Here is a 48,556-nt window from a genome sequence, read left to right as displayed (position 1 = left end):
CCGTCAAATTGAACAGGTATTTAGTGAAATTGGTATTATAATAAAGCCCTCTCTTTTACGCGAAATTAGTATAAACTATTGGGCCTTAAGTAACAGCCGTCAGGAGTCGTTAAGATGAGCGAAGAGTATATTGTTATTCCCCCCACCACCAAAGTATGGTGCCCGGAAAAAGGCGAAGGCTGGACACTGACCGGGATCACCGGTATTGAAGAAAACACCTCGGTGATGTTCAGCGGCGTGCGCTACACCATCCCGGCAAAGACCATTGTCGAAGAACTACTGCCAAATTATCAGGCGCGCGAAAAAGAGCAAGCCTGATCCTGCACTTCTCCACGGTAATGAGCCCAAGTAACTATTAATACCGGGCTCATTCCCTACTCTTTGTTGTACTCTTGTAGTCTGGCCGGATAAATTCCCACACAGCAACCGGTACTTTTACCAGCATTACGAGTCCTGGCCAAAGAGTATAATGACTATTTATTCTTTCACCCAACCTACACTCAGCACATAGCGGCTCCCTTGTGTGATTTTGCTCACTGCATGAGCTTCTATGTCGGGCCGGAACAGTTTAACCCTTGTCCAGTTTACAAGGGTATTTTGGCAGATAAACTCTCCACCTTGTTTGGCGTGTTTGAGGATAATATTGAGCCGGTAATGTTTGCCAGCGTCGACCTGATCCACATGCTGTTTAATTTCACTGCCAACCGGGAAGTGGATCAGGTAGCAGTCGAATTTAATGGGCCAGATTGCGCCGCATAACAGCATTTTATCGTAGCCCGAGTCTTGTCTTCCCGCTTCCCAGCGCCATAGTTTGTTTAACATACCTGCACTCACTCAACGTCCTGCGCAGTTTGAGTGTTGATCCTACGCGTTAGTCGATTTTAAAATTGTCCATAGTGCGTTGCAGTGTATCACTGTTTAATTTCATGTCATCAAAGAGTTTTTGCAGCGCTTTTGAGGTTTTAAGCTCTTCGTTCGCTGCATCTAGTACCGCAGTAGTGTTGCTGGAAATATCCTGTGCAACCACGGATTGCTCCTGTGCCGCGGTGGCCACCGAGGTAGTTAACTGCTCTACATGATTACTGTGATCGCTCACCTGCATTGAGACCTGACGGGTTTGCTCAACCTCACTCATAATGCTGCTGGCCAGGCCGGTGTTTTCCTTGATGGCACTGACAACGTTACGGCTGATATCATTGAGACTGAGCAGTAAGGTGGAGATCTGCTCTGACGAGCCTTTGCTGTTATTGGCAAGTCCTCTCACTTCGTCAGCGACTACCGCAAACCCCCTGCCATGCTCACCGGCCCTGGCCGCTTCAATAGCAGCATTCAGCGCCAGTAAGTTGGTCTGATCGGCCACGCTGCGGATAGAGTCCAGTATGGTGTTGATTTCTTCTACCTGCTTCTCCATGTTCAACGCCATTTCATTGACCTGCTCCATGTTTTGCGACAGCACATTCATGGCATCCAGGTTACGTTGATTGTCCTCCAGTAGCTTTTTTGATTCGTCATTAAGCTGATCGCTGGCTGTTAACGTATCTGAGGCGGCTTTGGCGATGTCTTCACTGGTAGCAGCCATTTGCTCTATTGCGGCCGCAATATTGGTTGCCAGGCTTTGAGTGCGCTGCGCATCTTCGGTAACATGACTGGCCGCTTTTTCCATCTGATTACCCAGCTTAGTACCCACATTAATAGACTTAGCTAGCCCCACCAGCAGGTCCTTAAAAGCATACACAGTGTTATGGATAGACTCCGAAATTTTACCCAGCTCGTCACTGGTTTTTAATCTCACATCCAGGGTCAGGTCGCCATTATTGGCCACTTTGGTCAAAATGCCGGTCAGCTCGTTCAACTCGTCCCGCAATGACGTAAACAAATGGGTATTAATGACTGTAATAAATAGCATAAAGATCAAAAATAACACGAACAGCCAGATCATTTGCTCGATAAGATCGGCCTGATAGGCTTCACTGATAATACGCGTGTGTTCCCATTGCTTATCGAGCAAGGCTTTTACATCCTGAATTTGCCCGGTTGCCTGAGCAAACCACTGGCTGCTGTCTGGCAGTTGCGAAAAATCAATATTATCGGCAGTCGAGACCGTCGTAATCACCCGGTCCAGAGTTTGTGCGCGACTGTCTGACATGATCTGCTTATAGGTGTTCAGTGTGTCATCAGTCAGGGCGGTTTCTAGCTGCTCTTTGAGTAACGTCAGTTGCTGCTGATAATAGGCAAGGTCACGCTTAGTGGCTTCATCGACAGATTGCCTGGCCAGTACGCCATTTACTTTACCCCGCAACTGCCCTTTGCGCTCTTTGCTCTGCGCCATGAGAAAAGCGATAGACAAATTAGATGCCAACTCCCGGTTAGTCACATAGGCCTGCATCCGCATTGCCGTACTCAGTGTGAGCTGATTGACATGGCTGTAGTAATTGAAGGCATTCTTGCCTTGTTGCTGATCCACCTCGCGGCGCAGTGCATCTTTTTCTCGCAGTAAGGTGAACAAGTTTGGCAACCACTGTTGTACCTTTTTATCTTCTTTAAATTCACCGCGATATAAGTCTTCCAGTGCTGCAACCGAGGCATCGGCTTTTATCCGCTGTGCGGCAACGGCCTGACGGGTTTGTCCATTCGGGTTACCCAAAAAGCCCGCCGTTAAACCGCGCTCAACGGCATGATGGTGCGCTACTTTTTCCATCGCATCCAGCAAACCTATATAGGCAATGTCCTTTTTAGTGGCCTCAATATCCTGCCAGTACTGAAAAACCACTTTGCTAAGCAGAATAAGAATAAAAATGAGTAAGGCGGTAGAGCTGATAATGGATAGTTGTATGATAGAAAAGCGCTTTAGCAGATTCATGATTTCTCCGGTGATCACTTAATGACGCCAATCTGATACACCATGACTGGCTATCCTTATTGATACTAAAGATAGTCAAAAATCTGCAAAATCAACAATAACTCTACTTCGACCTTAGTTGGGTGGTCTTAGCGTGGCGGGCTAGGAGTGGCAGGCTTTTGCCTGAGTGATCTCCTAATCAACCTGTGTCACTCTGGGGTAACGTTCACAAGACAGTTCATGATAAATATCATCCAGATACTTCGCCAGCTCCCCGTCATCAAGCTCAGGCGGGATCACCACATCGTACACACGTGCTCGGATCCCTGTATCTGAGTCAATAAACAACTGCCATTGTGCTCCAATACGACTCACGGACATGCGCTTGCCAAATACGTTAAACCTGAGTGTCATGCATGCTCCTTAAAACAATAATAGGTACGCTCAGACACAGTTTTCATTAATTTAATGAGAAAGTCGATGAGCTAATTAAATTGTTTTTCATAAAAATGAGGGTTGGCGACGGTCACTGTCAGCTTAGTAATTTGGGTAAGCAGTATTTGTTTGGTTGTACCATGAACATTTAATTGAATACACTCATTTTTTTGCTCATCGCGGCACAAGTCCACAGCAACACCCGTGAGCTCCTCGCCATTTCGCAGGCTTAGTGTAATCGGGTAGTGAAACATGCAAACAATTTCAAAGTAATCATAATCACTGCAACTGATCATAGTGCTGGTTTCCGAGGTTATGATAGGTAGTGTGGCTCGTGTTAAGCACGCAAACAGCACTTAACCCGGGCCAAGTTGAGTGCTGTCTGCGTAAACCAATTAAGCTTTGGCGCTGTGCTGAAGACCCAGTAAATCAAGCAATGCACTGTGGATCTGCAGTTTGGGCGTGCCCTCACTGTATGGCGCAACACCAAGCAAAGGGGCTTTTAATCGCTGTTTTAAGGTCTCCAGATTGGCGTCGTATTCCTGCATGGCAGGGTCTACCTGATTGGCCACCCAGCCAACACAGTTTAGTCCGGCGGCGGCTATGGCCTGCTCGGTCAAAAATGCATGGTTCAGACAGCCAAGCTTCATACCCACAACCAGGATCACGGGCAATTCTTCATGCTTAATCCAGTCATACAAAAACTGAGTATCGTTTATCGGTAATGCCCAGCCACCGGCGCCTTCTACCAGCGTATACTCTGCGCCTAACGTGCTCAGTTCCTGATACTTTTCACTTAAAGCTTCGCAGCTGATGGCTACACCTGCACGCTGGGCTGCAATGTGCGGCGCAATGGGCGGTTCAAAGCAAAACGGATTGATCTGCTCGTATTTACCATGCACAGACGCCGCTTCCATCAGGCTTAGTGCATCTTCATTAACCAGCTGACCAAAGGCTTCTTCGGCACCTGCCGCCAGGGGTTTAAAGCCCACCGCTTTTTTTCCCCGCTGGGCCAATAGTTTTAGCAGCAAAGAAGACACATGGGTCTTGCCGACTTCGGTGTCTGTGCCGGTGATAAAAAATGCACTCATAATTTAGTTAGCTCCATAAACGCAACCTGATAACTTAACTGGGCACGGCCATTGGTAAGTGGATATCCTGCCAGTAATTTACGATATTGTGTCTTGCCCAGCAAACCACGACGCTGGCCTTCATGTTGCAACTGGTTAGCACCAATAGCTTTCACAGATTTAAAAGCAGCCTGCGCAGTTGCAAAGGTTTCTTTAAGGCACATCAGATGGGCATCATCGAGCGCAAACCCAGCCTCTTCACCATAGGCAAGCAGACTGTCGAAGGACGTAAACCGATTAACATGACAGTGCGCATCAACATTCTGCCAGGCCTGCTGTATTTCGCACAGAGAGCCGTCGGCAACAACACTCAGATAGGCTTTACCGCCGGGTTTTAATATTCGATTCAGCGCCTTAAACAAAGCCGGATGATCCTGACTCCATTGCATAGCAAAGTTGCTGAAAATGGCATCTACACAGTTATCTGCCAGCGGCAAATTGTCCATATCCGCACAGACTTTAAAAGCACCCTGAGGCCCCTGCTCTAACATACCGGCACTGAGGTCCAATGCCACCAGATGAGCGCAGCGTTTACTTAGCGCGTCATAGTGCTGCATGGGGCCGGCGCCCAGATCTAATAAGGTTGTACTGGGTTGAGTGATTTTCCTGAGCAGGATCTCCGCCGCTTGTTGCTGGACATTGGCATGCTGTACATAAACCTGAGACGCACGAGAAAAACGTGAAGCGACCTGCGCTTTAACAGACGCACTCATATCGCCTCCTTAAGTGCATTAAGTAACGCATCTATATCTTGTGTTGTATGCGCCGCAGTCAGTGTCACACGCAGCCGGGCTGCGTTTTGTGGCACCGTCGGTGGGCGAATGGCAGTAAGCCAAATGCCCCGCTCTTTGAGCTGCTGTTGCGCCGCCAGAGCATTGTCTGCTGAGCCCAGCACAATAGGCTGAATGGCTGTGTCTGAGGGCATCACTGCAATACCTAATTGCGCAGCGGATTGCGTAAAATAGGCAATATTATCTTTTAATGCCGCTCTTTGTGACACTGCACCGCGTAACTGAGCAAACTGGCTGAGAGCGATGTCGGTCAGCATGGGCGACATCGCGGTGGAGTAAATATATTCGCGGCTAAACTGGAGCAGATACTGCTGAACCCGTTCACTGCATAACACTGCAGCCCCCTGACAGGCCATGGCTTTACCAAAGGTGATCACCAAAAGTTCTGGTTTTACGCCACGTTCAATACTGCCCAGCCCGTTGTCGCCTACCACGCCCAGTGCGTGGGCGTCATCGACCATCAGCCAGGCGTTATGGGTTTTTGCAAGCTGCGCAATATCAGCTAAAGGCGCACAGTCCCCGTCCATCGAGAACACGCCTTCCGTCACAATCAGTTTGTGTTTTGCTTTGGATTTTTCTAGCCGGGCGCGTAAATGGCCCACATCGTTGTGGTTGAATCGGGTCAGTTTGGCCTGACTATGCAACGCACCATCGAGCAGGCTTGCATGGTTGAGTTTATCCTGAAACAGCTCTGACTCGCGCCCAACCGCCGGATCGTTAAATAACGCCTGAAGTACACTGGTATTGGCTGCAAAGCCACTTGCGAACAGCAATGCGCTTTCGTAACCAAAAGCTTCACACAACTGTGATTCAAACGCCGCATGCACTGACTGAAACCCGGTCACCAGTGCCGAACTGCGACTGCCTGGTTGGCCGGTCAGATTCAGAGGTTGGTCGGCCAGAGCCAGATAATCGTTACTGGCAAAGTTGAGGTAACGCTTACCATCCACTTCAATTTCACGGGCAGAGACCTTGTCAATGCACTGACGATGGCGCAGCAAAGAGGCAGCAGCTCTGCTACTCAGAGCTGCACCGATGAACTCAAAGGCCATTTAGTTGGCTTCGTAGAACAGTTCAGAAGTGGCTTTGTCTGCAATGGCAGAATTCAGAGACGCTTCATAGGCTTCGTCTGAATAATCCTGACGCTTCTCCGGTTGCATACCGAGTTTTCTTAGCAGGTTCATGTCTGCGTCGGCTTCCGGGTTTTCTGTGGTTAACAGCTTGTCACCGTAGAAAATCGAGTTTGCACCAGCAAAGAAGCACATCGACTGCATCTGCTCGTTCATGGCGGTACGACCCGCAGACAAACGTACATAGCTATACGGCATCATAATACGTGCGACAGCAATGGTGCGAATAAACTCAAAGTGGTCGAGATCTTCTACGTCTTCAAGTGGTGTGCCCGCTACTTTAACCAGCATGTTAATTGGCACACTTTCCGGTTGTTTTGGCAAGTTAGCCAGCTGCATCAGCAGACCATAACGGTCAGATGCTTGCTCACCCATACCAACAATACCACCGGAACAGACTTTCATACCCGCATCACGGACATGATCGAGTGTATCCAGACGATCCTGATAAGTCCGCGTGGTGATGATCTGCTCGTAGTACTCGGGCGATGTATCCAGGTTGTGGTTGTAATAATCTAAGCCCGCTTCTCTGAGTGCATGGGCTTTATCATTATCAAGCTTGCCCAGCGTCATACAGGTCTCCAGACCCAGCTCTCTGACTTCGCGCACCATTTTCTCGATATAAGGCATGTCGCGGTCTTTCGGATCAGACCAGGCAGCCCCCATACAAAACCGTGTTGCGCCTTTTTCTTTGGCCACTTTGGCCTGAGCCACGACTTTTTCTACTTCCATCAGACGTTCACGCTCCAGGTCGGTTTTATAATGACCCGATTGGGGGCAGTACTTACAGTCTTCCGGACACGCACCGGTTTTTATAGATAAAAGTGTAGAGATCTGTACTTCATTGGGATTAAAGTTTTTTCTGTGAATGCTCGCAGCATGAAACAACAGATCATTGAAAGGCATTTCAAATAGTGCTTTGACTTCTTTATGCGTCCAATCGTGACGTACTGTGCCCAATTCCATAATTATTCTCTTCTTTTGACTGACATTTTTTAGTCAGTTGTTATGACGGTGATTGGCTTAGTCTACTTCTTGCTTTACCATTGTCAACACGGACCACTTAAGCAAGGTTTACAAGTGAGCAATAATAACGCAATTGATTTAGCCTTTGATAAAGCGCATATCTGGCACCCCTATACCTCCATGCTGGATCCCCTGCCCGTTTACCCGGCAAGCCATACCCAGGACAACCGTATCCACCTGGAAACGGGCGAAGAATTAATTGATGGTATGGCATCCTGGTGGAGCGCCATTCATGGCTATAACCACCCCGACATTGTCACTGCAATTACTGAGCAAGCAGGCAAGATGAGTCATGTAATGTTTGGCGGACTGACCCATGCACCAGCGGTTGAGTTGTGTAAAAAGTTGGTTGCCATGACCCCGGCTCCCCTCAATAAAGTGTTTCTGGCAGACAGCGGTTCGGTTAGCGTTGAAGTAGCGATTAAAATGGCTCTGCAGTACTGGCTAAGCCAGGGTCATACACGCAAAACGAAACTGATGACAGCGCAAAAAGGCTATCATGGCGACACCTTTGCCGCCATGAGTGTGTGCGATCCGGTGAATTCTATGCATAGCATGTATCAGGGCTTTCTGCCGGAGCATATTTTTGTGCCAGCCCCATCCGGGCACTTCCATGAGCAGGCATGTGAACAAGAGCTTGCGCAACTTGAAGCGTCATTTGCAGCCCATCATCAGGAAGTTGCCGCGTTTATCATTGAACCCATAGTGCAAAACGCCGGCGGGATGAACTTCTATCACCCAAATTACCTGAAAAAACTCCGCACACTGTGCGACCAATATGATGTTTTGCTGATCCTCGATGAGATAGCGACCGGCTTTGGCCGTACCGGAAAATTATTTGCCTGTGAGCACGCCGACATTAGCCCGGATATTCTGTGCCTGGGTAAAGCCCTGACCGGTGGCACCATGACACTCTCGGCAACGCTCACCACAGATGAGATAGCCATTGGGATCAGTCAGGGCGAAGCCAAAGTACTGATGCATGGCCCTACCTTTATGGGTAACCCGCTGGCCTGCGCTGCTGCGAATGCAAGCCTGACCCTGTTGCAAACGAATGCCTGGCAAGAGCAGGTCCAACGCCTGGCAAACAGTTTAACGTTGCTCGAGCGTTGTAGAGCACTGGACGCGGTGCAGGATGTCAGAGTGCTGGGCGCAATCGGGGTGGTTGAAGTAAACCGCACCATAGATGTGGCAAAGATACAGCGCTTTTTTATTGAAAAAGGCTTGTGGATCCGCCCGTTTGGCAGGCTGATCTATCTGATGCCCCCATATATCACACCGGATGAAGATATCGCGCAACTGGCTGATGGGATTTATGACGCCATCGCACAGAACGCGTACTAGTTTCACTCAGCACAACTAAAAAGTGCGACAATAAAAGCAAAATTGGCACTTTTTTTGCCAATTTTGCAATTATTTAAGATATTTCATCGTTTGTACCTGAAATCATTTCACGGCTTTGTTAGACTAGGCGACTTTGATTGTAAATTTCGAAATAGAGTTGAGAATCGAGTAACTATGCAACAAACCGTCAAATTGCAGCCAGCTGAAGCTTATCAGCCACCGCGCTTTACTGTTTATCAACACCGTCAGATTGATAAAATTGAGCAACTTGAAAAACTGCCTGAGCACCTGCGCTTTCAGATGAAGGTGGTTGCAAACGTTTTCCCTTTCCGCGTGAACAACTATGTTATTGATGAACTGATTGACTGGGACAAAGTACCTAACGACCCCGTTTTTCAGCTTACTTTCCCACAGCGTGGCATGCTGGACGATGAGTCGTACGAAGAAATGGCCGCACTGCTTAAACGTGAGCACACGCCAGAAGAAGTTTTTGAGCTATCGACAAAGCTAAGACAAAAGCTTAATCCGCATCCAGCCGGTCAGATGGACAAAAACGTCCCCACCTTTGACGGTGAGCGCGTTGAAGGTATTCAGCACAAATACAAAGAAACCGTGCTGTTCTTCCCGGCACAGGGCCAGTACTGTCACTCTTACTGTACTTTCTGTTTCCGCTGGGCTCAATTCGTTGGTAAAGCAACCCGCTTTAACAACAATGATGAAGATCTGCTACACAGCTATCTGGAAGAGCACACAGAAGTGACCGATCTGCTTATGACAGGCGGTGATCCTATGGTTATGCGTACTGTTAAGCTACGTAAATACCTGGAAGCACTGAAAGAGCCGCGCTTTGATCATATTCGTACTATTCGTATCGGTACTAAGTCTCTGACTTTCTGGCCATTCCGTTATGTGACCGATCCGGATGCGCAAGACTTGTTAGCCCTGCTAAAAGAGCTGGTCGACGCCGGTAAGCACGTGTCTATTATGGCGCACGTTAATCACAAGCAAGAGCTACGCACTGACATTGCCAAAGAAGCGATTAAATTGCTGCGCAAGACTGGTGTACAGATCCGTACTCAGGCGCCTTTGCTTAACCACCTCAACACCGACCCTAAAATGTGGTCTGAGATGTGGAAAGAGCAAACACAAATGGGCATGATCCCTTATTACATGTTCATTGAGCGTGATACAGGTGCAAAGCGTTACTTTGAATTGCCGCTTTACAAGACCTGGGAAATCTTTCGCGATGCCTATAAAGAGGTATCGGGTGTGAGCCGCACAGTACGTGGACCTTCCATGAGTGCCGGACCGGGTAAGGTTGAAGTCTCTGGTGTGACAGAAATCAACGGCGAAAAAGTGTTTGTATTACGCTTTATTCAGGCCCGTAACCCGGATTGGGTGCAAAGACCTTTCTTTGCCAAATATGATGAAGAAGCGACCTGGCTGGATGGCCTTAAGCCAGCATTTGGCGAGGAAAAATTCTTCTGGCAGGACGAATACGAAGCCATGTAAAGGTTCAAGTTACAAGAAAGCCGACAACATTGTCGGCTTTTTCTTTTCAGATAATCGCTTATTGCAACTACCACTCAAACATATAGGCCATTTTACTGATGGTTCTCAGTGCCACACCATGCGTGTTACGTTTGGCATATAAGTGCTGCATTGACTTATCTTTCACTTCGCCGACTATCACTTCTTTGACCTGATACCCCATCGCCTGTGCTGCACTGGTGTATGCAACAAACTCCCAGCGCTTGATATTGGTGTTATCAGCTATCACCAGCGGGATCCCCTCAGCCAGCGCATTGATAAAGCGTGCCAGGTTCAGATTATGGTATTCCGGCAGTCTGAACTTTTCAAAATGATATTCGCCCTGCTCATTATGAAAGTAATCATCGGTAGAGCAAATGATGAATTGCGTTTCGTCACCTGCGACCAGCTCGTCTGCCAGTGCGTAAGCGTAATGTGTTTTCCCAGAGCCAGGTAATCCCCGTAATATAAATGCCTGTTTCATCTATTGAACGACTTATATCCAGTTTTTCTTAGTAGTAGGCAGATATAATGCCATAAATTTTGCATTTAAGTAATTCATCAGGCAAATGGGCGCGCTTTTTTAGTGCCTGCCCTTCAACCTGGTCGCACTTTTCCACAACATAACGTCATATTGGGCAAATATCAGTCAATAGTTTTGCACTGACCGCGGCCAAGTGCAAAAAAGCCCAAAGAAATTACCCTGCACCCGCATTTGATGGTTTTTTTATGCGTCTATCGCAGGTAAGATACGACATAGCTGACTGCGCAAAAAGCGTGGTCATGGCAGTGAGTTAAACAACACACGCAACAGACTAATTATAAATAATCATTTTGGAGTAAAGATGAGCCACACAGCGATAACGGAGCTACTAGCAGGCACCGTTGCGGTAGACAGCCAGGTTACTGTAAAAGGCTGGATCCGTACACGACGCGATTCAAAAGCGGGTATTTCATTCCTAGCCGTCCATGACGGTTCTTGTTTCGATCCTATTCAAGCCGTAGTCCCTAATTCGCTTAATAATTATGAAGAAGTGACTCGTCTTACCGCTGGCTGCTCTGTGGCCGTGACTGGTGTTCTGGTAGCCTCTGAAGGTCAGGGCCAGGCTTTTGAAATTCAGGCTAACAAAGTAGAAGTACTGGGCTGGGTTGAGAATCCGGATACCTACCCGATGGCAGCAAAGCGTCACAGCATCGAATATCTGCGTGAGCATGCACACCTGCGTCCACGCACGAACGTTATTGGCGCGGTTACTCGCGTTCGTAACTGTTTGTCGCAAGCTATCCACCGTTTCTTCCACGAAAGAGGCTATATGTGGATCAGCACCCCTATCATCACAGCAAGTGACTGTGAAGGTGCGGGCGAAATGTTTCGTGTTTCTACATTAGATATGCAAAACCTGCCGCGCACAGACAAGGGCGACATTGATTACAGCGAAGACTTTTTTGGCAAAGAAGCTTTTCTGACCGTATCTGGTCAGCTGAACGGCGAAACGTATGCCAGCGCCATGTCAAAAATCTATACGTTTGGCCCAACATTCCGCGCTGAAAACTCGAATACCTCGCGTCACCTAGCGGAGTTCTGGATGGTTGAGCCGGAAGTTGCGTTTGCTGATCTGGACGATATTGCGGCCCTTGCCGAAGACATGCTGAAATATGCCTTTAAAGCTGTATTGGAAGAGCGCCGTGACGACATGGAGTTCTTTGCACAACGCATCGAAAAACAGGCAATCACACGTCTTGAGTCCTTTATCGACAAAGACTTCGCACAGGTTGATTATACCGATGCGATCGAGATCCTGAAAAACTGTGGTAAGAAGTTTGAATTCCCGGTTGACTGGGGCGTAGATCTGCAATCAGAGCACGAGCGTTACCTGGCAGAAGAGCACTTTAATGCGCCGGTTGTTATCAAAAACTACCCGCGTGACATCAAAGCTTTCTACATGCGCCAGAACGAAGACGGTAAAACCGTTGCCGCAATGGACGTTGTTGCACCGGGCATTGGTGAGATCATCGGTGGCTCTCAGCGTGAAGAGCGTCTGGATGTGCTTGATAAGCGTCTGGAAGAAATGGGGCTGGATAAAGAAGACTACAGCTGGTACCGCGACCTGCGTAAATACGGCACAGTGCCACACTCAGGCTTCGGTCTGGGCTTTGAGCGCCTGGTTGCTTATGTAACCGGTATGGGCAACGTCCGTGACGTTATCGCCTTCCCGCGCACCAAAGGTAGTGCAACTTACTAATCTAATATAGTTTAGTTTTGAAAAGCCCCGTTTTGGGGCTTTTTTTATGCCTGGCAGGCTTATTGATCAGCGACGTAATTCTGGCACGCGCCCAATTCGGTGTATCTGTGCGCATGCCCTGCGGTCATAGGTGCAACCCCATGCAAAGGCCCCCCATTAACCCGCCAGTTTTTTCCAGCAAAGCTCACGACGTCCCCTGTGTGATACACACTCGGGTAAGCTTGCCAGGACTCGGCGCAAGGCTGGCATTTAGGTAGAACTTCCCCAATGGCATCCAGCAACTTATTCTCACCGCGCGCATCCTGATGCAGCTCCCAGATAAAAATGCCCGGATAACCATTGTCGGCAACAAACTGTGACTTGGTACGCACCAGCTCCGGAGTCTCCCAAAAATGCAGGTAGTTATCCAGCTCATAATAACCCGCGTTGTAATCTACGCCGAGTCCGTCAACAAAGGTTTCGACAATGTCTCGCGCCGTATAAGTCATAACAGGACCACTCACCCCGTCTGGGAAGGACTTATTGTAAAAAGGAATACCTAAGCTGGTTTTGCTCACGTCATACTTAGTGATCATGCTCTGGCTCCATTGGGCGGGATTAACCAAGCCATCGTGGATGTAAGACCAGGCGGCATGATGGTTTTTCGGTGAGCCACCCCAGCCACCGGTATAGTCATAAGCCATGAAGCGTATGTAATCGGCATGCTCATCTAAGTCTGGATGGAAATTGATCCCCGACCAGCCACCGGCCTGGACATCAACACTCACCTCCAGGTACGCAGGTAATGCAGCTCTCAAGTCTTTAACCAGATCCAATAGGTAGCCACTCTCAACAGGGTTTGGCTGGTTGTATGTGCTCCAGTCTTCCCAGTCGACATCAATACCGTCTAACTTGTGTAGCTCTGCATAAGCAACCAGGCTTTTTACCAGGTTGGCCCGTGCCTGCTCATCCATAGACAGAAAGTCGACGCTGGCACCGCCTACTGAGATCATGACGCCTGTGTTATTGGCATGGGCGTGTGCTACAATGTCATCAATATAGCGATCAGCTTCAAGCGTGTTTAGGGTGCCATCAGCATTAGGATAGGCGAATGCCACAATAATATGTGTGAGTTTATCGGTAGCCAGCTCCTGAACATCCAGTTGACCACCCGCGGGGTGATCCCAGGTAGAATAAAAGCCTTCAACTCGTGGACAGAAAGCCTCTTGTGCCCACGCAGACTGCATTGACAGGCCGGATATAGCCACCGCTAAAGTAAGACAGATTTTCTTAAACATAACGCGCTCCATGTTGTATAAATATTAAACACAACAAATATCACGTTAACAAAAAATTTAAAATTGAAGATTTATAATAATGGAGAAGAATAGCGAAGCACTGAAGGGATAAAAGTAAAGGCCGCTTACGTTAAACGGCCTCTGGTGTTAGATTATAGTACTTCTAACAGCTCAACATCGAAGATCAATGTTGAGAAAGGTGCGATTGATGCACCAGCACCACGCTCACCGTAGGCAAGGTCATGTGGTACATACAGACGCCATTTAGAGCCAGCTGGCATAAGCTGTAGTGCTTCAGTCCAGCCTTTGATAACGCCATTTACTGGGAATTCGGCAGGCTGACCACGCTCGTAAGAGCTGTCGAATACGTTACCGTTGATCAGAGTACCGTGGTAATGAACACGAACAGTTGAATCTGCTGCAGGTTTGTCGCCTTCACCTGTTTCGATCACTTCGTACTGCAGACCAGACTCAGTTACTGTGATTTCAGCGCGCTTGGCATTTTCTTCCAGGAATGCAGTGCCTTCAGCAGCCAGTACTTTAGCTTCTTCTTCACGACGCTGTTGAATTTCTGCATTGATTTTTTCGAATGCAGCCTGGATCTCAGGGATCTCGACACGGAATGCTTCACCGGCGTAGGCATCTTTCATACCTTCAAATACCGAGTTCAGGTTCAAACCTTCAAACGGGTTAGACTTAAGCTGCTCACCCATTTGCAAACCAATACCATAACTTGCCTTTTCAGCATCTGTGTTGAATAAATCTGACATATTAGATCCACTTATTTATCAGTTTAAAAGAAGCGGCAGTGTATCACAGCACACAGATGACTAACAGGGAGGCGGATAACTTTATAGAAACAGCAGGTTTGGCGGAAGTGTGCAGGCAGCCTGGCTGCCCGCGAATCTTGTGAGTGGCTTGCGCCTATTGCGTTTTGCTGTAACTTTTCTGTTTGAACTCTCTGACGATGAAAGTGGCAAACGGCAAACTGAGCGTCAAACCTATGATTAATTCGTTACTGTACCCTGCCAGGCGCTCAGTAAAATAACAGCCGAAGCCAACGACGCCAAACATAGCAATGACAACACTGGCTACCATAGGAAATAGCTTTTCGTACTTAGTGATGATGTGTCCGACAAGCAAGTTGAATATGAAAGTGTAGAGCAAGGTGATACCGATACTGGGATACGCCTGCCCGTCAATTGCCAATACCAAAGCAGCTTGCAGGCCACTCAAATAAAAGAAACTGAAAATCACCCATAACGAACTATGAATAACAACTTGCTTAGTCATCACTGCCTCCGAACGAAAAAAACCGCCGTATAGGCGGTTTTGGGAATGAGGTGGCGGAGAGATAGGGATTTGAACCCTAGATACGCTATTAACGTATGCCGGTTTTCAAGACCGGTGCTTTCAACCACTCAGCCATCTCTCCGTTGTTGGCGCGCATTTTATGGTGACGAGGAAAGAAAGTAAAGCCCTAATTCAGTTTTTTGCAAAACTCTTTACCTGAGTGGACAAACTTTAAACGACTCTGTGCTCACATATTAGCGCAACACTAGTAATACTGTTTGGGTCTTCTTGCAACCCAGGCTCCAATGATGCTCAGCACGATGCACACCACAACCACCAACGCCATATCAATGATCCCCTGCTTAGGGTCCATCGCTGGGTAAAGATGCTCTAACAATACTGGGATAACAGACATGACGGCAACGCAACTGAGTACTTTAAACGCCCGGCTAAAATCAAACCGTCGACTGTAATTCATCCAGCTAGTTAACACGAGTAAGAAACACGCTGGTGATACGAGTGCTAACCAAGCCTCACTGATATGCGACAGTATAACACCCGTTGAAATACATCCTAATACACCCCAGACAATCCAGGTCCACCAATTCTCCCGCTCTTTTAAAAATAGATTGCCCATGACTATTCTTCTTATAATTGTGTTCCGAGACTGCTAAGCTTTAGCCTAACAAACAATCAGGTCACAAAACAACCGTAGAGCGAATAATTCCAGGGCCAAGTTCCTATTTTAATTACTGAGCACCAAGTTATAGCCGTCGACATCTCAGCTCAGCTCAGCTCAGCTCAGCTCAACAATAATGGCTACCCCTTGAGGGCAAAACAATAGAGGTATGTACAAGCCTACTCGCCAATGTCCTCATTCCACAGATCGGGGCGAGATTTGATAAACTCATCCATCATCGTGATGCACTCAGGATCCTGGCGGACATCTAACTCTACGCCATGTTCACGAAGTAACGCTTCATTGCCCATAAAGTTTTTGTTTTCCCCTATCACTACTTTCGGTATACCGTAAAGCATGACAGTTCCTGAGCACATTGGGCAAGGCGACAATGTGGTATATAATATACACTCTTTATATACCGCAGCACTCAAACGGCCTGCATTTTCCAAAGCATCCATTTCACCATGTAGCACTGTGCTGCCTTTCTGAACTCTCTGGTTATGCCCACGGCCGATTATTTCTCCTTTGTGGACCAGTACAGATCCAATCGGGATCCCGCCTTCATCAAGCCCCTTTTTCGCTTCGTCGATCGCCGCGGTTAAAAACTTATCCATGGTTGCACTCCTGATATTGATTACTGCATATTGAAGACCCTGTATCCTCAATCGCGTTCAAACTAGCACGCAATTGAGGACAAAATAAGAATAATCTAATTAGGGCGAATATGCTGCTAACGGCAGTAAATTAATGGCTCAGCGCTGCGCCTGATATCTGTACTGCTGGTTAAGTTGCTGGGCCTGTATATCGTCGATGACCCCTTGCTTGTTTAAAACGGCAATAATTGAACCGGGCTTTCGAGCGAGCTCCCCTGCTATCCTGTCAATCTCTGTATTGCCTTTATACAGTTCTATAACCTGCGCTATATCTGTGTCCGACCAGGGTAAACCATAATTTTTAGGCAATCCTTTCTCGAGATTTTCCTGCTGCTTTTGCGCCTGGGTTTTCTTTACTTTTTTCGCTTTCGGCTGCCACTGTAACGACTGGAAAAGCGCCCTGATCACATCAGGGTGGTTATAGGGCGAGTGTGCGGGCAGGATCTCTCCAGTGATGGGGTCAATGCCATTAGCCAGGCCATGCACTATGCTGGCCACTTGTTGTTGGTCCATATCTGCTCCTTGATTGAAATAACAATAATATAAACTTCCTGTAACAATATTAGTGTAGCAGGCTAATAGATATTGGGTCGTTTTTTCTAATCTTTATTGAATAACCAGCTCAATGTGGGCTCAGGGTTGATAGCAATTTGCCTATTCAGCGCGTGCTTTAGAAGCGATAACATATACTCAATAACACCGCTCAGGCGCCTTGCTATCGCTGAAGCATCGACATATAAATTGAAGTGATATTAAGTGATATTAATATAAGATAGGAAGTGCGATAGTCGCCCTAACCCAATGGGTTAGCACAACAAGACCAGCTACCTGAAGTTAGCCGGTCTGAAAAGTGGTGTTCGGTTTAGGTTTAAAGACCTTTAATTGACTCGTTGATGGCGCTCAGGGCCTGAACAGGATCGACAGCCTGAGTGATAGGTCTGCCAACTACCAGATAGTCACTACCCGACTTTATTGCCAGCTCTGGCGTCATGATACGCTTCTGATCTCCGGCATCACTCCCGGCAGGACGGATCCCCGGTGTGACCAAACAAAAGTCGTCGCCTAACTCAGCTTTAAGGTATTGTGCTTCCTGAGCAGAGCATACAACACCATCCAGCCCGGACTCTTTTGCCAGCTTTGCTAAGTAAAGCACCTGTTCTTGCGGTGTTTTGTCTACGCCCAGCTTGCTGAGCTGTGCCTGATCCATACTGGTCAAAACTGTAACCGCAATCAACAACGGAGCTTTATCACCGTACGCTTCAAGTGCCTGCTTAGCTTTGCTCATCATCTCAGTGCCGCCACTGGCGTGCACGTTGACCATCCATACACCCAACTCAGCCGCAGCTGTGACTGCCTTTGCAACTGTGTTTGGAATGTCGTGAAACTTTAAATCTAGGAATACATCAAACCCTTTATCAATCAGCTTAGAGACAAACTGAGGGCCAAAGTAGGTGAACATTTCCTTTCCGACCTTGAGTCGACATTCATTCGGAGAAAGCTGGGATACAAACGCCAGCGCAGCAGCTTCATTGTCGTAATCCAGTGCGATTAGCACCTTTTTTATTTCAGTGTTTGACATAGTTGACCTATTTCGCCTTGTAAAATGTCGATATTTTAATACCCGTCCACACCCTGACTTGGCAAAATTGATTCCCAAGACTTACAGGAGGGACATAACCAATAGAGTTTGTGGCTGGTAAAGCCACAATTTCGACACTGGTAATCTGGCTTAGTTGCAACATAAGCAGATACCAGGTTGTCTACTTCATTTAATACGGACTGAAACTTATCCTGCTTAGTGGCCAGTAGCTTGAGCAGAAAACTGAATCCCCGAATAGAAGGCTCACGTTTCAGGCTGTCAGTAAGGTAAGCAACCGCCTGCTGAGTATGCCCCGCTTCAACCAGCCCCTCGCAGTGTTTTATTTTTACCAGTACACCACTGGTTTTTAGCAAGTCATTGACCAGCGCATGAAACTCATGCTCGATATTAAGGCGCTGGTAACACACCTGCAGATCTTGCAGTACAAGCGGGATGGCACACGGAAACTGAGATACCAATTTACGCCAGTAATAAATGGCTTTCACGTTATCTTCTTTACCAAGCGCATCATGCCCTAATTCATAGAGGGGCCTGATCGTCGTTTTGGGCAGCTTAAGCGCACGCTCTAGGTAATCGGTGAAATGATCTGTACTTTGATTTTCTGAAGCCTGATACTCCAGCGCGGCTTCACAGTAAAAATTAGCAATGGCGGCGCAGTAAACTTGTTCGGTAAAGAGTTCTGCGTGGCTTTCGTACATGCTCACGCCTTTTTGCCACTCCCGGGTTTGCGAATACAGCTGAATAATAGGGATCAAGGCCTCTTCATAGTCAGCCTTAACCAGCTCGACCAGGTGTTCTTCAGCGCTGTCTAGTAAACCAGCCATAATGTAATCTTCTGCGAGTGCCAGTTTACAAGACTGAATGACCTGAATGTCCAGGCTGGGCTGTTTTAGAAGTAATTCATGAATACGGATGGCTCGGTCGAGCTCACCTCTTTTGCGGAATAAGGTGGCGAGTATGAGGTAGTGCTCGACAGAATCAGCACTAACCTCTAATAATTTTATCAGGTGCTCAAGGCCCTGATCTTCTTCTCTATCTAAAAGAAACTTTAATCCTTTGCTGTACTCCGAGGTAATTTTTCGGTTTTGTTCATGGGCTTGATTCTTGGCGCTATTTTTTCCCATAACATAGCCATAGGCGGCTGCGACTGGAAGCAATAGGAAAAGTAGTTCAATCATTTACGGCTGTGCGCTGTGTCGATTGATTAACTCTCTGCTGCTGGCGAATTTGCCTTTTTAACTGCGTTATTTTGCCAATGCCCAACAACAACCCTAATACCAAACCAAATACCACACATAGGCTCATTAAGCTGGCCAACGGCACTTCTGAACTGGCAATGATATAGTCGACTTTTACCAACGCTGGGTTTTGTGTTCCCAGCACAAAAGCGATTACCACCAGTATCAAAAAGAGTCCTTTTCTAACTACCTGGATCAAGCTTTACCTCTATAATCAGCTTTCTAGACTGGCATTGACGCGATCGCGAAGCTCTTTACCAGGCTTAAAATGAGGTACGTACTTTCCATCCAGCTCAACCGTTTCACCAGTTTTAGGGTTACGGCCCGTACGGGGTGAACGATAGTGGAGTGAAAAGCTGCCAAAGCCGCGGATTTCGATGCGATCCGAGCTTGAAAGTGACCCTGCCATTTGCTCTAAAATCTCTTTTACCGCATTTTCAACGTCTTTGACTGGAACGTGAATATGTTGCTCAGCAAGTTTTTCGATTAGTTCTGACTTTGTCATAGCGTTTCCTTTAGATAAAAAAGAAGGGCAAAAGTGCCCTTCTATTCAAGACTGAATATTAGTCTTTTTGAGCGTTTTTGAAAGCCGCAGCCATTGCATTTTCAAATGCTGGCTCTTCTTTCTTCAGCTTCTCAAGCGCTTCTTTCTCTTCAGCTTCGAAGATAGCTTTAACAGATAGGCTGATAGTACGGTTCTTACGATCAACACCTACAAATTTAGCTTCAATTTCGTCGCCTGCAGAAACAACGCTAGTTGCGTCTTCGATGCGCTCTTGTGCGATGTCAGCAACACGGATGTAGCCTTCAACGCCTTCGATAAGCTCAACAGTTGCGCCTTTCGCGTCAACGTCTGTCACTTTACCTTTAACAATAGCACCTTTTTTGTTTGCGTCTAGGTAGTTATTGAAAGGATCAGCTTCGATTTGCTTAACGCCTAGTGAGATACGCTCACGCTCTGGGTCAACCTGAAGAACGATTGCAGAGATCTCGTCGCCTTTCTTGTATTCACGTACAGCTTCTTCGCCAGGCGTGTTCCAAGAAATGTCAGACAGGTGTACAAGACCGTCGATACCACCGTCAAGACCGATGAAGATACCGAAATCAGTGATAGACTTGATCTTACCAGTAACTTGATCGCCTTTGTTCTGTAGACGAGCAAATTCCTGCCAAGGGTTAGCTTTACACTGCTTAAGACCAAGAGAAATACGACGACGCTCTTCGTCGATTTCAAGAACCATAACTTCAACAGTGTCACCTAGTGAAACAACTTTTGAAGGGTGGATGTTCTTGTTAGTCCAGTCCATTTCAGATACGTGTACCAGACCTTCTACGCCTTCTTCGATTTCAACGAAACAACCGTAGTCAGTTAGGTTAGTAACACGACCAGTTAGCTTAGCGCCTTCTGGGTAACGACCAGCGATAGCTGCCCAAGGATCTTCGCCAAGTTGCTTAAGACCTAGAGAAACACGTGTCTTCTCTTTGTCGAACTTAAGTACTTTAACTGCGATCTCGTCACCAACATTTACGATTTCGCTTGGGTGCTTAACGCGCTTCCAAGCCATGTCAGTGATGTGAAGTAGGCCGTCAACACCGCCCAGATCTACGAACGCACCGTAGTCTGTCAGGTTCTTAACGATACCTTTAACTTCTTGACCTTCAACAAGGTTAGCCAGCAGCTCTTCACGCTCTTGTGAGTTTTCAGACTCGATAACAGCACGACGAGAAACAACAACGTTGTTACGCTTCTGGTCAAGCTTGATTACTTTGAATTCAAGCTCTTTACCTTCAAGGTGTGTTGTGTCACGTACTGGACGAACGTCAACAAGTGAACCAGGTAGGAATGCACGGATTGAATCAACTTCAACTGTGAAACCACCTTTAACTTTACCGTTGATGACACCAACAACAGTTTCTTGTTCTTCACAAGCTTTCTCAAGGCGGATCCAAGCTTCGTGACGCTTCGCTTTCTCACGAGAAAGGATAGTTTCACCGAAACCATCTTCGATAGCGTCTAGTGCAACATCTACTTCGTCGCCAACAGCAACTTCTAGTTCACCAGCAGCATTTTTGAATTGCTCTGCAGGGATTGCACTTTCAGACTTAAGGCCAGCATCAACAAGAACGATGTTGTTCTCGATTGAGATAACTGTACCTTTTACGATAGAGCCTTGCTCTGCTTCAAAACCCTTTAGGCTTTCTTCAAATAACTGCGCAAAATTTTCTGACATACTAAATACGTCTCATAAATAAACATTCCAATTAGCAACCATGCTGCATGGGGTGGTTAATATAACGTCAGCTTCCTGCCAACGCAGTAAAAAATCTAGCTTGATGCGGGCAACTTGCCTGCGGCAATCGCCTCTTGAACCAAAGTGATGACTTTCGTAAACACTTGTTCTGCATTTAATTCTGTTGTATCGACCACGATAGCATCGTCCGCTGGCACCAAAGGCGCGACTTTGCGGTTCATATCGCGATCATCACGAGCTTCAATCTCGCTTAAAAGACCATCTAGTGTAACATCCAGGCCTTTATCCTTCAACTCCAGATAGCGACGCTTTGCACGCTCTTGTGCGCTGGCAGTTAAATAAATTTTCAACTCCGCTTTGGGAAAAACGACCGTCCCCATATCTCTACCATCGGCAATCAGACCATTCTCACTTCGAAACGCTCTTTGACGACGCAGTAGCGCTTCACGAACCCGAGGTAACGCAGCAATTTTAGACGCTGCTGCGCCCACTTCTTCATTGCGGATCGTATGTGTTACATCTTCACCTTCAAGGATCACTTTAATTTTTTTTGTAACGCCATCAATTGGAAACTGAACGTCCAAATTCGCGGCAAGCGGCACTAAGCCCTCTTCGTTATCGAGTGCAATATGATGATGAATAGCGGCCAAAGACAATACGCGATAAATAGCGCCACTATCCAAAACGTCCCAATCGAGCTTCTCAGCTAACAAACGACAAACCGTTCCTTTACCCGAGCCGCTTGGACCGTCCACGGTGATTACTGGCATGACAGCCTGCATTTAAACCTCCCGAAATGCACACCAAAAATTAACGCCGGTATTATACGCAAGTTTGCTGAATAGATCCTTATTGACATGTAACTTTTTGTTTGATTTTAAATTTACGACAGCGCATTGGCGGGAATATGGGGCCAGGCAGGCAGTCAATAATTGAAGCTGACTGCCCAAAGCCGGTTAAACTTGTGTGTTCAGGACAACAGATATAACCGGACAGGTATTACTGACTTACTGAAGATAACACCTCAAAATAAGTCGGGAAAGTTTTCGCCGTACAGCCAGGGTCATTGATGATCACATCGACACCACCAACGGCAACCATGGAAAAACACATGGCGATACGGTGGTCATTGTAGGTATCTATCTGTGCCAAATTAAACGTCTCCGGTGGCGTGATTTCGATGAAATCGTGCCCTTCAGTGACTTCAGCACCGACTTTCCTGAGTTCAGTTGCCATAGCATACAGGCGATCGGTTTCTTTAACGCGCCAGTTATAAATATTACGAATAGCGGTTTTGCCTGTGGCAAACAAAGCCACAGTTGCCAGCGTCATGGCAGCATCCGGTATGGCGTTTGCGTCAATGTCGACTCCATTCAGCTCGCCTTTGCGGACAACCAGCTTTTCATCATGCCAATCAATCACAGCGCCCACCTGCTCCATCACCCTGGCAAAACCAATGTCACCCTGCACGCTCTTGCGTCCAACACCATTGATTTCTATCTCACCACCTGCGATGGCAGCGGCGGCAATAAAGTAAGAAGCAGAGGATGCATCCCCTTCTACCATAATGGTGCCGGGAGAGGTATAACCTTGCTGACCTTTAACATGAAACACCTGATAATTATCATGGCTGACTGTGACACCAAACTGTGCCATCACGCCCAATGTAATATCAATATAGGGTTTTGAAACCAGCTCCCCTTTTATCCTTATTGTGGTGTCTTTGACAAACAAAGGAGCAGCCATCAGTAATGCCGTCAGAAACTGACTTGATATGCTGCCATCAATTTCAACTTCACCCCCTTCAATTGCATGGCCATTGATCTGTAGCGGAGGGTAGTCTTTATTCTTCAAATATTGGATATCCGCCCCCAGCGCATGTAAGGCATCCACCAAATGGCCGATGGGTCGCTCTTCCATACGTGGCTCGCCGATCAGCGTAAATTGGCCCTGACTGGCTGCTAACACAGCTGTCAGCGGCCTGAACGCGGTACCGGCATTGCCCAAAAATAAGGCTTCTGAAGGCGTTTTGAAATGCCCGCCTTGTCCATAAACGCGAGCTGAGGTTTTATCTTCATTGAGCTCTACTTCTACACCCATCTGTGCAAGTGCCTGAAGCATGTGATGAATATCATCACTGTCGAGCAGATTATTCACTTGTGTAACGCCGTCACACAACGCAGCCAGCAGTAGCACTCTGTTTGACAAGCTCTTTGAGCCTGGCAAGGTAACACTGCCATTAACTTTTTCTATGGCGTTTAACCTCAGTTGTTCCATTAGCTATTCTCCTGCGCAAATTTTTCCATAAATGCGATCAGTGCTTTGATGCCTTCAATGGGCATCGCGTTGTAAATGCTCGCACGCATACCGCCAACGAAACGGTGACCTTCCAGTGCTATCAGGCCATGCTCCTGCGCCTGTGCCAGAAATTGCTCATTCAAAGACTCATCGTGCAACCAAAATGGGACATTCATCAGTGAACGACAATGCTTGGCTACCTTATTAAGGTAGAAAGAAGAACTATCGATGTAATCGTACAGCAGCGCGGCTTTTTCTTTATTGTGTGCTTCCATCGCCTTAACGCCGCCAATGGACTCCAGGTATTTGAATACCTCGGCGGCCAGGTACCAGGCAAACGTCGGTGGCGTGTTGTACATGCTTTGCTGTTGCGCTTCGATTGCGTAATCTAAAATAGCCGGTCTCGGTAAACCTTTACGCTCAAGCAGCGTTTTGCGCACAATCGCTATGCTTAAACCCGACGGACCAATGTTTTTCTGAGCACCAGCGTAAATCAAATCAAAATCATCTACGTTCATCTCACGTGACAGAATGTTGGACGACATATCCGCGACGATTGGCGCCGTCGGATGCTTTGGCACCTCAAATAACTCAATCCCGTCGATGGTTTCATTCGGGCAGTAATGAATGTATGCGGCGTTGTCAGGTAGTGCCCACTGAGAAACAGGTAATACGTCGAACACGCCATCCTGATCACAGCGAATATCGATAGACTCAACCTGAGTGAACTTTTGACCTTCTTTGGTCGCACCACAAGACCAGATCCCATTTTCGATATATACCCCAGGTGCATCGTCCTGGTGCAGGTTAAGGGGGACCGCTGCAAAATGGCCGCGACCACCACCGTGCATAAACAGCACCTCGAATTCATCCGAAATATTCATCAGACGACGCAGGCTTGCTTCGCATTCACGCGCCAGTTCTAAAAACGGTGCCGAACGGTGGCTGATCTCCATCACAGAGACCCCCAGATTTTGCCAGTTAGTAAATTCTTGTTGAGCTTTTTTCATAACAGCAGGTGGCAACATCGCCGGGCCCGCACAAAAGTTATAAACGCGCATAGTTTCCTCATTCCAGTTTTTATACTGCCACAGGCAGTGTGCTTAATTATTTTTGTGAACGCACAGGGTGTGATGCCCATACGCTCAAATGATGTGTGTCGAAATAATAAAAAAGCGGCCTAAGCCGCTTTTTTGTCTTGAACCAGATTACTCCGGTGCCTGCTCATCAGTGTCAGGCGTTTCAACAAGCTCTGCTTCCCCTTCCAGGGTGTCGTCGATTTCGATCTCTTCGATACGTTGTAAACCAACTACCTGCTCGTCGTCAACCGTTCTGATCAGAATAACGCCCTGAGTATTACGCCCAACGGTCGATACTTCGTTCACTCGGGTACGTACCAGTGTGCCTCGGTTCGAAATCAGCATGATCTCATCGTTGTCCTGAACCTGAACAGCACCTACTACACGGCCGTTACGTTCAGTGACCTTAATTGAAACCACCCCTTGCGTTGCACGGCTCTTAGCTGGGTACTCTTCAAGCGGCGTACGCTTACCATAACCATTTTCGGTAACAGTCAGAATCGCACCATCGTTCTTAGGGACAATCAGTGAAACCACTTTAACGTCATCCGGCATCTTAATACCGCGTACACCGGTCGCAGTGCGACCCATTGGACGCAATGCCAGCATTTCTTCACCCGTTTGGGGGTCAATCTTCACTTCGCCAGTGTCGGAGTCGCGCAGCTTCTCGTTAAAGCGCACAACTTTACCGTGGTCGGTAAACAGCATAATGTCGTTAGTGCCATCTGTGATATCCGCACCGATCAGGCTATCACCATCATTGAGGTTGATGGCAATAATACCGCTTGCACGCTGGCGGCTGTATGCAGTTAATGGCGTCTTCTTCACCACACCATTGGCCGTGGCCATCAGGACAAATTTATCGTCTTCATATTGCTTAACCGGCAATATCGTGGTGATACGCTCATCCGCTTCCAGCGGCAGTAAGTTAACAATCGGCTTACCACGCGCGGCACGTGAAGCCAGTGGCAACTGGTACACTTTCAACCAGTAAAGACGACCCGAGGTCGAGAAGCACAAAATTGTATCGTGGGTGTTGGCTACCAGCAGACGCTCAATGAAGTCTTCATCCTTCATCTTAGTTGCGGCTTTACCTTTACCACCGCGGCGCTGCGCTTCGTAATCAGACAGAGGCTGATATTTCACATAGCCTTCGTGAGACAGGGTCACGACCACATCTTCTTCGTTGATCAGATCTTCCAGGCTAATGTCGTGCGCCGCTGCAGAAATCTCAGTACGACGCTCATCGCCATAGTTTTCTTTAATTTCCGCCAGCTCGTCACGGATCACTTCCATCAGACGATCAGGTGAAGACAAAATCAACAACAGCTCTGCGATTAAATCCAGTAGCTCCTGATATTCGCCCAGGATCTTTTCATGCTCAAGACCTGTTAGCTTGTGTAAGCGTAAATCAAGAATCGCCTGAGCCTGTTGCTCTGACAGGTAGTACTGACCATCACGGATCCCCAGCTCAGCATCAAGCCAGTCTGGGCGCGCCACATTCTCTTCGCCAGCACGCTCCAGCATAGAGCGTACTGAACCCAGCTCCCAAGGGCGCGCTGTCAGTGCAGCTTTGGCTTCTGCCGGTGTCGGTGACTTACGGATAAGCTCGATAATTGGGTCGATATTCGCCAGCGCAATCGCCAGACCTTCAAGCGTGTGCGCACGGTCACGTGCTTTACGCAAGTCATAAACAGTGCGACGCGTTACCACTTCACGGCGGTGAACGATAAAGGCTTCGAGCATTTCTTTAAGGTTGAAACACTTAGGCTGATTGTTATCCAGCGCAACCATGTTGATACCAAACACAGTTTGTAGCTGAGTTTGGGCATACAGGTTGTTCAGAACAACTTCGCCCACTTCACCACGTTTGATCTCAATAACGATACGCATACCGTCTTTGTCAGATTCGTCACGCAGTGCGCTGATCCCTTCTACCTTTTTGTCTTTAACCAGCTCGGCGATTTTCTCAATCAAACGCGCTTTGTTAACCTGGTATGGGATTTCATTGACGATGATGGTTTCTTTACCGGTTTTCTCATCAGTTTCGATTTCAGCGCGGGCACGAATATAAACTTTACCACGGCCGGTTTTATAGGCCTGCTCGATGCCTTTTTTGCCATTAATGATAGCTGCGGTCGGGAAATCCGGACCCGGAATATAATCAATCAGCTCATCGATGGTGATATCCGGGTTTTGGATCACAGCCAGGCAGCCGTTGATCACTTCAGTCAGGTTGTGAGGCGGAATGTTTGTCGCCATACCAACCGCGATACCAGACGAACCGTTCACCAACAGGTTAGGTACTTTTGTTGGTAACACATCAGGAATTTGTTCTGTGCCATCGTAGTTTGGCACGTAATCAACGGTTTCTTTTTCCAGGTCCGCCAACAGCTCGTGAGACATTTTTGCCATACGCACTTCGGTATAACGCATTGCCGCTGCCGAGTCACCATCGACTGAACCGAAGTTACCCTGGCCATCTACCAGCATGTAACGCAGTGAAAACGGTTGTGCCATACGAACAATAGTATCGTAAACCGCACTGTCACCGTGCGGGTGGTATTTACCGATCACGTCGCCCACAACACGGGCCGATTTTTTATAAGGTTTGTTCCAGTCGTTACGCAACTCGTTCATTGCGAATAACACGCGACGGTGTACAGGTTTCAGGCCATCCCGGACGTCCGGTAACGCACGTCCAACGATAACGCTCATCGCGTAATCAAGGTAGGAATTTTTCAATTCGTCTTCGATATTGACCGGGAGGATTTCATTGGCAAGATCAGTCATTTAATACCACTTTCCTTCAGAGTCTTTCCCTTTTGTGTCACACTATGGACATCAAAAGGCTCAATTATTATTAGTTCGACTGGGGATACTATCATAGTTTCTGGGTTAATGCAGTGGCTAAATGACTCGGAAATTTCATCCAATACCGATAGAATGCCCTCAGTTCAACGAGGAAGTTTTTTATGACCGAACATCAAAATGTAGATTTAAGTGAAATTGCCAAATTTGAAGAGATAGCCGAGCGCTGGTGGGACCGCGATGGTGAATTTAAACCTTTACATGACATCAACCCGTTACGATTAGACTTTATCAATGACCGTTGTGGTGGCTTATTTGACAAAAAAGTACTGGATGTGGGCTGTGGCGGCGGCATTCTGACAGAAAGCATGGCCAAAATGGGTGCCAAAGCACACGGTATTGACCTCGGCCAGGAGCCGCTCAATGTAGCCAAATTGCACGCGCTTGAAGCCGGAGTCTCAATTGACTATCGCAAAGTATCAGCCGAAGAGTTCGCAGCGCACCATAGTGAACAATTTGATGTCGTCACTTGCATGGAAATGCTTGAGCATGTGCCCGACCCGGCTTCTATTGTTGCCGCAGTGGCAAAAGCAGCCAAGCCCGGCGCCGATGTGTTTTTCTCCACTCTGAATAAGACCCACAAAGCCTTTTTGCTGGCCGTTATTGCCGCTGAGCGTGTACTTAAGATGGTGCCACCAGGTACCCATGACCACAATAAGTTCATTCGCCCTTCTACTTTAATTGGCTGGGCCGAAGCCGAAGGGCTGAAGGTACGACGCGCTGCAGGGATCAACTACAACCCCTTTGGTAAAACCTTTACGCTGAGCGATGACGTCAGTGTGAATTACCTCCTTCACTTCGAGAAACTCGCATGACACAGGCTGTAATTTTTGACCTCGATGGCACCTTGCTCGATACCCGTGATGACCTGGGCGCCGCACTTAATGATGTATTGCAAAGACATGGCATGGCGCAAGTCGCCCCTGCTGTTTATAGTCCCGCTATCTCAAATGGTGTGAAAGCGCTATTGGAAGTTGGCTTTGGTGATAAACTCTGTGAATTCGACTTCGAAACGCTCAAGCAGGAAGTGCTCGACTACTATGCACAGAATCTGGCGGTTCACTCACACTGTTTTACAGGGGTTGAGTCTTTACTAGAGGCTCTTGCGCAGAAAGGGATCAAAACGGGCATCATGACCAACAAGCCAACTTTTCTGACTCTGCCTTTGCTGGCACAGATAGAGGCACTGAGTGACATTGAGGTCGTTGTCTGTGGCGATACCTTAAGCGTTGCCAAACCACACCCAGAACCTTTGCTACTCGTCGCCGAGAAATTGGGCGTGGATCCCGAGCACTGTATTTATGTGGGGGACGCTGCACGCGATATTACCGCGGCCAAAGCGGCGGGTATGCGCTCAGCGGCTGCCTTATGGGGATTCATTCCATCCCTTAAAGAGGCACAAAGCTGGTCTGCGGATCTGGATCTTACTAACCCAGAATCGCTATTTTCTCATATTTAGTGCCTTAAATAATAAAACACCACTATATGTTGTGTTTTATACTATATTGAGAACAAACTTGCGCAGAAAAAAAACAGTCGCGCAGTTTGCGAAAATTTCTTAAAAAAAGCGAAAAATCGACTGACGTGAGTTGATTTTTTTTTGCTTACTGCGATGTTGGATAGCAGAAGGTTAGTATTCACTAACATAAAAATATTATCCCTATGTTATCCACAATCCACAGAAAGTTGTTCTATTGCAAAATGGCGATAACCCCACTATCTTGTGATCCTCTTTCTAGCGGACACCATATATAGTGGTGAAATGCTAAGCAATTATGAATATGCGATGACAATTACCGCATTCCGGGGGAATACAGGCGTAGCTATGAACCAACAATTATCTGTCAGTAAACGTAACGGCCGTAAAGAGCCGCTTGATTTAGATAAAATTCATCGAGTGATAAACTGGGCTGCCGAAGGCCTGAATAATGTGTCGGTTTCTCAGGTAGAGCTTAAGTCTCACATTCAGTTTTATGATGGTATTCGCACAGAAGACATTCATGAGACTATCATCAAAGCAGCTGCCGATCTGATCTCAAAAGATACACCAGACTACCAATATCTTGCGGCGCGTCTTGCTGTATTCCATTTGCGTAAGAAGGCCTATGGCCAGTTTGAGCCGCCTCACCTATACGACCACGTTACTAAATTGGTTGAAGACAAGCGCTACGATGCCGGTCTGTTGACCGATTATACCCGCGAAGAATATGAGCAACTAAACGACTTCCTGGATCATGACCGTGATATGTCGTTCAGTTATGCTGCGGTCAAACAGCTGGAAGGTAAATACCTGGTTCAGAACCGCGTTACCGGCGAAATCTACGAAAGTGCACAGTTTTTGTATATTCTGGTTGCAGCCAGCCTGTTCTCTGATTATCCAAAAGAAACGCGCCTTGACTACATCAAACGTTTTTACGATGCGGTGTCTCAGTTCAAGATCTCGTTACCGACGCCTATTATGTCGGGCGTACGTACACCAACACGCCAGTTCAGCTCGTGTGTATTAATCGAAACGGCAGATAGCCTGGATTCAATTAACGCCACCTCATCTGCCATCGTAAAATACGTCAGTCAGCGTGCCGGGATCGGTGTTAATGCAGGTCGAATTCGTGCGCTGGGCAGCCCTATTCGCAATGGCGAAGCATTCCACACAGGTTGTATTCCTTTTTATAAACACTTCCAGACAGCTGTAAAGAGCTGCTCTCAGGGTGGCGTTCGTGGCGGAGCAGCAACGCTGTTTTACCCGCTTTGGCACCTGGAAGTTGAAAACCTGCTGGTGCTGAAGAATAACCGTGGTGTTGAAGAAAACCGGGTAAGACACCTTGATTACGGTGTACAGTTCAACAAAACCATGTACACACGTCTGATCAAAGATGATTACATCACCCTATTCAGTCCGTCAGATGTACCAGGCCTGTATGATGCCTTCTTTGAAGATCAGGACAAGTTTGAGCGCCTGTACGTACAGTACGAGCAGGACGAGTCAATCCGTAAGAAACGCATTAAAGCACTTGAGCTGTTTTCTATGTTTGCGCAGGAGCGTGCCAGCACAGGCCGTATCTATCTGCAAAACGTAGACCACTGCAACACGCACAGCCCGTTTGATGCCAAAGTTGCGCCTATCCGCCAGTCTAACCTGTGTCTGGAAATTGCGTTGCCGACTAAGCCACTGAGTCATGTTAATGACGAAGAAGGTGAAATTGCACTGTGTACCCTGTCTGCGTTTAACCTTGGCGCCATCAGCAGCTTGGATGAACTTGAAGAGCTTGCTGAGCTGGCTGTTCGTGCGCTGGACAACTTGCTGGACTTCCAGGACTACCCTGTCCCTGCGGCAAAAAATGCCACGATGGGCCGCCGTACACTGGGTATTGGTGTCATTAACTTTGCCTACTACCTGGCTAAGAATGGCGTGAAATATTCAGATGGCAGTGCCAACGGCCTGACGCACAGAACGTTTGAAGCCATCCAGTATTACCTGATGAAAGCGTCTAACAAGCTGGCTCAGGAACGTGGTGCATGTCCTAAATTTAATGAAACAACTTACGCTAAAGGCATTATGCCAATCGATACCTACAAAAAAGATGTCGACACTATCTGTAGTGAGCCACTGCACCTGGACTGGGATGCACTGCGTCAGGACATCATGCAATACGGTATGCGTAATTCAACCTTGTCTGCACTGATGCCGTCAGAGACCTCTTCTCAGATCTCAAACGCAACCAATGGTATTGAACCACCGCGTGGTCACATTAGCGTTAAGGCCAGTAAAGATGGTATCCTTAAACAAGTCGTGCCTGAGTACGAGCGATTGAAGAATAACTACGAGCTATTATGGGATATCCCGTCAAACGATGGTTATCTGGGTCTGGTAGGTATTATGCAAAAATTTGTAGACCAAACAATTTCTGCCAACACCAACTATGATCCGACTAAGTTTGAAGGCGGTAAAGTACCAATGAAGCTGTTGCTCAAAGATCTGCTTACTGCATATAAACTGGGCGTAAAAACCCTGTATTACCACAACACCCGTGACGGTGCATCGGACGCTCAGGACGAAATGAAGCCTGAGGCTGAAGACGATGATTGTGCAGGCGGCGCTTGTAAAATCTAATCTTGGTTAGCGGGTAATTTACCCGCTCTTTTTTGGTGTCGAGAATTATCTATGTCGTATTCTACGTTTAACAGAACCCACAATGATCAATTACAGGAACCGATGTTTTTCGGTCAGTCTGTTAATGTGTCCCGTTATGATCAGCAAAAATACCCTATTTTTGAAAAACTGATCGAAAAACAACTGTCTTTTTTCTGGCGCCCTGAAGAAGTCGATGTCAGCAAAGACAGATTGGACTTCCAGGCACTACCGGAGCACGAAAAGCACATCTTCCTGAGTAACCTGAAGTATCAAACTCTGTTAGACAGTGTCCAGGGGCGCTCTCCAAACGTGGCTTTGTTGCCAATCGTATCGATCCCTGAACTGGAAACCTGGATTGAAACCTGGGCATTCAGTGAAACCATTCACAGTCGCTCATACACTCACATTATTCGTAATGTGACTAAATCGCCTGAGCTTATCTTCGATGATATCGTTGAGAACGACAAGATCAGTGAGCGTGCAGAGGCCGTGACTAAGCACTATGATGAGTTAATCGAGAAGGTTTCTCTGTACAATCTGTACGGTGAAGGTAAGCACGAAATCAACGGCAAGACAGTGCACATTAACCTGTTTGAGCTGAAAAAAATGCTTTATCTGTGCATTATGTCGGTGAACATTCTGGAAGCCATTCGCTTTTATGTCAGCTTTGCCTGTTCATTTGCGTTCGCTGAGCGTGAGCTGATGGAAGGTAATGCTAAAATCATCAAGCTGATCGCCCGCGATGAAGCACTGCACTTGTCTGGTACTCAGCACATTCTGAACATTATGCAAGACGGCAAAGACGATCCAGAAATGGCCATCGTTGCTGCGCAATGTCAGGAACAGGCAATTCAGATGTTTGTTGAAGCCGCAGAGCAGGAAAAGGAATGGGCGGAATACCTGTTCAAAGATGGATCTATGATTGGTCTGAATAAAGACATCCTGTGTCAGTATGTTGAATACATTACCAATGTCCGCATGACCGCGGTAGGTTTGCCAGCGCAATTTGAAAGTAACAGCAACCCTATCCCCTGGATCAATGCCTGGCTGGTGTCTGATAATGTTCAGGTTGCTCCACAAGAAGCCGAGATTAGTTCATATCTGGTTGGTCAGATTGACTCAGAAGTCGATGCCTCAGACTTTGGTGATTTTGACCTGTAATGACAGACAGGCCAGTCAAAAAAATCTTTCTTGACCCAGATAAGGAGCCGCTGCTACATGCGGCTCACTCCCCTTCACTCCTTGCAACACTAGAAGTGAATCAAGTTGAGGTTGCCTATCAATGCCGGGAGGGGTTTTGTGGTGCTTGCCGTGCCAAGCTTTGCCGGGGAAAGATAGCCTACAACCAGGAACCACTCGCGTTTGTGCGTGACGGAGAAATTTTGCTCTGTTGCAGCAAACCCGTGACCGATGTGATCATTAAACTAGTGTAGTTTAATGATCTCACTTTGATAGTAATCCGCTTTATCACTGACGCTTATCACGCCATTATCAATAATCACATCCCAGTGCAGACTGCGCGACAGTGCCCCAGCCAGCTGACTCACAAAGTCCGACGATAAAGAAAAAATACGGATGTCCTGCATCGCTATCAGATGGGGGGAAAGTTCCTTGTACCAGGCGTCTGCGTCGGCCACCAGACAAACCACTTTATTGGCATGCTTACGGTACTTTTGCAGTTCACTCAGGCTGGGCTCACCAACATACAGTGCAACGTCTATTTGCCCGTGTGCATTTTCAAGCCAAACGTCGGGCTGGTTTTTCTCTCTCACGCCCAGCCAGTGCACGTTATCCAGGTACGATAAGCCACAGAAACCGATTAGCTTCAACACAAAGTGCTCCAGCGTTTCGGCTTTTTGCAACGCTGCAGTGAACACTTCCTGATGATGCGCATGATGAAACAAGTCTGCAATATTCATCCGCACTTTAAAAACAAAGAGATCAGCCATGATATGTGTACCTGAACCTATTACTTTAACTATATGAAGCCGTCAAAATAATGCAAACTTAAAGAGATAGTATAACATCATTGAAACCGCAATAATGCAGTGTTATATTATTGCAAGTATAAACAATCCAGAATGAGTGTTATGTTTAAGCAGTCTTTAATCACATTTGCCATTACCAGCGCAATTTTTTCCTCTCAAGCCTCTGCCGCACAACTGAAAGGTAAAGTGCTGGATACCAACAATCAACCTGTTCCTAATGCCACCGTACATTTACACGGTAAGTCACAGTCCGTGAAAACCGATATTAACGGTCAGTTTAGCATTAATGTCGATCAGGATTCACAGCTGCATGTCAGCAAAGACAACTTTATCAATGAGCGCATTGACGTATCTCCCGATTCACCTTACGTGACCGTGAAGCTGGCACCTAGCTCAGTTGAAAGCGTTGTTGTGTATGCCTCTGCGCTGCACAAGAGTAACATCGAAATGGCATCACCTGTGGCCGTACTCGGTGGTGATGAACTGAAAAACAGTGCCAAGCCTACGCTTGGTGAAACACTAAAACAACTGCCAGGTATTAACGCCAGCTATTTTGGACCAGTTTCCTCTAGCCCGATCATTCGTGGCTTAGATGGTCCGCGCGTTAAGATCACCCAAAATGGTCTGGACAGCAGTGATGCTTCTCGTGTTGGTCCTGACCATGCGAATACCAATGACTCTCTGGCAGCACAGCAAATTGAAGTACTACGTGGCCCTGCTACTTTGCTGTATGGCTCAGGCGCCATTGGTGGTGTTGTTAATGTGGTAGATAACCGTATCCCAACTGATGTCATTGAGGGTGTTCAGGGCGCAGCTGAATTCAGCCACGACACTAACTCAAACACTAATACGGTTGCTGCTTTATTTGAAGCCGGTAACAATGGTTTCAACTTCCACTTTGATGGCGTAACACGTAAAGGCGGCGACTATGACACACCGCTCTTTGCTCTGCCGGGCGAAGACCATGAAGATCATGACCACGATGAAGCGCATCATGATGAGCATGAGGAACATGGTCACGACGAGCATGCAGAAGAAGAACATGGTGAAGAGTCACATGGCGAGACTGAATACGCAGAGCGTGTAGCTAATACCTTCATCGACTCTGAGCAATTTAATATTGGTACCAGCTTCGTTGGCGATCACCTGACTGTTGGCTTATCTTACGGTCGCATTGAAACAGACTATGGCATCCCTGCCCACTCTCATGAACATCACGACCATGGCGACGAGCATGACCACGACGATCATGCGCATGACGACCATAATGACCATAGCGAAGACGAGCACGATCATGCACATGGCGCAGAAGAAGAATCAGTCTTCGCGCGTGTTAAACAAGACAGATGGCAGGCGCTATTTACCTATGCGATGCACAACAACTGGATTGAGTCTATTCAGGTACGAGCAGGTTTTACCGATTATGAACATGCCGAAATTGAGCATGGTGCGGTAGGTACGCGCTTTAGCAACGAAACCACTGAGCTCAGAACCAATATCGAGCATAGATTGGGCGAGTGGCACGGTATTATCGGCTATCACTTCTCTGACAGTGACTACGCCGCTGAGGGCGCGGAAGCGTTCACCCCTGCGACTAACACAAAAACACATGCATTCTACGTGCTTGAAGAGCGCCGTTTTGGTGATGTGACGTTAGAGCTGGGTGCCCGTGTTGAAGACTTCGCATTGTCTAGTAACTTTACGTCAGGCCACGATGATCATGATGACCACGGTCACGATGAGCATGATCACGAGCATGAAGGTCATGACGATGAGCACATGGCCGAGGTGATCGACTATACGCTGGATACCACAAACTTCAGTGCCTCAATTGGTGCGGTATATGATTATACTGAAGGCCACAATGTTGCCGTTAACCTGTCTCGCTCTGAGCGTGCACCTCTGACTGCCGAGCTGCTGTCAAACGGCCTGCATATTGCCACTTCTACATACGAGCTGGGGCTTGGTTACCACATTGAAGGCGATGAAGTACACTTTGAGCCAGAAAATATCGAACAGGAAAGATCGACGAACCTGGATATCAGCTTTAGACGCTTTATTGGCGACTTTGGTTACACAGTAAACTTTTTCTACAATGATGTTTCAAATTACTATTACCAGCGTAACACGGGTTATATGTACACAGGCGAGCACGGAGTAGAGCTGGCTGATCACCATCACGATGGCGCATTACCTGTGTATCAGTTCGAAAGTGCCGATGCTGAACTATACGGCTTTGAATTTGATGCCCACTATCAAATTGATGCCCGTAATCGCATCAAGGTGTTTGGTGATCACCTGAGAGCTGAGCTTGATTCTGGCGAATACTTGCCTCGTATTCCAGCTAACAAGCTGGGTACAAGCTACCGTTTTGAACTGGAAGATTTCGCCGCTGAGCTGAGCGCCATACATTATATGACGCAGGACAAGTTAGCACAGTCAGAAACTAAGACCGACAGCTATACTTTACTTAATGCCAGCTTCAGTTATGACTTCAGCGTGTCCGGCGTTGACCTTGTTGGTTATGTGAATGTCGACAACATCACAGATGAACTTGGCTTTGTACACAGCTCGTTTATCAAAGAGCAGGCGCCACTGCCAGGTCGTAACTTCAAACTAGGTGTTCGTGGTTACTTCTAAGTTTGTAGGCCCTGTTTATCTTACACGCTAATAGCAAAAGACAAACAGTTCCTATCTGAGCCCAATGCCGCCTTCTGGCGGCATTTTCTTTTCTACCTCAAACACACCTGCGTATTATAACTTAGTGAAAAAGTCTTCAGGCTGATGTCTGACAGGTTTAGTGCACTGCACCGTTGGTGTGCCCAGATACAGATAACCAACGATTTCATCTTGCTCATTCAGCCCAAGCTGGCGTTTAACTGAGCTGCTTTGTGCGAAGTAACCCGTTCTCCAGACACCCGAAAGGCCCTGCGCAAAAGCTGCCTGCTGCATCGCCAAAACGCTACAAGCCGCACTTTCGATTTGCTCAATTCTGGGCACTTTAGGGTGCTCCATAAAAGGAGAAACGGCAATGATCAGCATGGGCGCGCGCTCAGGCAATGATTTGGCACGGTCGATGATACGCTGCTCTTGTTGCTCCTCAACGGCAGCCTGATAGAAAATCTCGCCCAGCTTCTCTCTGCCCTGCTCCTCTACCACAAAAAAGCGCCATGGCTTAAGCCCGCCATGATCCGGCACCTTAAGGGCGGCTTTTTGTATTACTTCAAGCTGTCTGGCATCGGGTCCCGGGAAAGACAAGTTGCTGTCGGATTGTCGCGTCAATAATAGTTCTATGGCATCCATTTGTAATTCCTAAAAATTCTGTTCGCTCATTATTCTAACGCGACACAGTCCTAAAAGTTTAGTACCTGTCTCTAAAAATCGCTTAGGGCAGATAACGCGGATCGGGTTCAAGCAATTTGCGAACCCAATGATCCACACTAAAAAAGCGCCCGCCACCGGTAAAAAACAGGCTTATCAGCATCGCAAAGTAAATGGCCGCGAACTCAATGCCATTGTTCAGGATCACAGGGTGACCGTATTCATAAAGGTACTCCGGCAGTCCATTAGCTTCTACTATTTCTTTGATCCGGGACAGCCGCTCTGCCACCTCTGTACTGGCTTGCAGACTCTGCTCGGCAGCATCACTGCCCAGCCAGGCAAATACCTGCGCCGCGCTGGTGTCAGGATTGCTTGGTGCGACCGAAAACCAGCCATTATGCCAGTGCACCTGAGTGGCTGCGACAAACATAGTCACGGCAAGTGGCACAGACACCAGACGCGTAGCCAGGCCAATTAGTAACAACCAGCCCCCTAAGAACTCGGTCCAGCCAGCCAGAAATGCCAGCAGATCCGGAGCCGGTAAGCCCAGTCCCCACTGCGCGTTACCAAACCAGGCAACTACGTTTTCATCGGCCAGCAAACGCTGCCACCAATCGAGTTCGCTGTTGGCCAGGTTGAGTTTACTAAACCCGGCGATGATCATCACAGGTGCTAGGATCAGTCTGAACATCAAAGGCGCCAGCCCGTCAAGCAAGGAAAGTTTGTCTATTATTGAGCGATAAAGGGAATAGAGTGATTTAAGCATAAATAAAGTCTGTTATAACGATTGTTATAGAGTGTAGACCTTAAATCACCGTTTTTTATTGCAAAGATTGTTGTTTAAGCTGATACAAGACACGAGTATTGTTCCGATATGACATACCCGCGTCTTGTTTGAAGTGGATTAACTAGATTTTTCTGGCAACCTGCAGCGCTTCATAGATAGCACGCTTGGCGTCAATGGCCGCTGCTAGTTTAGCGCCACCGATGACGTGTTGATTGGCAGGCATAGCATCTTTATTGAATAAGGCATCATTAGAGGTTTGTCCAATGCAGGCAACCACAGTGTCGACATCCAGAACACGTTCTTTCTCCCCTTGCTTAATCAGCAAGCCCTTGCTGTCGAATGAGATATATTCACACTCAGCTATTTGCTCTACGTTATGATGCTTCGCAACGGCACGGTGGATCCAGCCTGTTGTCTTACCCAGGTTGCTGCCAAAGCGCCCTTCACTGCGTTTAAGCATGTACAGTTTTTTCCCCGTTGCTGTATCTGATGGCTGGCATTCAATCCCCCATTGTGCTTTAAACTCATCGATACTCTGATCAGCCTGCTCAGCGAGAAAAGCAACCATGTCGAAACCAATACCACCGGCACCCAGAATCGCGATTTTGTCTCCCAGCTCAACTTCTTTGCGGATCACTTCATCGTAAGCAAAAACACGTTTGCCATCACCGCAAGTAATTTTAGACTGTCTGGGACTCACACCCGTTGCAAAGACAATATCGTCATAAGACTGAGCCATAGACGACTCATACTCGCAACCAAGCTTCATGGTCACGCCCAGACGTGCAACTTCCTTCAGGAAGTAATTTAGGGTGTATTTAAAGTCTTCTTTCCCGGGTATGCGCATTGCCAGGTTGAACTGACCACCAGCATGTTCGTTCTTATCAATCAGTGTAACTTTGTGGCCTTTCTTTGCCAGATAGCAGCTGGCAGACAGACCAGCAGGCCCGGCGCCCACAACCAGCACCTGCTTAGGGCTGTTGGTGCGCGTCAGCGGATAATCCAGCTCATAGCCGGCCTGGGGGTTAACCAAACAAGTTGCTCGCTTGCCTTTAAACACATGGTCCAGACAGCCCTGGTTACACCCGATACAAATATTAATTTGCTCGCTCTGGTTTTGTGCATACTTGTTGAAAAACTCAGGATCGGCGAGTAAAGGACGCGCCATGGAAATAAGGTCAGCCTCACCCTGATTGAGAATATCATTGGCAAGATCAGGCGTATTGATGCGGTTAACTGCAACAACCGGGATATCTACGACGTCCTTCAGGCGTTTTGATGCCTCACGAAACGCGCCGGCAGGTACCATGCTGGCAATCGTTGGAACACGCGCCTCATGCCAGCCTATGCCAGTGTTAAGAATGTCGACGCCGGCTTCTTCCAGTGCCTTGGCCTGCGCTGTGACTTCTTCGGCAGTTGACCCATTGGGGATCAAATCCATCACAGACAAACGAAATACAATGATGAATTTAGCCGAGACTTTTTCTCGCACCGCGCGGACTATCTCAACTGCCAAACGCATGCGATTTTCCAGCGTGCCACCGTATAAGTCCTGACGTTTATTCGTATGTTCAGCCATAAACTCGTTGATCAGATAGCCCTCGGAGCCCATGATTTCAACCCCATCGTACCCTGCTTTTTCTGCCATTCTGGCAGACTTGGCAAAGTCTTTGACGGTATTACGGATCATGCTCAACGACATAGATTTTGGCGTGTATGGGTTGATCGGAGCCTTAATCTCGCTAGGTGCGACATTAAATGGATGATAGGCATAACGCCCGGCATGAAGTAACTGAAGACAGATTTTACCACCGTGTGCGTGAACCGCATCCGTGTAGGCGCGGTGCTTGATGATGTCATAGCGGCTGTTGAATGAGGAGGAAATAGGCGTCAGCTTGCCCCGCAAATTCGGGCTGTAACCCCCAGTGATGATCAACCCAACACCACCTTTTGCGCGCTCTTCATAAAAGGCCTTGAGCCGCTTCCTGTTATGCCATCCCTCTTCCAGGCCCGTGTGCATCGAGCCCATGACCAAGCGATTTCGCAAATCTGTATTCTTCAATTGTAATTTTTGTTCTAACATTGCGTGCCCCAATGTAACTGGTCTTACCTGTGAACATTAACGATTTTATATTTTTTCGCAAGCAAAAACCGCGACTAATTTCTGTAAAAGCACCACCTATGATAGAAAAGTGATTGATTTTCACCCCATCGTCGCCATAAAAATACTTAGTTACGTTTTTGTTCTAACGGCGCAGAGGCAACTAAGTTATGATTAAGAATGAGTACATTCCACTAAGACATTCAGAGGTACAGCTTTGAAATTGATCGGTAAATTTTTTCTTGGTATCTGGCACGCATTAAACTTTTCTCGTCGCCTGGTGCTGAACATTTTGTTCTTCTTTTTGATTATCGCAGCAGCGATCGGCATTTTTTCAGCGGAAGAGCAGCCCCAGGTCGCACAGGACAGCATATTACGACTGAACCTGTCAGGCAAACTGGTTGAACAACTGACCTATGTTGACCCGATTGATGCTGCAATGGGTGATGTGTTTGGCAAGCAAGACTTACCCAAAGAAATGCTGGTCGACGATGTCGTTGATACCATCAATACTGCAGCCCGGGACCCGCGTATTAAGGCTTTGTATTTAGATTTACGGCATATGCACTATACCCATCTGGATAAGTTACGTGACGTAGCAGGTGCAATTGAATCTTTTAAAGAGGCAGATAAAAAGGTCTTCGCCCACAGCCCTTATTTCAGCCAGTCTCAGTACTACCTGGCAGCCCACGCCGATGAAATCTCTATGCATCCGTATGGCGGTATTAATATCAGTGGTTATGGCTCTTATCCAATGTACTTTAAAGACGCCCTGGAAAAGCTAAAGGTCACTCAGCACATTTTCCGCGTTGGCACCTACAAATCAGCAGTGGAGCCGTTTATCCGCAATGACATGTCCCCTGCCGCCAAAGAAGCAAACCAACTCTGGCTCGACGCTTTATGGACACAGTATAAACAAGATGTTGCGAGTAAGCGTGGCTTTGATATGACAAACTTTGACGAAACGCTCACGCAATATGTCGATAAAATGGCCTCAGTCACGGGTGACTCAGGGCAGTTTGCCGTTAAGTATGGCTGGGTTGATAAGCTTGAAACCGACCAGGAGTTTAATCAGAAAATGATTGACCTTGTTGGTACTCAGGATGAAGGTAAACGCTTTAAACAAATCGCCTTTGAAGATTATTATGCCACAGTTAACGCGCTCGATTTTGGCCCTAATCCCTTTGTTGAAAAAGTGGCGGTTGTGGTTGCCAAAGGCACCATAGTAGATGGCAAACGCAAGGCCGGCATGATAGGTGGCGACTCTACAGCTGCCCTGTTACGCAAAGCCCGACTTGACGACAAGGTGAAGGCCGTGGTGTTACGAATTGATTCTGGTGGTGGCAGTATGTTTGCTTCTGAGGTCATTCGTAACGAAGTGTTAGCCATTAAAGCAGCGGGCAAACCTGTGATTGCTTCTATGGGCTCCGTCGCGGCTTCTGGTGGTTATTGGATTGCTGCATCAGCCAATGAGATTTGGGCATCGCCCAGCACGATTACAGGCTCAATCGGTGTATTTGGTACCATCTTGACGTTTGAAAACTCACTCAAGGAACTAGGGGTATATTCAGATGGTGTCGCAACCACTGAGCTGAAGTCATCCTCTTTGTCTCGCGGTCTGGACCCTAAATTTGCTCATGTATTGCAAATGGGTGTTGAAGACGCCTATCAGAAATTTATATCTGTGATTGCAGACTCCCGTAACCTGGCACCATCCGACGTCGATAATGTCGCACAAGGGCGTGTATGGCTTGCCACTCAGGCACATGAGTTTGGCCTCATCGATGAGCTCGGTACTAAGCAGCAGGCCATTGAAGCCGCAGCTAAAATGGCAAACCTTGAACATTACGAAGTCTATACTGTTGAACAAACTCTGTCTGAAAAAGAGCAGCTGATCCAGGATATCTTCGGCTCAGCGGCCATACAATCATTACTGGCTGTTGCTGATGAACCAAAAGAGCCTCTTAACTCGGTTGCTCATGCGGGACTCAACCAGCTTTTCCAGCAGGTGCAACAGAGCGCTGCGATGATCACCCAGTTTAATGACCCCAACAACATCTACACGCTGTGTACCACCTGCGTTGTGGGCGAATAAGGAATGTCTTACTGATTTGACTGCATTGTGATGCTGCAGTTGATATAATTAGCCCGGATCAGGATCCGGGCTTTTTTTTAGGTAGCAGAATGAAAAGAAAAAAAATCTATATCGCCTACACAGGCGGCACAATTGGTATGAAACAATCCAGCCGGGGATATGTGCCCGTCGCTGGTTATTTGACAGAAACAGTCAAAAGTAATGCAGAATTTACCCGAGAAGAAATGCCCCTGTTCGACATTCATGAATACTGCCCGTTGATTGATTCGTCGGATATGTCGCCGCAGCACTGGCAGCTAATAGCCGATGATATAAAAAGCAAATACGAAGAATACGATGGATTTGTTGTACTTCATGGCACGGATACCATGGCCTACACGGCATCAGCACTCTCTTTTATGTTCGAGAACCTGACCAAACCCGTGATCATTACCGGCTCACAAATTCCTTTGTCTCAGCTTCGCTCAGACGGCCAGGTTAATTTGCTTAATGCGATGTATCTTGCTGCAAATTACCCCATTGCTGAGGTGAGCCTGTTTTTCAATAACAAGTTGTTCCGAGGTAACCGGGCCATCAAAGCACACGCCGACGGGTTTGATGCCTTTGCCTCGCCTAACATGGCCCCGTTAGCCCAGGCAGGCATTAATATTCAATTGCTTGAAGGCCAGCTAAGCCCATACGTTGATCAGGCGCTGCGCGTTACACCAATCGCCTCACAGCCTATCGCTGTGCTGCACCTGTATCCAGGGATCAGCAGCGCTATGGTGGCAAATGTATTACAAAGCGATATCAAAGCGCTTATTCTGCTCAGCTTTGGGGTCGGTAATGCCCCGCAACAGGAGGATATACTTAGCGCGCTTAAAGCAGCCTCAGATAAAGGCGTGGTCATTGTCAACTTAACCCAATGTATTCAGGGCCAGGTGAATATGGGTGGCTATGCAACCGGAAACGCCTTACTGAACTGTGGCGTGATCAGCGGCTACGATATGACGCTGGAAGCCTGTTTAACCAAATTACACTACCTATTCAGTCAGGACCTGGAATTAGAAACTGTGCGCCATCTGATGCAGGATAATCTGCGCGGCGAACTGACACGTTAATCTTTTTCCTTACCAAAAAAAGCCCGGGCTTTGTGCACCGGGCTTTTTTGTTGTAACTCAGAGATTATCTAACTTTCGCATCAATTTCCGTGAGGTCAGTCAGGTGGCACGACTCGCCACTGTGTGTTTTGATACCATGTTCGCCAAAGTAGTCACGTTGCGCCTGTACTAAATGGCCATTGCTCGGCGTACTCAGCGTTGCGATGTAGGTTTGTGTTGATGTGAGTACAGGGAATGCCAATCCGCTTTGGATAGCCTGGCCTGCAATTTTACGCAATGCGTTCGCCGGGCCTTCCAGGGTGTCTAAAAACTCAACGCCCTTAGCAATATCATCCAGGTAATCAGCTCTGATGATACACCCAGCGCGCCAAGTCTGAAGCGTTTTATCAAGGTCGACTTTCCACTGATGCGATCTGGAGGCACCTTTGATCAGCGCCAGGCCCTGGCGGTAGCAAAGCAAGCTGGCAAAATAGAACGCATCTTTCAGCTCATCCAGATCTAAGTCAACACTGTTGGTTGCACGCTGCGCATAGGTCATCTCTTTCGCAGCAGGCGTGTCTATGGTGTTGGTTAGATGCCTGGCTTGTACGGCAGCAACCAAAGACGGTACGGCAATACCGAGCTCAAGAGCATTTTGCGCCGTCCACAGACCGGTTCCTTTAGCGCCCACCTTATTATCAATAAGATCAACCACAGCTTCGCTGTTGTCACTTTCCAGACTGAGAATATGGCTGGATATCGCCAGCAGATAGCTGTTAAGCGGCCCTTCTGACCAGCTTTTAAATACCTCGGAAACTTGTGCAGGTGTGCGCCCAGTGCCAATACGCAACAATTGATACATTTCTGCGATAAGTTGCATCAACGCATATTCAATCCCGTTATGCACCATTTTAACAAAATGGCCACTGGCAGACTGGCCAACACGTGCGAAGCAAGATTCGCCATTATGCGTTGCAGCAACTTTTTCAAACCAAGGGATTAAGCGCTCCCAGCCACCTTCTGAACCACTGGCCATCATGGCAGGTCCATGTCTTGCACCTTCAGCACCGCCTGAAATACCCATAGTGGCGAATTCGAATTTATTCTGGTACTTCAGTTTGCGGGCAATACCGTCTTTATAGTTGCTGTTACCACAATCAACAATGATATCGCCCTTTTCTACGCCTGCTTCAATTAAGTCCTGACACACTTTATCTACCAGCTCACCAGCCGGAACTAAAAGTAACACAGACCTTGGCGTATCTAACCTTTTCACCATGTCAGCAAGATCGGAAACTATGTGAAGGCGCTCGGCAATGCCCAATGATTGCGCACAACTCAACAGCTCTGCGCCCGCATCCGGGTTTTTATCATAGGCAACTAATGTCATGCCCTGTTCTATCAAATTTAGCGCGAGGTTTTTCCCCATCACACCCAAACCAACTAATGCAACTTGCATTAAGTTTCCTCCTCGGTAACAAATTCTATAATCTATCGGTAACGCCCGTCATTATACCCCAGCTGTGTGGGATATAAAGCGCTCAGCTTACCTCACTGATCCCGCCTATCTGGTTGTAAAACAAACAACTTTTGATAAGTGTGGCATCTCACCGACAAAAAGTCGTGATTGACGACACCTGACACCGGTGTCATAATCAGTTCATATAGATGATATAATTTAATTTGCATGTTAAAAAGGGCTATAAGATATTTCTTTCTTAAAACCCAGCAAGTTATCTGGATCAAGTCACCGAGACAAGCCAACAGGAGAACCTGATGCTTAGACGCACAAAAATCGTAGCAACGTTAGGGCCAGCTACAGATAGAGATAATAACTTAGAAAAAATCATTCGCGCAGGTGCAAACGTTGTCCGTTTGAACTTTTCCCATGGTGTAGCGCAGGATCACAAAGATCGCGCGGAGGCTGTGAGAGAGATCGCTAAAAAATTAAATAAACATGTCGCGATTCTGGCTGATTTACAGGGCCCTAAAATTCGCGTTTCAACTTTCAAAGATGGCAAAGTCGACCTGGCTGTCGGTGCCAAATTTACACTGGATGCCGATCTCGATAAGGGTCAGGGCACCATTGAATCTGTTGGTATTGATTATAAAGAATTACCAAACGACGTTAAATCAGGTGATTTATTGCTACTGAACGACGGTCTGATCCAGCTGACAGTAGATAGCGTTGCAGGTAATAAAGTGCACTGTACTGTGACTGTGGGTGGTATTCTGTCGAACAATAAAGGGATCAACCGACTGGGTGGTGGTTTGACTGCCCCGGCATTTACCGACAAAGACAAAGAAGATTTGCTGACGGCAACAGAAATTGGCGTTGACTACATCGCAGTCTCTTTCCCACGCAGTGGAGACGACATGCGCTACGTGCGCGCTCTTGCCGAACAAGCTGGCTCAGACGCACAGTTATTGGCTAAAATTGAGCGTGCAGAAGCTGTTGAGTCGGTCGAAGCGATTGACGACATCGTCTTGGCCTCTGATGCGGTTATGGTTGCTCGTGGTGACCTGGGCGTTGAAATTGGCGATGCCGCATTAGTCGGAAAGCAAAAACAAATCATCAGCCGCGCGCGCTCACTGAACAGAACTGTGATCACGGCGACGCAAATGATGGAATCTATGATAGATAACCCAATGCCAACCCGTGCTGAAGTGATGGACGTAGCCAATGCAGTACTGGACGGTACAGATGCGGTGATGCTATCGGCAGAGACGGCTGCCGGGGATTATCCAGAAGAAACGGTCGCCACCATGGCGCGTGTTTGTCTGGGTGCTGAATCTCAGCCACAAACCCACATCTCAAAACACCGCCTGGATAGCATGTTTACCGACACCTCAGAGACGCTAGCCTTGTCGGCTATGTACGCGGCCAACCACCTGACGTCGGTCAAAGCCATCGTGGCACTGACGGAGTCGGGTAACACAGCCAAGTTGATGTCGAGAATTAGCTCTGGCTTGCCGATCTACTCACTTTCACGACATGCCAGAACATTAGGCCAGACGGCGCTTTATCGAGGCGTTTATCCGGTTTATTTTGACTCTACTAAATGTAGTGAAGAATCCACCGTTCGCGATGCGCTAAATACGCTGGTCGAAGCAGGTGCGCTGGAACAAGGCGATACGGTGATCCTGACTCACGGTGATGCAATGGAAACCATTGGTGCAACCAATACAATGAAAATTGTCACCGTTTAATAATACCGGTCCGGGTGGCGTCGCTGCCCGGATCATCCTTCCTCATTAACGTACAGTCAATGAATTGACTTAACTTGCCAATGCCGCTTTAACTTTGTCGCGGTAACTCCGGCTCACTTTCAGCTCCTGGCCATTTTCAAGTACCAACAGATACTCTCCACTGCTTTGCGTCACCAGCTTACTGATCTGCTTAGTATTCACAATAGCAGAGCGATGAACACGGACAAACAGTTTTGGGTCCAGCTCCTGCTCTAGTTCTTTCATCGTCTTGCGCAGAATATGCGTTTGCCCATCAGAGCAATGCAAACACATGTAGTCTCCGGCGGCATCGATCCACTGAATTGAGGCAGCTGAAACACGAATGATTTCACCCTGCTCTTTAACAGCAATTGATTCAGGATACTTTTTATCTTCAATCGTATCGCCGGTAGCCAGTTTACGCAGAATTTCTTCGCAGTTATTGCCTGTGATACCGGCAACGAAGCTGGCGAGCTTTTTCTTATGAGCATTGTCTTGTTGTGTTTTCAAATAGCTATGCACTTTTTCAACCGCCTGTTTTAGTCTGTTGTCATCTACGGGCTTTAGGATGTAATCTAAAGCATGAATTTCAAAGGCTTTTACTGCATAATGATCAAAAGCAGTGACAAACACGATGGCTGGCAGCGGCTTAACGCTTTCACTAAGCGCTCTGGCCACTTCAAAGCCATTCATGGTTGGCATTTGAATATCTAAAAATACCAAATCTATTTGCTGATTGGTGCACAGCTCAAGTGCCTGCTCTCCTGAGCTACACAATTCGACAACGTCTATGTCTTCTATCTGCTTTAAGCGCACCGCCAGGCCTTTTCTGGCTAGGGACTCATCATCTACTATTAGCGTTCTGATTTTGCTCATTACTTTACTTCTCAGCCTTTTCAAAAGGAACTCGTATGTTCACCTTCAATCCAGAAGGTGTATTGTGCGCAAGCACAAATGAATAGTTGTTTTCGTATAGCGTTTTTAATCTGTCCTGAGTGTTGGCAATCCCAACGCCCTGCACGTCACTTAACTGACCATTTTCTATGGTTGCACCGGGCCCGTTATCGCCCACCTCTAACAATAGCTCATTGGCAAAAACCTGGGCTCTTATCTCAATTTTGCCACCGCTGGCCATGTGTGCAATAGCATATTTGATCGAGTTTTCGATTAGCGGTTGCAAAATCAAACTGGGAACCAATGCCTGTTGCGCTTCTTCTGTGATATCGAACACCACCTCCAGCCGTTCATCAAAACGGACTTTTTCGATATTCAGATACAGCTTTAACGCATGTAACTCCTGCTCCAGCGGTACTTTTTTGATTGGATCTGTGTTCAGTGTGTAACGTAAGAAGTCACTCAACCTGGAGACCATCTGGTTAGCGTCTTTGTTTTCTTCAACCAGGATTAAGGTCGAGATCGCATTAAGCGTATTGAAAAGAAAATGGGGGTTAAGTTGATAACGCAGCATTTTTAGTTGCGCTTCATGGGCCATAGTGTTGGCTTTCAGGGCCTTTTGCCGCTCACTTTGCAGCAATTGATAGTACTTAATGCCGAAATACAGCCCACTCCAGCACAAAATGATGTACACAGAGTCCAGCCCTTGCTGTAGGTAATAATACCACTCCTCTGGCCGGTAGCCATGACGGTAAATTTCCCACATATTAAACTTTTGCACAACCGACCATAGCGTGCCGGTCAGGTAAGAGGCACTAAAGACCACAAAAATAAGTAATAAGGGCTTGGCATTCCAAACTTTTCGATAAAGGTAACGCAGAGGGACTGTCATCAGACAACCTGCATAGGCGTTGAGCACGATCACGAAAACGTAAATATCGCGCATTTCGAATACTTTTGACCCGATGTAGTTTACTAATGCATAGCCAATCCAGCCTGCAATTTGTAAAACCCAAAAAAATCGCTGTCGATTATCGACCAGAGCTTGCCACTTCAAACGTTTATAACCTCTTAAGACTTAGCCAAATTATATCCTATGGCAAGGCTATTCAACAGCACCAGCGGTCTTGCTTTTCTAACGGTTAAACGCAAATCCGCGCAGTCATACCAATTTCACTTAATACCTGTTCAATTTGAAGGAGCAAATATGACGCTAACGG

The 48,556-nt window shown here is 47.4% G+C and carries 44 protein-coding genes and 1 tRNA gene; 13 read left to right on the top strand and 32 right to left on the bottom strand.

Annotation, left to right across the window (positions count from 1 at the left end; translation table 11 throughout):
• The first annotated feature begins 114 nt into the window (after positions 1 to 114).
• Positions 115 to 318: a hypothetical protein gene (locus C3B51_RS21515; RefSeq protein WP_046004397.1), complete on the top strand. Its 204-nt coding sequence runs from the start codon at positions 115 to 117 to the stop codon at positions 316 to 318.
• A gap of 159 nt (positions 319 to 477) precedes the next feature.
• On the opposite strand, the gene C3B51_RS21510 is transcribed toward C3B51_RS21515, so the two are convergent.
• The 8 genes from C3B51_RS21510 to bioB all read right to left on the bottom strand — a co-directional run bounded on the left by C3B51_RS21510 (position 478) and on the right by bioB (position 7,291).
• Positions 478 to 822, bottom strand: coding sequence for a 2OG-Fe(II) oxygenase (locus C3B51_RS21510; RefSeq protein ID WP_130246348.1), 345 nt, complete (start codon positions 820 to 822; stop codon positions 478 to 480).
• Positions 823 to 871: 49 nt separating this feature from the next.
• Positions 872 to 2,860 carry a methyl-accepting chemotaxis protein gene (locus tag C3B51_RS21505; RefSeq protein WP_130246347.1) on the bottom strand — a complete coding sequence of 663 codons (1,989 nt, stop codon included), beginning with the start codon at positions 2,858 to 2,860 and terminating at the stop codon, positions 872 to 874.
• Between the two features lie 174 nt (positions 2,861 to 3,034).
• Positions 3,035 to 3,253, bottom strand: coding sequence for a DUF7661 family protein (locus C3B51_RS23685; protein WP_046004394.1), 219 nt, complete (start codon positions 3,251 to 3,253; stop codon positions 3,035 to 3,037).
• A gap of 71 nt (positions 3,254 to 3,324) precedes the next feature.
• Positions 3,325 to 3,570: a Rho-binding antiterminator gene (locus tag C3B51_RS21495; protein WP_130246346.1), complete on the bottom strand. Its 246-nt coding sequence runs from the start codon at positions 3,568 to 3,570 to the stop codon at positions 3,325 to 3,327.
• A 99-nt stretch (positions 3,571 to 3,669) separates the two neighbouring features.
• Positions 3,670 to 4,365, bottom strand: a complete 696-nt coding sequence (bioD, locus tag C3B51_RS21490; RefSeq protein WP_206076664.1) for a dethiobiotin synthase — start codon at positions 4,363 to 4,365, stop codon at positions 3,670 to 3,672.
• A complete protein-coding gene (locus C3B51_RS21485) occupies positions 4,362 to 5,117 on the bottom strand; it encodes a methyltransferase domain-containing protein (RefSeq protein WP_130246344.1) in 756 nt (251 codons plus the stop codon). The genes bioD and C3B51_RS21485 overlap by 4 nt, the downstream gene beginning before the upstream one ends.
• Positions 5,114 to 6,247 (bottom strand): aminotransferase class I/II-fold pyridoxal phosphate-dependent enzyme, encoded by a 1,134-nt coding sequence (locus C3B51_RS21480; protein ID WP_130246343.1) that lies wholly within the window; start codon positions 6,245 to 6,247, stop codon positions 5,114 to 5,116. Before C3B51_RS21480 ends, C3B51_RS21485 begins: the two co-directional genes overlap by 4 nt.
• The gene (gene bioB, locus C3B51_RS21475) at positions 6,248 to 7,291 is read right to left on the bottom strand and encodes a biotin synthase BioB (RefSeq protein ID WP_046004389.1); all 1,044 of its coding nucleotides are present in this window, start codon (positions 7,289 to 7,291) and stop codon (positions 6,248 to 6,250) included. It lies immediately after the preceding gene.
• A gap of 114 nt (positions 7,292 to 7,405) precedes the next feature.
• Here bioB and bioA point away from each other — a divergent pair, with 114 nt between their 5' ends.
• Positions 7,406 to 8,695: an adenosylmethionine--8-amino-7-oxononanoate transaminase gene (gene bioA / locus C3B51_RS21470; protein ID WP_130246342.1), complete on the top strand. Its 1,290-nt coding sequence runs from the start codon at positions 7,406 to 7,408 to the stop codon at positions 8,693 to 8,695.
• A 174-nt stretch (positions 8,696 to 8,869) separates the two neighbouring features.
• On the top strand, positions 8,870 to 10,207 hold the full coding sequence (locus tag C3B51_RS21465; protein WP_125717577.1) for a KamA family radical SAM protein: 1,338 nt from the start codon (positions 8,870 to 8,872) through the stop codon (positions 10,205 to 10,207).
• Positions 10,208 to 10,274: 67 nt separating this feature from the next.
• Here C3B51_RS21465 and C3B51_RS21460 read toward each other — a convergent pair whose 3' ends face one another.
• Positions 10,275 to 10,709 (bottom strand): AAA family ATPase, encoded by a 435-nt coding sequence (locus tag C3B51_RS21460; protein WP_046004386.1) that lies wholly within the window; start codon positions 10,707 to 10,709, stop codon positions 10,275 to 10,277.
• 361 nt (positions 10,710 to 11,070) lie between these two features.
• Between C3B51_RS21460 and asnS the strand changes: the two genes are divergently transcribed.
• Positions 11,071 to 12,468 carry an asparagine--tRNA ligase gene (gene asnS, locus C3B51_RS21455; RefSeq protein ID WP_054015032.1) on the top strand — a complete coding sequence of 466 codons (1,398 nt, stop codon included), beginning with the start codon at positions 11,071 to 11,073 and terminating at the stop codon, positions 12,466 to 12,468.
• A 59-nt stretch (positions 12,469 to 12,527) separates the two neighbouring features.
• Here asnS and C3B51_RS21450 read toward each other — a convergent pair whose 3' ends face one another.
• The 16 genes from C3B51_RS21450 to gyrA all read right to left on the bottom strand — a co-directional run bounded on the left by C3B51_RS21450 (position 12,528) and on the right by gyrA (position 27,633).
• Entirely contained in the window at positions 12,528 to 13,745 is a 1,218-nt protein-coding gene (locus C3B51_RS21450; protein ID WP_130246341.1) for a glycoside hydrolase family 18 protein, read from the bottom strand.
• A gap of 152 nt (positions 13,746 to 13,897) precedes the next feature.
• Positions 13,898 to 14,515: an FKBP-type peptidyl-prolyl cis-trans isomerase gene (locus tag C3B51_RS21445; protein WP_046004379.1), complete on the bottom strand. Its 618-nt coding sequence runs from the start codon at positions 14,513 to 14,515 to the stop codon at positions 13,898 to 13,900.
• 154 nt (positions 14,516 to 14,669) lie between these two features.
• Entirely contained in the window at positions 14,670 to 15,038 is a 369-nt protein-coding gene (locus C3B51_RS21440) for a hypothetical protein (protein ID WP_130246340.1), read from the bottom strand.
• Between the two features lie 51 nt (positions 15,039 to 15,089).
• Positions 15,090 to 15,180, bottom strand: a tRNA-Ser gene (locus tag C3B51_RS21435).
• Between the two features lie 123 nt (positions 15,181 to 15,303).
• Positions 15,304 to 15,516, bottom strand: a complete 213-nt coding sequence (locus C3B51_RS24015; RefSeq protein ID WP_240657393.1) for a hypothetical protein — start codon at positions 15,514 to 15,516, stop codon at positions 15,304 to 15,306.
• Between the two features lie 380 nt (positions 15,517 to 15,896).
• Positions 15,897 to 16,334, bottom strand: coding sequence for a nucleoside deaminase (locus C3B51_RS21425; RefSeq protein ID WP_130246338.1), 438 nt, complete (start codon positions 16,332 to 16,334; stop codon positions 15,897 to 15,899).
• 138 nt (positions 16,335 to 16,472) lie between these two features.
• A complete protein-coding gene (locus C3B51_RS21420; protein ID WP_130246337.1) occupies positions 16,473 to 16,886 on the bottom strand; it encodes a hypothetical protein in 414 nt (137 codons plus the stop codon).
• A gap of 355 nt (positions 16,887 to 17,241) precedes the next feature.
• Positions 17,242 to 17,952 (bottom strand): orotidine-5'-phosphate decarboxylase, encoded by a 711-nt coding sequence (gene pyrF, locus C3B51_RS21415; RefSeq protein ID WP_130246336.1) that lies wholly within the window; start codon positions 17,950 to 17,952, stop codon positions 17,242 to 17,244.
• A gap of 35 nt (positions 17,953 to 17,987) precedes the next feature.
• Complete coding sequence (lapB, locus tag C3B51_RS21410) at positions 17,988 to 19,151, bottom strand: lipopolysaccharide assembly protein LapB (RefSeq protein ID WP_130246335.1); 1,164 nt, start codon at positions 19,149 to 19,151, stop codon at positions 17,988 to 17,990.
• Complete coding sequence (locus tag C3B51_RS21405; RefSeq protein WP_046004372.1) at positions 19,144 to 19,410, bottom strand: lipopolysaccharide assembly protein LapA domain-containing protein; 267 nt, start codon at positions 19,408 to 19,410, stop codon at positions 19,144 to 19,146. Before C3B51_RS21405 ends, lapB begins: the two co-directional genes overlap by 8 nt.
• A 15-nt stretch (positions 19,411 to 19,425) precedes the next feature.
• Positions 19,426 to 19,716, bottom strand: coding sequence for an integration host factor subunit beta (ihfB, locus tag C3B51_RS21400; RefSeq protein WP_046004371.1), 291 nt, complete (start codon positions 19,714 to 19,716; stop codon positions 19,426 to 19,428).
• 58 nt (positions 19,717 to 19,774) lie between these two features.
• Complete coding sequence (rpsA, locus tag C3B51_RS21395; protein WP_125717586.1) at positions 19,775 to 21,442, bottom strand: 30S ribosomal protein S1; 1,668 nt, start codon at positions 21,440 to 21,442, stop codon at positions 19,775 to 19,777.
• A 95-nt stretch (positions 21,443 to 21,537) separates the two neighbouring features.
• The gene (gene cmk, locus C3B51_RS21390; protein ID WP_125717587.1) at positions 21,538 to 22,245 is read right to left on the bottom strand and encodes a (d)CMP kinase; all 708 of its coding nucleotides are present in this window, start codon (positions 22,243 to 22,245) and stop codon (positions 21,538 to 21,540) included.
• Positions 22,246 to 22,462: 217 nt separating this feature from the next.
• Entirely contained in the window at positions 22,463 to 23,740 is a 1,278-nt protein-coding gene (gene aroA, locus C3B51_RS21385; RefSeq protein WP_125717588.1) for a 3-phosphoshikimate 1-carboxyvinyltransferase, read from the bottom strand.
• Entirely contained in the window at positions 23,740 to 24,822 is a 1,083-nt protein-coding gene (serC, locus tag C3B51_RS21380; RefSeq protein WP_125717589.1) for a 3-phosphoserine/phosphohydroxythreonine transaminase, read from the bottom strand. Before serC ends, aroA begins: the two co-directional genes overlap by 1 nt.
• A gap of 147 nt (positions 24,823 to 24,969) precedes the next feature.
• Positions 24,970 to 27,633, bottom strand: a complete 2,664-nt coding sequence (gene gyrA / locus C3B51_RS21375; protein WP_130246334.1) for a DNA topoisomerase (ATP-hydrolyzing) subunit A — start codon at positions 27,631 to 27,633, stop codon at positions 24,970 to 24,972.
• Positions 27,634 to 27,815: 182 nt separating this feature from the next.
• Here gyrA and ubiG point away from each other — a divergent pair, with 182 nt between their 5' ends.
• From ubiG to yfaE, 5 genes are all read left to right on the top strand, one after another.
• On the top strand, positions 27,816 to 28,526 hold the full coding sequence (gene ubiG / locus C3B51_RS21370) for a bifunctional 2-polyprenyl-6-hydroxyphenol methylase/3-demethylubiquinol 3-O-methyltransferase UbiG (RefSeq protein WP_130246333.1): 711 nt from the start codon (positions 27,816 to 27,818) through the stop codon (positions 28,524 to 28,526).
• Positions 28,523 to 29,170 (top strand): HAD family hydrolase, encoded by a 648-nt coding sequence (locus C3B51_RS21365; RefSeq protein WP_130246332.1) that lies wholly within the window; start codon positions 28,523 to 28,525, stop codon positions 29,168 to 29,170. The genes ubiG and C3B51_RS21365 overlap by 4 nt, the downstream gene beginning before the upstream one ends.
• 366 nt (positions 29,171 to 29,536) lie before the next feature.
• Positions 29,537 to 31,822 (top strand): class 1a ribonucleoside-diphosphate reductase subunit alpha, encoded by a 2,286-nt coding sequence (nrdA, locus tag C3B51_RS21360; RefSeq protein WP_046004364.1) that lies wholly within the window; start codon positions 29,537 to 29,539, stop codon positions 31,820 to 31,822.
• A gap of 51 nt (positions 31,823 to 31,873) precedes the next feature.
• Entirely contained in the window at positions 31,874 to 33,004 is a 1,131-nt protein-coding gene (gene nrdB / locus C3B51_RS21355) for a class Ia ribonucleoside-diphosphate reductase subunit beta (RefSeq protein WP_130246331.1), read from the top strand.
• Positions 33,004 to 33,276, top strand: coding sequence for a class I ribonucleotide reductase maintenance protein YfaE (yfaE, locus tag C3B51_RS21350; RefSeq protein WP_130246330.1), 273 nt, complete (start codon positions 33,004 to 33,006; stop codon positions 33,274 to 33,276). Before nrdB ends, yfaE begins: the two co-directional genes overlap by 1 nt.
• On the opposite strand, the gene C3B51_RS21345 is transcribed toward yfaE, so the two are convergent.
• Positions 33,268 to 33,792, bottom strand: coding sequence for a YaeQ family protein (locus tag C3B51_RS21345; RefSeq protein WP_125717594.1), 525 nt, complete (start codon positions 33,790 to 33,792; stop codon positions 33,268 to 33,270). The two genes, yfaE and C3B51_RS21345, sit on opposite strands and share 9 nt — an antisense overlap.
• A 141-nt stretch (positions 33,793 to 33,933) precedes the next feature.
• Between C3B51_RS21345 and C3B51_RS21340 the strand changes: the two genes are divergently transcribed.
• Positions 33,934 to 36,471 (top strand): TonB-dependent receptor, encoded by a 2,538-nt coding sequence (locus C3B51_RS21340; protein ID WP_130246329.1) that lies wholly within the window; start codon positions 33,934 to 33,936, stop codon positions 36,469 to 36,471.
• 114 nt (positions 36,472 to 36,585) lie between these two features.
• Here the strand turns inward: C3B51_RS21340 and C3B51_RS21335 are convergent, their stop codons facing one another.
• From C3B51_RS21335 to C3B51_RS21325, 3 genes are all read right to left on the bottom strand, one after another.
• A complete protein-coding gene (locus tag C3B51_RS21335; protein WP_125717596.1) occupies positions 36,586 to 37,134 on the bottom strand; it encodes an NAD(P)H nitroreductase in 549 nt (182 codons plus the stop codon).
• A gap of 82 nt (positions 37,135 to 37,216) precedes the next feature.
• Positions 37,217 to 37,918, bottom strand: coding sequence for an HvfX family Cu-binding RiPP maturation protein (locus tag C3B51_RS21330; RefSeq protein WP_130246328.1), 702 nt, complete (start codon positions 37,916 to 37,918; stop codon positions 37,217 to 37,219).
• A gap of 142 nt (positions 37,919 to 38,060) precedes the next feature.
• Positions 38,061 to 40,022, bottom strand: coding sequence for an FAD-dependent oxidoreductase (locus C3B51_RS21325; RefSeq protein WP_130246327.1), 1,962 nt, complete (start codon positions 40,020 to 40,022; stop codon positions 38,061 to 38,063).
• A 241-nt stretch (positions 40,023 to 40,263) separates the two neighbouring features.
• Here C3B51_RS21325 and sppA point away from each other — a divergent pair, with 241 nt between their 5' ends.
• Positions 40,264 to 42,135, top strand: a complete 1,872-nt coding sequence (gene sppA / locus C3B51_RS21320; protein WP_125717705.1) for a signal peptide peptidase SppA — start codon at positions 40,264 to 40,266, stop codon at positions 42,133 to 42,135.
• A gap of 89 nt (positions 42,136 to 42,224) precedes the next feature.
• The gene (gene ansA, locus C3B51_RS21315) at positions 42,225 to 43,235 is read left to right on the top strand and encodes an asparaginase (RefSeq protein ID WP_125717599.1); all 1,011 of its coding nucleotides are present in this window, start codon (positions 42,225 to 42,227) and stop codon (positions 43,233 to 43,235) included.
• A 64-nt stretch (positions 43,236 to 43,299) separates the two neighbouring features.
• On the opposite strand, the gene gndA is transcribed toward ansA, so the two are convergent.
• Positions 43,300 to 44,673 carry an NADP-dependent phosphogluconate dehydrogenase gene (gndA, locus tag C3B51_RS21310; protein ID WP_125717600.1) on the bottom strand — a complete coding sequence of 458 codons (1,374 nt, stop codon included), beginning with the start codon at positions 44,671 to 44,673 and terminating at the stop codon, positions 43,300 to 43,302.
• 317 nt (positions 44,674 to 44,990) lie between these two features.
• Here gndA and pyk point away from each other — a divergent pair, with 317 nt between their 5' ends.
• Positions 44,991 to 46,424, top strand: a complete 1,434-nt coding sequence (pyk, locus tag C3B51_RS21305; RefSeq protein ID WP_125717601.1) for a pyruvate kinase — start codon at positions 44,991 to 44,993, stop codon at positions 46,422 to 46,424.
• 69 nt (positions 46,425 to 46,493) lie between these two features.
• Here the strand turns inward: pyk and C3B51_RS21300 are convergent, their stop codons facing one another.
• Positions 46,494 to 47,318 carry a LytR/AlgR family response regulator transcription factor gene (locus C3B51_RS21300; protein ID WP_125717602.1) on the bottom strand — a complete coding sequence of 275 codons (825 nt, stop codon included), beginning with the start codon at positions 47,316 to 47,318 and terminating at the stop codon, positions 46,494 to 46,496.
• A gap of 4 nt (positions 47,319 to 47,322) precedes the next feature.
• Positions 47,323 to 48,393: a sensor histidine kinase gene (locus C3B51_RS21295; RefSeq protein WP_046004351.1), complete on the bottom strand. Its 1,071-nt coding sequence runs from the start codon at positions 48,391 to 48,393 to the stop codon at positions 47,323 to 47,325.
• Between the last annotated feature and the right edge of the window lie 163 nt (positions 48,394 to 48,556).

This window comes from Pseudoalteromonas rubra (assembly GCF_004212645.1).
In the GTDB taxonomy this organism is placed as follows: domain Bacteria; phylum Pseudomonadota; class Gammaproteobacteria; order Enterobacterales; family Alteromonadaceae; genus Pseudoalteromonas; species Pseudoalteromonas rubra_G.
This window is presented reverse-complemented; position numbering and strand designations above follow the sequence as displayed.

What these genes read in the sequence shown, in the direction of transcription:
- nrdB (WP_130246331.1), top strand. Translation starts at nt 31,874, where the DNA reads ATGTCGTATTCTACGTTTAACAGAACCCACAATGATCAATTACAGGAA.
- C3B51_RS24015 (WP_240657393.1), bottom strand. Translation starts at nt 15,516, where the DNA reads ATGAATTACAGTCGACGGTTTGATTTTAGCCGGGCGTTTAAAGTACTC.
- C3B51_RS21325 (WP_130246327.1), bottom strand. Translation starts at nt 40,022, where the DNA reads ATGTTAGAACAAAAATTACAATTGAAGAATACAGATTTGCGAAATCGC.
- C3B51_RS21495 (WP_130246346.1), bottom strand. Translation starts at nt 3,570, where the DNA reads ATGATCAGTTGCAGTGATTATGATTACTTTGAAATTGTTTGCATGTTT.
- rpsA (WP_125717586.1), bottom strand. Translation starts at nt 21,442, where the DNA reads ATGTCAGAAAATTTTGCGCAGTTATTTGAAGAAAGCCTAAAGGGTTTT.
- C3B51_RS21425 (WP_130246338.1), bottom strand. Translation starts at nt 16,334, where the DNA reads ATGGATAAGTTTTTAACCGCGGCGATCGACGAAGCGAAAAAGGGGCTT.
- C3B51_RS21515 (WP_046004397.1), top strand. Translation starts at nt 115, where the DNA reads ATGAGCGAAGAGTATATTGTTATTCCCCCCACCACCAAAGTATGGTGC.
- C3B51_RS21450 (WP_130246341.1), bottom strand. Translation starts at nt 13,745, where the DNA reads ATGTTTAAGAAAATCTGTCTTACTTTAGCGGTGGCTATATCCGGCCTG.
- C3B51_RS21445 (WP_046004379.1), bottom strand. Translation starts at nt 14,515, where the DNA reads ATGTCAGATTTATTCAACACAGATGCTGAAAAGGCAAGTTATGGTATT.
- C3B51_RS21335 (WP_125717596.1), bottom strand. Translation starts at nt 37,134, where the DNA reads ATGGATGCCATAGAACTATTATTGACGCGACAATCCGACAGCAACTTG.
- lapB (WP_130246335.1), bottom strand. Translation starts at nt 19,151, where the DNA reads ATGATTGAACTACTTTTCCTATTGCTTCCAGTCGCAGCCGCCTATGGC.
- bioB (WP_046004389.1), bottom strand. Translation starts at nt 7,291, where the DNA reads ATGGAATTGGGCACAGTACGTCACGATTGGACGCATAAAGAAGTCAAA.
- pyk (WP_125717601.1), top strand. Translation starts at nt 44,991, where the DNA reads ATGCTTAGACGCACAAAAATCGTAGCAACGTTAGGGCCAGCTACAGAT.
- C3B51_RS21440 (WP_130246340.1), bottom strand. Translation starts at nt 15,038, where the DNA reads ATGACTAAGCAAGTTGTTATTCATAGTTCGTTATGGGTGATTTTCAGT.
- nrdA (WP_046004364.1), top strand. Translation starts at nt 29,537, where the DNA reads ATGAACCAACAATTATCTGTCAGTAAACGTAACGGCCGTAAAGAGCCG.
- C3B51_RS21340 (WP_130246329.1), top strand. Translation starts at nt 33,934, where the DNA reads ATGTTTAAGCAGTCTTTAATCACATTTGCCATTACCAGCGCAATTTTT.
- C3B51_RS21460 (WP_046004386.1), bottom strand. Translation starts at nt 10,709, where the DNA reads ATGAAACAGGCATTTATATTACGGGGATTACCTGGCTCTGGGAAAACA.
- C3B51_RS21485 (WP_130246344.1), bottom strand. Translation starts at nt 5,117, where the DNA reads ATGAGTGCGTCTGTTAAAGCGCAGGTCGCTTCACGTTTTTCTCGTGCG.
- C3B51_RS21365 (WP_130246332.1), top strand. Translation starts at nt 28,523, where the DNA reads ATGACACAGGCTGTAATTTTTGACCTCGATGGCACCTTGCTCGATACC.
- C3B51_RS21480 (WP_130246343.1), bottom strand. Translation starts at nt 6,247, where the DNA reads ATGGCCTTTGAGTTCATCGGTGCAGCTCTGAGTAGCAGAGCTGCTGCC.
- C3B51_RS21510 (WP_130246348.1), bottom strand. Translation starts at nt 822, where the DNA reads ATGTTAAACAAACTATGGCGCTGGGAAGCGGGAAGACAAGACTCGGGC.
- C3B51_RS21505 (WP_130246347.1), bottom strand. Translation starts at nt 2,860, where the DNA reads ATGAATCTGCTAAAGCGCTTTTCTATCATACAACTATCCATTATCAGC.
- ubiG (WP_130246333.1), top strand. Translation starts at nt 27,816, where the DNA reads ATGACCGAACATCAAAATGTAGATTTAAGTGAAATTGCCAAATTTGAA.
- aroA (WP_125717588.1), bottom strand. Translation starts at nt 23,740, where the DNA reads ATGGAACAACTGAGGTTAAACGCCATAGAAAAAGTTAATGGCAGTGTT.
- C3B51_RS21330 (WP_130246328.1), bottom strand. Translation starts at nt 37,918, where the DNA reads ATGCTTAAATCACTCTATTCCCTTTATCGCTCAATAATAGACAAACTT.
- yfaE (WP_130246330.1), top strand. Translation starts at nt 33,004, where the DNA reads ATGACAGACAGGCCAGTCAAAAAAATCTTTCTTGACCCAGATAAGGAG.
- serC (WP_125717589.1), bottom strand. Translation starts at nt 24,822, where the DNA reads ATGCGCGTTTATAACTTTTGTGCGGGCCCGGCGATGTTGCCACCTGCT.
- ihfB (WP_046004371.1), bottom strand. Translation starts at nt 19,716, where the DNA reads ATGACAAAGTCAGAACTAATCGAAAAACTTGCTGAGCAACATATTCAC.
- pyrF (WP_130246336.1), bottom strand. Translation starts at nt 17,952, where the DNA reads ATGTCAAACACTGAAATAAAAAAGGTGCTAATCGCACTGGATTACGAC.
- C3B51_RS21345 (WP_125717594.1), bottom strand. Translation starts at nt 33,792, where the DNA reads ATGGCTGATCTCTTTGTTTTTAAAGTGCGGATGAATATTGCAGACTTG.
- C3B51_RS23685 (WP_046004394.1), bottom strand. Translation starts at nt 3,253, where the DNA reads ATGACACTCAGGTTTAACGTATTTGGCAAGCGCATGTCCGTGAGTCGT.
- asnS (WP_054015032.1), top strand. Translation starts at nt 11,071, where the DNA reads ATGAGCCACACAGCGATAACGGAGCTACTAGCAGGCACCGTTGCGGTA.
- bioD (WP_206076664.1), bottom strand. Translation starts at nt 4,365, where the DNA reads ATGAGTGCATTTTTTATCACCGGCACAGACACCGAAGTCGGCAAGACC.
- gyrA (WP_130246334.1), bottom strand. Translation starts at nt 27,633, where the DNA reads ATGACTGATCTTGCCAATGAAATCCTCCCGGTCAATATCGAAGACGAA.
- C3B51_RS21300 (WP_125717602.1), bottom strand. Translation starts at nt 47,318, where the DNA reads ATGAGCAAAATCAGAACGCTAATAGTAGATGATGAGTCCCTAGCCAGA.
- C3B51_RS21420 (WP_130246337.1), bottom strand. Translation starts at nt 16,886, where the DNA reads ATGGACCAACAACAAGTGGCCAGCATAGTGCATGGCCTGGCTAATGGC.
- C3B51_RS21465 (WP_125717577.1), top strand. Translation starts at nt 8,870, where the DNA reads ATGCAACAAACCGTCAAATTGCAGCCAGCTGAAGCTTATCAGCCACCG.
- cmk (WP_125717587.1), bottom strand. Translation starts at nt 22,245, where the DNA reads ATGCAGGCTGTCATGCCAGTAATCACCGTGGACGGTCCAAGCGGCTCG.
- ansA (WP_125717599.1), top strand. Translation starts at nt 42,225, where the DNA reads ATGAAAAGAAAAAAAATCTATATCGCCTACACAGGCGGCACAATTGGT.
- gndA (WP_125717600.1), bottom strand. Translation starts at nt 44,673, where the DNA reads ATGCAAGTTGCATTAGTTGGTTTGGGTGTGATGGGGAAAAACCTCGCG.